Here is a 56955-nt window from a genome sequence, read left to right on the forward strand (position 1 = left end):
CCAAAACAGATGTGCTTGTCGAAGATGGAGGTGAGGTATGAGCTGTATTCGATCAATTGTCGCAGTCAGCTTCCTTGCCTCTATTGGTGTCTCAACGGCGGTGACAGCTCAGGAAATGATCGCCGACACGACCGCTCGAAAACAGCCGCTCACAACCTGGGGTGTTCAATTCGAGGAATTTGAGTACCGCTACAGCGACGATGACGAGGAGCTGGGCGTCTGGAATGCGGATGCCTTCTATGGCACTGACGATTTTAAAGTCCGGTTGCTCACAACCGGCGAATACGAGATAGAGGAGCAGGCCTACGAAACGCTGGAAAACCAGTTGGTCGGCCAGATCCCCATTTCCAAGTTCTTCGACGCCAAAGCGGGCGTGCGTTTCGATACTCCGGAAGGGCCGGACCGCACATACGCCGTTCTCGGTGTCGCCGGCCTGGCGCCCCAATGGTTTGAGATCGATGCAAACCTGTACGTCAGCAACGATGGTGATACGTCAGCCGAACTGGACGCTGAGTACGAATTGCTGTTCACCAACTACTGGATCCTGGCGGCAACTCTGGATGCCTCGGTAGCGTTCAGTGAGGATGAAGAGATTGGTGTCGGCAAGGGATTGGTTTCCACCGAAACCGGCCTCCGGCTCAGCTACGACCTGATAGACCGTGCGTTCTCGCCTTATGTGGGTGTGGTGCACGAGCGTAAGTATGGCGATAGTGCCGACCTGGCCGAGGCGAGCGGCGGCGGCACAGAAGATTGGTTTGCCGTAATCGGCGCTCGAATCGCATTCTGATGCTGAAGGGCCATGGGAAACCCATGGCCGTTTTTCGTCTATGATTTGATGTAACTCAAATCCACCGAAAGCCTGTGTCCATTTTCAGTCGCAGTTCAGGTTGAAGTGTTTTGATACAGGGAGAACTCATCTGAAAGAGAGGTCTCACCCCATGACCAAAGCACACAAAGCAACCAGTCAGGAGTCGTTCCTGTTGCGCCGGAAGTTGGCTGTAGAGGGGATGGGAGAAGATCAGTGGGAGGATCTCGTTCACGACCTTAACCACCATCCTGCGTAGATTTCGCCGAGCGTAAGCCGAATGGCAGATTGCAGGTGGCATATGACGGGACCCACTGGTCTGTCGATGAATTACTGGAACTGGTCAAAGCCTACGGTGGCCGATTGAAAACCGGATGGTGGACCCGGCGTAAACTGGCGTGGTACCGGTTTACCGACGACAACGTCCGGGCAAATGCCAAGCATGAGCCGTTCTGCTGTTCCAAGATTCCACCCATGAAAAAATAAGAGGAGATTGAATGAGCAGTCAGGAAGACCGAACCACTCACTACCAGGAAGGCAGTCTCACTCTGCCGGGGACGGTGATGCTGGGTACCGGCGTCATGATTGGCGCCGGTATTTTTGCACTGACCGGGCAAATGGCGCAGATGACCGGCGTTCTTTTCCCGCTGGCCTTTCTCGCGGCGGCTGTGATTGTGAGCTTCAGTGCGTATTCCTATATCAAGATTTCCAATGCCTACCCGTCGGCCGGGGGCATTGGCATGTACTTGCATAAGGCCTATGGAAACCGACTGCCAACGGCTTTCAACGCCCTGTTGATGTACTTTTCCATGGTGATCGCCCAGAGCTTCCTGGCCCGAACGTTTGGCTCTTACACCATGCAACTTTTCGGCGGGGATGACAGTGGCCGCATGGTGCCCATTCTCGGCGTGGCGCTCATTCTGGCGGCCTTTCTGATCAACCTGCTGGGCAATCGGATGATTCAAGGGGTGGCTTCCTTTATCGGGATCCTGAAAATCGGCGGCATACTGATTTTCGGTCTGGTCGGGGTCTGGATTGCCGACTCAATCTCGGTTGATTTTTCGGAGACTGGTGAAGCTGGAGCGCTGGGCAACTTCCTGGGCGCAACTGCATTAGGCATTCTGGCGTTCAAAGGCTTTACGACCATTACCAACAGTGGTTCGGAAGTCATCGACCCGAAGCGAAATGTCGGCCGTGCCATCGTTATCTCCATTGCCGCCTGTGTGGTGATCTACACGCTGGTGGGATTTGCGGTCGCCAGCAATCTATCTCTGGCTGAAATTATCGAAACGCAGGATTACTCTCTCGCCGCTGCTGCACGCCCCGCTCTCGGCGAATACGGCGTCTGGTTTACTGTTGCGATTGCCATGATGGCCACGGCGGGAGGAATTCTGGCCAGTGTATTTGCTGTGTCCCGTATGTTGGCCATGCTGACGGAGATGAAACTGGTTCCTCATCGGCATTTCGGGATGCCCGGCAGCATTCAGAAACACACACTGGTGTATACCGTTGTCCTGGGTCTGATTCTGACCGCCTTCTTCGACCTGTCGCGGATTGCTGCGTTGGGTATCGTGTTTTATCTGATTATGGACATTGCCATTCACTGGGGTGTGCTCCGTTATCTACGCAAAGACATCAGCGCCAACATATGGGCGCCTGCTACAGCCATTTTGCTGGATCTTTTGGCGCTGGGCGGATTTGTCTGGGTAAAGCTGAATACGGACCCGTTCGTCATTGGCGTGGCAGTCATGACCATGATCGTGATTGCAGTTTCCGAGCAGATTTTCCTGAAAAGATCGCCGGAATCGGCGCAAGGGAAACAGGAAGAGAGTCATGCGCATCATCACCATTAACCGGAATCAGGAAGAGAGGCTATTGCCATGATGGGAGATAACATGTTCGGGAATACCATGTGGGCTGGCCACTGGCTGTGGATGCTGGTGATTGCGATTGTCGTGGTCATCCCTGCCTGGCGTATTTGCCAGCGCACAGGGTATCCGGGCTGGCTGGGTATTTTGATACTGGTACCTGTCGCCAACCTGGTTTTGCTGTACTTCCTTGCATTTGCAGACTGGCCGGCAGATAAAACAGGAGATCGGAATGGCTGACCATCAACACGCCCGTCGCCACGATCATCACAATGATAAAGAACCTGGCGAGCACATCGCCAAGGATCCGGTCTGTGGCATGACAGTGGATCCGCATACTGCGGAACATCGCAGCCAGCACAGTGGCAAAACCTGGTATTTCTGCTCGTCCCGCTGTCAGTCGAAATTCGACGAGGACCCTGAACAGTATCTCGGTCAGAAAGCCAAGCAGCAAGAGCCGGTAGCGCCGGGCGCTATGTATACCTGTCCCATGCACCCCGAGATTCGGCAGCAAGGGCCAGGGGACTGCCCAATCTGCGGCATGGCCCTGGAGCCCGAGCAGGTGAGCCTGGAAGAAGGGCCCTCGGCAGAGCTTACGGACATGACCCGCCGATTCTGGATTGGCCTGGTTTTGACATTGCCGGTCCTTGTCCTGGAAATGGGGGGGCATCTCACGGGTCTTGATCGCATCGTGGCCCCACAAATGTCCAACTGGATTCAGTTGGTGCTGGCAACGCCTGTGGTGCTCTGGTGCGGTTGGCCCTTCTTCGTCCGGGGTTGGAAATCCGTGGTTAGCCGTAACTTGAACATGTTTACGCTCATTGCCATTGGTACCGGCGTCGCGCTGATCTACAGCCTGGTGGCGACCCTGGCGCCGCAGATCTTCCCAGGCGCCTTCCGGCAGGAAGACGGGTCGGTCGCCGTCTACTTCGAAGCAGCTGCGGTCATTGTAGTGCTGGTGCTGCTGGGGCAGGTGCTGGAACTGAGAGCACGAGAGAAAACCTCCGGTGCCATCAAGGCTTTGCTGGATCTGGCACCGGCGACTGCCAGAAAACTGGAGGACGATGGCAGCGAATCCGATGTGTCGCTTGATCAGGTCAAGGTGGGCGACCGCCTGCGGGTGCGCCCCGGTGACAAGGTGCCGCTGGACGGCGAGGTGCTTGAAGGCAGCTCCAACGTGGATGAGTCCATGGTGACCGGCGAGCCCCTGGCGGTCAGCAAGAAATCCGGCGACCAAGTGATCGGCGGCAGCATAAACCAGCAGGGCAGCTTCATCATGCGGGCCGACAAAGTTGGCCGCGATACCATGCTGTCCCAGATTGTCCAGATGGTAGCCAGCGCCCAGCGTAGCCGCGCACCGATCCAGGGGCTGGCTGACAAGGTAGCAGGCTGGTTTGTGCCGGCAGTTATTGTGATTGCTATTGTCGCCTTTATTGCTTGGTCCTTCTTTGGACCCGCACCGCCTATGGCGTTCGGGCTGATTGCAGCGGTCAGTGTTCTGATCATTGCCTGCCCTTGCGCACTTGGCTTGGCGACGCCCATGTCCATCATGGTGGGTGTCGGACGCGGTGCTCAAAGTGGCGTTCTGATTCGCGATGCGGAAGCCTTGGAGCGTATGGAGAAGGTGGACACCGTGGTGGTGGATAAAACCGGCACGCTGACAGAGGGCAAGCCGCAAGTCACCCAGCTTGTCGCGGCCAACGGGTTCGATGACAGTAGTCTCATGCGTTATGCAGGCGGCCTGGAGAAAGGCAGTGAGCACCCACTGGCTCACGCCATACTCGATAAAGCCAAGGGCATGGACCTGAAGCTTCCGGATGCGGAAGACTTTGACTCTCCGAATGGTAAAGGGGTTACCGGTCGAATAGACGGCAAGCGGGTGCTACTTGGTAACCGCCTTCTCATGGAGTCGGAAAATGTCGACACCACGCGATTTGACGGCGACGCCGACCAGCTCCGAAAAGATGGTGCTACCGTGATTTTTGCTGCTGTCGACGGAAACGTCGCAGGGTTGCTGGCGATTGCCGATCCGGTCAAGGAAACCACCGAAGCCGCTATTTCCGCGCTGCAAAAAGACGGCATCCGGGTGGTCATGCTGACCGGCGATAACCGCACTTCAGCTGAAGCAGTTGCCCGAAAACTGCATATCGATGAAGTGGAAGCGGAAGTCCTGCCGGAAGATAAGGGCAAGATCGTCCAGCGCCTGAAAGACGAAGGCCGTGTTGTCGTGATGGCGGGTGACGGCGTAAACGATGCGCCTGCACTGGCAACGGCGGATGTCGGTGTGGCCATGGGCACCGGCACCGATGTGGCCATTGAAAGCGCCGGCATTACCCTGCTGCGCGGCGATTTGATGGGTATTGTGGAAGCGCGCCGTTTGTCTCTGGCGACCATGCGCAATATCCGGCAGAACCTGTTTTTTGCATTTATATACAACTCTGCTGGCGTCCCTATTGCGGCAGGAGTTCTGTATCCGTTTTTCGGCATACTGCTTTCGCCGATTTTTGCAGCGGCCGCCATGTCGCTGTCCTCAGTCAGCGTGATAGTGAATGCGCTGCGTTTGAGGGTGGTGAAGCTCAATCAATAAACAATGAACTTCCGAATCATTGGAGATAGCCATGTCATACACGATCAATCGAATTATAAAAGATGCAGATTTCGAGGGCGTAGATCAAAGAGCGCGCCAAGCCCTTACCGACCACGGTTTCGGGATACTGACGGAAATTGATGTCAAAGCCACCATGAAGAAAAAGCTGGACAAGGACATGTCGGCTTATCGGATTCTCGGGGCCTGCAATCCTGGCATGGCCTTGGAAGCCATCGGTGTGGAGCCTCGCGTGGGTGCAATGCTGCCTTGCAACGTTATTCTTCGTGAGGTTTCGGAGGGCATTGAGGTAAGTGCAGTGGATCCGGTGGCTTCCATGTCCGCCATTGATAATGAAGACCTCAAGCAGGTGGCCGGGAAAGTCAGGGATATGCTTTCTGAAGTCGTTCAGGCGATCTGATTGTCTTAACACGAAGAGGAATCTGTTATCGACCCGAAGCCATAAAAACCTCCCGGCATATTTGAGCCGGGAGTTTCTTTATCTACTAGCCCAGATCCCCCAGAACCGGAAAGGTAGATAGCATCCACGAAGCAAAGCGGGTCATCTGGCCGGTTAACACCATCACGCCCATGATCACCAGCCCCAGCCCCGCCGCTGCCCTCAGTGGTCTGCTCCAACGACTGAACCCTCGCATCCGCTCGCGAAAGTGCTCGATGAACAGTGCGGTTCCAAGGAATGGCAGCGCCAGACCCAGCGAATACACCGCAAGATACAGCATGCCCGTTTCCGCGTTGGCATGGGTTGAGCTGAGTGCCAGTATGGCTCCGAGTATGGGGCCGATACACGGCGTCCAGCCGACGGCGAATGCCACCCCCAGCACGAAAGCGGCGGTCGGTCGCCCGCCCTCCAGCGTATGCCCTAGACGCCAGTCCCGTTGCAGCTGGCATGCTCCACCAGCTCAGCATGAACAGGCCCATGAGAATAATCAGTACGCCGGCCACCAGATTGGCTTCCTGACGGTAGGCCATCAGCCATTGCCCCAGAAGGCTTGCGCTTGCGCCCAGGGCAACAAACACCAGGCTGAAGCCGAGCACAAAACAGACACTCAGCCACAGGGCTTTGAGCCGATTCGAGGCCTCGGTTACGGCACCACCGGTAACCACGGACAAGTAGCCCGGAACCAGTGGCAGGGTGCAGGGTGAGAAGAAGGACACCAGGCCGCCGAGAAAAGCGGCAAGGGTGCCCCAGGTTGCAAGGTCTGGCATTCAGAATCTCCAGAATCCGTGGTATTCCTTGCCGTTGGCAGGGACTGGTCTCAGTAATCGCTGTGTTCGCGGAATACGCTTTGCTGGCCGTTGGCGCGGAAGGCGATAACCTGGTAGTCGTCCTTCCGCCCGGTTTCCATGCCGGGACTGCCCTGGACCATACCCGGAACTGTCAGTCCGACGGTATTGAACTGGGGGTTTTCCAGGTAAGCGAGGATATCGTCCGCCGGCACATGGCCCTCGATTACCAGGTCACCGATCAGCCCGGTGTGACAGGAGGCTAGCTCTCCGGGTACGCCATGGGTCTGCTTGATCGCACTGACGTCGTCGGTATCGATTACCCGGGTCTTGAAGCCGCTGGCCTCAAGGTGCTCAACCCACCCCTCGCAGCAGCCACAGCTTGGGCTTTTATAGATGGTAATGGCAGGCCCGGCTTGGCTGATCGAGGCCGGAGGGGGTGATGTTTCGGCGGATTCGTTGGCCTGGATTGCCAGCGTGGTGGCGCCGGCGGCGAGCGCAATGACAGCTACGCCAGTGTAAAGGGCAAGTTTTCTGGTCTTCATGGTGATCTCCTGACAGGCTTGCCCGCCTATGACTCTGTGAAGCCGGCCTAGCCTGTTAATATGAATGTAAATCCGGTTTTCCGGGCGTTGCGGCCCACGGTGATGAAGCTGTGAGAGGATCAGGAGAGGGTGTCAGGAGGGGGCGTCAGGACATCGGAAATCGGGCTGCGGTAAACCGCCCAGAAAGGTATGGCGCCAACGTGGGCAGCAGTTTGAATGGAAGGCACTGATGTTGCTGTGGCCATGCCATAAACCGAAGCTGAAGCGCAGTGAGAGGCCGCCCGGTGACAATTTTGTTGCTCGGAGGTATCGCAATCCACAGCCATTTTGGAATGATTTATGCCTGAGGTACTGGCCCTGGTCTGGGTCATTCCGTCCCAGTCGGCTGCGCTGATGCTCGTGTTCGCCGCATCGGTATTCGCTACCCCGGCAAGCCTCTGAGTCGGGCCGCCGATTAACAGCAGAATGCTTAACAATGCTGCAAGGAATTGGCGAGAAGGCATGTTGGTTTCCATGAGTTGAACGGCTATAGCGATCCTGATGTCAGTCGTATCCAATGTAAAACCTTTGATCAGGTCATACGTCAAGCTACGACAATGTTATTTTTGTCGGGCGATGAGGCATTTGATTGAGATCAATGTCCGAGCCGGACCGCTCTGGTCATTCAGTTTGAATTCAGGTGAATGTGGTTTGCTGGCAGAACGTCACCGACTCCCTCCTGGGTCCGAACAAGGACGTGTTTTTGCATCCAACATCATTAACCATGTGTAAGAGGTAATCTGGAATGGACATTAGAACATTTCGAGAGCTGATTGAGTGGACACGTGATCTTCATGCGAACCTGGCACGTTGCATGTCCCATTGCGCAACAAAGAATGAAGAGGAACGGGCAAGGGCGCTGTTGGACTACCTGGCAACCCATGAGTCCGAGATGGAGCGCATCGTAAACGAGTTTGAGCGCCAGGGAGATGCGAAGGCTCTGGAGACCCGAGTTATCGACTACCTCTCTCATAACCCGATCAAAACTCACCGAACCTGCGACGAGCCCTACGCAAAGCTGGATTTCGCTGGCATCTCCCGCGAGGTCTTTGACTTCCACGATCAGATTATTGATCTCTACAAGACACTGGTTGGAAAGGCCGAGATTCCAGAAGCAAAGGAACTGCTGGAATCACTGTTGACCATGGAGCAGAACGAATCCATGCGTCTCGCTCGCCAGGTAGGGCGCATGGACGACCTTTAAAGCAACCAAATAGATCGAGAGGCCAGGGTAAGCGGTAGTGATCACACCTGAAAGACGGGTGCGAACCCACCGCCTGGGGTACGAAAGTTAGTGGCCTGGCCTTGGTAAACCCGTGCGGCGGAAAGCAGAAGTTGCCCAGCATAGGTGTACAAACGGATATCGACCTTTCTGGTGGTGACCGTGCCATCCACTCTCAGGGTGCGTTCTCCGGCCGGAACGAAGTTCTGCGCAATGTAATCACCCTTCAGGATCTCTTCGAAAACGCGGCGGGTCAGCTTTTCGCCCCGGTAGACACCCTTGCTGCCATGGCCCGCCACCGGTTTGAAAAACAGTTTACGCCGGTTGCTCCACAACTCCGCCTCATCACTTGCTGAAACCAGCAAGGTCTTCGGTACGGCTCTGTCCAGATATCCTGCCTCGGTTTCACTAAGTCCCCAGTCGCGCAGGGTTTGGGCATCAGATAGCAGGGTCAGGTTCCGTTTGTCGGCCATAAGCGCATGGGCGCGGGGATTGGGCGTGACGACCGCCGCGCCGTCGAGGTAGGCGTGCCTCAGTGCCCCAAGAGCCGGGGCCTCCAAGGCAAAATCCACCAGGCGGTTGTACACCATGTCGATAGGCTTGCCGTGGGCGCTCAGGGCACCATCAACATACTCAAGCTCCGATGGGTCGAGGATCAAGGTCTCTATGCCTCTGGCCTGGAATAACTGCTGGGCCAGTTGGAATTCCGGGAACATAAACTGGGATTCTGGGGTATCGTCACAATGGCCAGGCAACCGGGCGTCGAGTCGCCACCTTGCCGTTGCCATTCCTGCTGGAACATGGCAAACACTGCGTCCTCGAACCCATCCAGTGCACGGTTGGTGCCAGCGGTCTGCTGGGACGGGTCACAGCATCGGTGTTGAGCCCGGGCCAATACCGTGTTCAGAAATGCGCCGCCGGCGTTGGTGTTGATTTCGATCAGCTGAGGCCCGTTCTCGCCCAGGTGAAAGTCGTAGCCCATGAAGGCCCCGATGGGGCCTGGATCAAAACCGGCGATGTCCGGCGCCCAGGACAGAGCTCTTTCCCGGTAGGACGGAAGCTCGGCAGCCGATTCGATCGCCTGAACGATCCGCTCCATCGTCGCGATGTCCGCCTGGGGTACAAAAACCGGTGTGTTTGAAAACAGGTGGTGGAGCTCGGGGACCGACGACGATTCGTTCCCGGCGTCTGAAAACTGCTTCTGGAGGCTGTCAGTGAGCGCTTTTCGGTCAAGAGTGATGCAGTAACACTGCCGGTTGAGCTGGTCGGCGTGGGTTTTGGTTGTTCGCTGGTTTTCCTGGGGCTCGTCTTGCATTGGTCGTCCATGGTCATTGTGAATCGTTCCACCTTGATTCTGGTCAAACGGATGCATGTTTCGCAACTGTTTTCAGGCCTGTTTCAGCTTGGTGTGATGGACTGCCAAGTAATGACCATGCCTGTTCGGGATCTTGCTTACCGGGCGAGGAAATCTTACTGAAACCCTCTGACCAAAAAGGGCACGCTATGAAACATTCGTTTCGCAAGCAGTGGATTGCTGGAATTACGGCCAGTGTCGCTATGAGTTTTTCGCTGATGGTGGCCGCAGACACGAACCGGGCATTTGTTCCCATGGGCACAGCGGATGCCGTCGGCGTTATTGATCTGGAAAACCGCAAGGTGACGTCGTCCATTGGCGGCACACTGAATACCCACGGTTCGGCACTGGCCCCGGATGGCCGGTATCTGGTGGTGGGTAGTTTGTCGGCGCATGATCGTCAGGAGCCGGTTAGTCGCCCCGAAGGCGTTTCAGAAGATGAACACGCCGCTCATCATGGGGGCGGGAAGTCTACTGAATTGGAAGCAGGGAGTACCGGGCTGCTCTATTTGGTGAACACGGCCACAAAGACGATTGACCGCAAACTGGAAGTGCCGGGGCCGGTGCACCATGTGCTGGTGACTTCCGACAGTCGCTATGCCGTTTCCACGCATCCTGCCAGTGGCAGCATCAGCGTTGTGGATCTGGATTCCGGTCAGTTGGTCAAAACTGTGGCGACGGGGCCGGCCCCCAACTATCTGGTGCAAACCGACGACGGCCAATCCCTTCTGGTCAGCAATACCGGTAATGGCACGGTCAGCGAAGTGGATACCGAGCACTGGTTCGTCGAGCGCAACCTGCGGGTTGGCGGCAACCCAGAGCATCTGGTGCTTGCCCCCGGCAACCAGCGGCTCTACGTGAATGATGCTGCATCCGGCCAGGTTCTTGTCATTGAGCTTGCCAAAGGCGCGGTGGCGGACCGGTACGAGGTTGGGGAGGCGCCCCATGGCGTTGGCTTGAGCGCAGATGGCCAGACCCTCTATGCCACCAGCCAGGGCGGCAACCAGGTGGTCCGGATTGAGCTAGCCAGCGGCGCCCGCCACACCAGGCCGCTGGCTCCTGCGCCCTATCATCTTGCGGTCTCTCCCTACGATGGCCAGCTACTGGTGACCAGTCGGGCAGAGAACAAGCTTTGGGTGCTCGACCCGGAATCCCTCGATGTGGTTGATGAGATCGCGCTGAGCGGCATAGGCCATCAGATATCCCTTGAAGCCCATTAGTACTCTGTTCTGACACTGTTTTTTTCGCAAAGGAACCGCTCATGGATCGACGCTTTAAAATTACCTTGCAATATTTGCCGTTATCGCACTGGTTTTACTCTGGGGAGAACACAAGGTTCATCTGCTTGGCGCCTTGCCCTGGCTGATACTGCTTGCTTGTCCGCTGATCCATATTTTTATGCACGGAGGGCACGGAGGGCATGGAGGGCATGGAGGACATAACCACCTGGCAGAGCAACCGGGAAAGAGTGGAGAGCAGCGTGATGACTGATAGTGCATCGGATTATGGCCTTTGGAGCCTAGTGGTGCTGAATTCGGCGATTTTCATATTCTTCGCCTTCAGTTTCTTCAAACCACAGACCCGCCGGGACTGGCGTTCGTTTGGTGCCTTCAGCGCGTTTCTGGTGGCACTGTTCACCGAGATGTACGGGTTCCCGCTGACGCTCTACTTCCTCTCCGGCTGGCTGCAGAGCCAGTATCCCGACGTTAACTGGTTGGCTCACGACAGTGGCCACTTGCTGGAAATGCTGTTTGGTTGGAAGGGGTCCCCACACTTTGGGCCGTTTCATCTCTTGAGCACAGTGTTTATTGGCCTCGGGTTTTATCTGATTGCGGCTGGCTGGCGTACCCTGTATGCCGCGCAAAAGGCAGGGCAGTTGGCCGCAACCGGCCTGTATGCCCACGTTCGCCACCCCCAGTATTCCGGCTTCGTGCTCATCATGTTCGGTTTTCTCCTGCAGTGGCCAACGCTGCTGACGCTGGCCATGTTCCCGGTGCTGGTGTGGATGTACTCGCGCCTGTCTATTCACGAGGAGCGTGAAACAGAAAAAGCGTTCGGCTCCGATTGGCGGGCCTATGCAGCCAGAACTCCCCGTTTTATTCCGCGATTGAGGAATTTGAGGCGCAAGGAAATCGAGGAACAAGAATGATGCATTTGGTAACTATCTCAGTAGGCGTTCTTGCGGTCGCGCTAATCAGCGGCTGCGGTAAACAGACGGTGGATGACCGCTGGTACACACAGGCCCAGGTCGAACGCGGCGCAGTGGTCTTCGACGACAACTGCGCAAGCTGCCATGGCGGCAATGCCCAAGGGGCTTTCAATTGGAAAAAGCCCCTGCGGGATGGCTCCTATCCGCCGCCACCGCTCAACGGAACGGGCCATGCCTGGCACCATTCGTTCGACACGCTGATGGGTACGATCAATCAAGGTGGCGCCCCGATGGGTGGGAAAATGCCGGCCTTCGCAGGCGAGCTCTCCAGGGACGATCAAAAAGCCGCTATCGCCTATTTCCAGAGCAAATGGGAAAAGCGGATCTATGAGGCATGGTCTGAAAGGAGTGGCTCTGATTTCTCTGGGTAATCAGACGATTAACTCAAGGAGGCAGTGTATGAAATGCTTATGGGTGGTGGCTTTTCTAAGTGTTTTTCCGGGCAGTGCACTGGGTGGTGCGCCCTCGGCGGAATCATTGATTGAGGGGATGGAGGCCACCCTGTGGTCGGACAGCAACCACGGCCGGTTCACCATGCGTATAGAAACCGAATACTGGACCCGGGAACTGGACCTGGAAGCCTGGATGGACCGGCCGGACAAAACCCTGATCCGCATCCACGCCCCCAGGAAGGAAGCCGGCATCGGCTCGCTACGGATAGGCGATGCCATGTGGAACTACCTGCCCAAGGTGGACCGCACCCTCAAAATCCCGCCCTCGATGATGCTGCAACCCTGGATGGGCTCGAACTTCAGCAACGACGACCTGGTCAAGGAAAGCTCGTTTGTTGATGACTACACCATGAAGTGACCGGCAGCGAAGAGCAGGGCGGGGCGACGACCTATCGCGTGGTTTCCACCCCCAGGCCCGACGCGCCGGTGGTCTGGAGCCGCCTGGAATTCCAGATCCGTGACGATCACATTCCGGTTGCCCTAACCTATTTCGGCGAACGGGACCGGGCGATCAAGACCATTACCTACAGCGACATAGACAGTCTAGGCGGCCGGCATATCCCGACCGTCTGGACCATGGTGGATGCGGACAACCCCAAGTCCCGCACGGTGATTGAGATTGACGCCATCGAGTTCGATCTTCCGCTTGACGACGACCTGTTCACCCTGCGCCGCTTGCGTAATCCACAGTGAGGCATGCTCATGACGCTTGTGAATGTCGAACACACCTCCCGCATCTACCGTCAGGACAGCGTTGCCGTGAAAGCTCTGGACGATGTGTCGGTGGCCATCGAGGCCGGGGAGTTCACCACGCTGGTGGGGCCGTCCGGTTCCGGCAAGACCACCCTGCTGAACCAGATCGGAGCGCTGGACGAGCCGTCCTCCGGCAAAATCCAGATAGATGGCCAGGAGATCACCGGCCTGAGCCGCAAGAAGCGAACCGTCCTGCGCCTGTGGAAGATCGGCTTTGTATTCCAGGAATACAACTTGATTGGCGTACTTTCGGCCCAGGAAAACGTGGAATACGTGCTGATGCTGCGGGGTGTGCCCTTTGGCGAGCGCCGCCGGCAGGCCCGGGCGATCCTCGCTGACGTGGGGCTGAAGGGCCTGGAAGCCCGCCTGCCCAATGAACTCTCTGGCGGCCAGCAGCAGCGGGTGGCGGTGGCCAGGGCCATTGTCAGCAAACCGGCCATCGTGCTGGCCGACGAGCCCACGGCCAATCTGGATTCCAAGACCGGCGCGGCGCTCTTGGACATGATGCGCCGGCTTAACGACGAGCAGGGCGTCACCTTCGTTTTTTCCACTCACGATCCCATGGTTATGGAGCGTGCCCGGCGGGTGGTCCATCTCAAGGACGGCCAGATCGAACGCGAGGAACGCCGCCCATGATGGCCTGGCCACGACTGGCCCTTGGTAACCTGCGGGCCAACCGGCGGCGCACGGGGATCACCCTGTTATCGCTGACCGTGGGCGTGGCGGGCCTGGTGTTTCTGTGGGCGTTCATCGACGGCATCAACGCCCAGATGATCAACAACATGACCGGCTATGTCACCGGTGATCTCAAGGTTCACAAGCGCGGCTTCCATGACGAACGGGAAATGAACATCGGCCTGCCGCAACAATGGAATCTGCCTCAGGCGGTGGCCGAAACCGAAGGGGTGACGGCCGCAGCGCCGCGCCTGAACGGCCACGCCCTGGCCAGCCTGGCCGACCAATCCCGGGCGATGCAGGTGATCGGCGTTGACCCCGCCCGGGAAAACGCGGTGACGCGGCTCGACCGCTCCCTAGTGGCAGGTCGCTACCTGCAATCTGGAAACGAAATCCTGCTCGGCACTGGCGCGGCCCAGGCTATGGAAGCTGAGGTGGGCGACGAACTGGCGCTGGTGGTGCAGGCCGCCGACGGATCCATCGGCGCAGATCCTTTCACCCTGGTGGGGGTGTTTGAAACCGGCGTCAAACGCATAGACGGCCAGGTTGCCCAGGTTCCCCTGCAAGCGGCTCAGGCCCTTTACGCGCTCTGGGACCGGGTCACTGAAGTGGCCGCCCGGGTGGACGACCCAGACCAGTTGCAAAGTGTGATAGACCGCCTGCAACCGCAATTACAGGCGCGACAGGTGGAGGTGCTGGGCTGGCCCGAGCTGATGCCGTCTTTGGTGCAGATGGTGGACTTTCACAATGCGGTAACCTACATCGTTATCCTGGTGGTGTTTGTGGTGGTGGCTGCCGGTATCGTCAACACGATTCTGATGTCGGTGATGGAGCGCGGGCGGGAGTTCGGCGTCATGATGGCGGTGGGCACCTCGGGTTCGCGCATTGTGCAGTTGGTGTTGTTGGAGACTGCGCTGCTGGCTCTGGTGGGGTATGCTCTCGGACTGGCCCTGGGGCTGGCGGTAACCGCCTACTTTGCCAGCCATGGCCTGGACTTCACCGCGTACATCAAGGCGATGGATACCATGCCCGGCCTGAGCGGCATCGTCTATCCCGCCACCAGCCCGGATCGGTGGGGGATCATCGGCGTGGTGGTCATCGTGGTGGCCCTGCTGGCGGCAATACTGCCGGCCTGGATTGCCAGCCGTCATACGCCCCTGGAGGCTATAAATGCCCACCGCAACGCCACCAACCGGTTGCGCCGCGTCCACAGCGAGGTGACGTCTAACCGGATGGTCGTGATCTTTGCCCAGATGGCCTTGCGCTCGGTCTTCCGCAACCCGCGCCGTTCGCTGATCACCGCCTCGGCCACGGCCTTCGGTCTGGCGGCCTATTTGTTTCTGTACGGTTTTGCCGATGGCTTTTTTGAGCAGATGATCCGCAATTCCACCCAGCAACTGAGTGGCCACGTTCAGGTGATGGCGAAGGGGCATGACGTGGATCTCTCGCCCCAACTGCGCATCGACGATGTAAGCGCACGGCTGACGACGCTGGCCGACCAGCCCGCCGTGCAGGCTGCGGCCCCGCGTATCCTGCTCAAAGGCATGGTGGCCAACCCCAAAACCAGCCAGCCCATGGAAGTGGTGGGCGTGGCACCGGATCAGGAGCAGCAGGTTACCGAACTGGCCCGCTACATGGTGGAAGGCCGGTATGTTCAGGCTGACGATGATGGCATCGTCATCGGCGGCAAGCTGGCGGATGAGCTGGACGCCCGTCTGAACGACAAACTGGTGGTGACCGTGCAACAGGCCGGCGGTGACCTGGCCTCCGGCGCCTACCCCATCCGTGGCATCTACCGCACCGGCAGTGACCTGTTCGACAGCGAGTACGTGTTCGTGAACATCTCCCAGGCCCGCCAACTGGCAGGGTTCGCCCCGGACCAGGCCTCGCGCATCGCCCTGCGGTTGCAGGACCGCACTCAGAGCACGCCGCTGGCCGAACGCCTCAATGGCGAACTGGCCGATACCCAACTGGTGGCCCAGGACTGGGAAACCCTGTTGCCGGTGGTGGTGCAGATGATCGAGATGACCCAGATCGACTTTTACCTGATTCTGTCCGTGGTGTTCGTGGTAGTGGCCATCGGGGTGATGAACACCATGGTGATGTCGGTGATGGAACGCACCCGGGAACTGGGGGTCATGCTTGCCCTGGGCACCCGCGGCAGCCAGTTGGTGCTGACCATCCTGTTCGAGGCGCTGTTCCTGGCGTTGCTGGGCATGGTGGCGGGCACAATGCTGGGCGGGCTGCTCGTCGCCTGGCTGAACCGCAGCGGCATCGACCTGTCTGCCATCGCTGGCTCCTTCGAGACCATTCCCGGCATCACCGACAAGGTGTACCCGGTGCTCATCATCGATCATGTCTGGTTGCCCAGCCTGCTGCTGTTCGCCTGCTCGGTGCTGGTGGCGCTGTACCCGGCGCGACGGGCGGCCCGGCTGGACCCGGTGGAGGCCATTCGCCATGGTTAGGCGGTTTCGCCACATTCTGGGGCTGCTGGCGGCCCTTTCAGCGTCCGGGGTTCAGGCGGATTTCAGTCATTCTGGCTCCCTCAAGAATCAGACAGTGGGTTCACGCTCGCTGGTGGACGGTGACCCTTACCTGTCCAATCTGACCCGGCTGCGCCTGGAGCCACGCTACCGCCAGGGCAATTGGACTCTGGAGGCGGCCTACGATCTGGAGCTGCTCACAGGCAGCTTCCTGGATTCACCGGAATTCGCAATGCTCAAGACTGCGCCGGACCCGCGCTACTGGACGCTGCAAGACGAACTCCACGATTCCGGTGATCTGGTCGCCCGCCACCAACTCTACCGGGGTACCGTGCAATGGCGCTCGCCGATAGGCGACTTCCGGCTGGGGCGTCAACAGGTCAACTGGTCCACAGCCCTGATCTGGAACCCCATGGACATCCTCAATCCTGTCAGCCCTCTTCAGTTGGAGCCCGATGAACGGATTGGCGTAGACGCCCTGTTATGGGACAGATCCTGGGGCGCAACCGGCCGAATCAGTGCCGTTCATGCACCGCAGGATAGTAGCGAGAATGCCAGCACGGCGGCGCGGGCCAAGCGTTTTTTCGCCGGCGTTGATGCAGGAGTGATGGTGGGTGAGTTCGCCGAGGTCACCAAAGCGGGTTTCAGCGGCAGTGGCTCAGTGGCTGGCACCGGTTGGCGTTCTGAACTCGTCTGGAGCGAGCCGGATGCCGGGGATAGCTACTGGCAAGGAGTTGCGGATTTGAATTGGGCATTTCGCAACGGACTCAACCTGGCCGTTGAATATTTCTATAACGGTAAGCCGGTATCGCCGGGAACGACAGGCCTGGCCAATCTTGTGTCCGCACGGCCCCTGTATGCCGGGCGTCATTATGCCGGACTACTGGTATTGCAGGATATCAACCCGTTCTGGCAGTACCGAGTGGTGGCCATCCGCAATGCCGACGACGCCAGTTGGGTACTTTACCCGAGATCCACTTGGATACTGCCGCTGAGCCAGGAGATCTATTTCGCTGCCGGAGCCCAATGGTTCGGAGGTGACCAGGACAGCGAGTACGGGAGGCTGGAGCCGCTTGGCTGATGGAGATTCAATGGTTTTTCTGAAAGTCAGACACCGGCGGCGGGCCGCCATTGCGCTCGCCTTGATGATCTGGGGTGTCAGCTTTTTTCTGCACTTTTTCTGGGAAATGGTGCAGGTTCCCTTCTTTACCGATATGACTGAGGCCCGTCATTGGGATGTGGTGTGGTTGTGTACCCGTGCCACTTTCGGAGATGCCAATATAGCCATAGGCGCATATGCAGTTTCGGCATGGATATCAAGGGACTGGTTTTGGGGCGTGGGCGGCTGGAGACGGACCAGCCTGTCCGTTTACCTTGCTGTCGGTCTGATTGTAACGATCCTTTTTGAGTACTGGGCAACAGGGGACGGAGAAAAATGGAATTATAGCGAGTTAATGCCGGTAGTCACATGGACAGGCACAGGGGTACTTCCTCTTGCACAATGGGTTTTCTTGCCACTGATAACGGTCCTGGTTGTCAAATGGATGTTTCTTGGATGGTTGACTCTGAGAGCCAAATGAAGAAGCGCCGTGGAAGTGAAATAAAGTATCTTCTGGATGTCAAAAATTGAATAAATAGTCGACTGTCGTTCTAAGAGACAGTCGACTACTGATTTTGCACTGACATTCTGGAATTATTTAAGTATGATTGTGATGTTCATTTCTGCCTGATCTTATTTCTTGTTGATTGATATTGGACCCCTTCATATCTTTTTGAGATTGCATGTCTTTCATACAGGTCATCATTCTGGTTTTCGTGTCGACTGTTTTGTTCGGGTAAGTGCGCGCTTCATTAATCCGATCGGCCAATCCTGAATTGGCAGTGGCCATGGTAGAAAATAAAGTGGCAGCTGCGGCAGCAATAATGATTTTTTTCATGATGCTCTCCTTAATAACCTTAAACTGTTCAAGAAATTCAGTTCAGTTTCAGTTTTCTGTGATTTACTTGAGCGTGATCAGGACGTCGACTGCTCGAAGCCCGAGCCAGCCGACGCTTGCGTCTCCACGAGTTGACTTTGCCGCAGGAATTACCCTGCGGTATTTTTTTGCCTTTGTTTCAGAGCGTTGTGATAAGCCCGGCCTTCTTCCGTCATCATTTGCACGCGAGCCTCAAAGCCCCCTTCGGACATCGCATTACGTGTCATGTCTCTGTGCAAGCGCTGCATCTCTTCATTCTTAAGTATTTCTTCAATGGATGATTTGTCCATCATTTGGCTGTGCATGGCCTCATGTCCTTATTGTCTGACATGTTGCCGGCGAGTACGGACGTTGAAACAGTAACTGCTGCTGCAAATATAAGTAAATTTTTCATTTTTACACCTCCTAGTTGGTTGGTGATTTAATTAAAACATCGGTTTCTGAATTGATCCTGAAAGAAACAAAATAATTTAAAATAAAGGAAATTTTTTCAATAATAATAGTATCTTGATATAAATCAAATTGTGCATTTTCGTTCTGCAATTCAGTTTGGTTTCAGATAAGCGCTATAAGATTGCGATTCAGAAACATTTCAATGGAGATATAACGTTGTCCATTCTTCCTCACCTTATAAAGCCGGCCTTTCTCGGTGCTCTGGTTTTGACCAGTTTGCCCGCTTGGACGGCACCCAGACTTGAGTTAACCGGCGCGATTGATGCGGCCATCGAGAACGATCCCTGGCTGCGTCAGAGTGTGCAGATGCAGGATGCGCTGTTGGAAGAAGCTGTTGCCGACGGGGCACTCCCGGACCCCCGGATGACGATTGGTGCCGCGAATTTGCCCACGGATACTTTTGATACCGGACAGGAGCCAATGACTCAGGCCACCATTGGATTTACCCAGCGAATTCCGCGAGGTAATAGCCGTCAGTTGGCCAGCGCAAAAAAACAGGAAATGGCAGGCGTTCAGCCTTTTCGACGCGAGAACCGCCGGGCGCAGGTCATGGAATCGGTAACCCATCTCTGGCTTGAGGTCTGGCGATCCCAGCAAAGCATCGGACTGATTGAAGATAACCGCACTCTGTTTCAACAGTTAGAGGATGTTGCAGAGGCTGGGTATGCCTCAGCAAGCATGGGTTCCAGGCAGCAGGATGTTATCCGTGCCTCGCTAGAATTGACTCGACTTGAGGACCGGCTGACGGTACTGCATTTGCAACAGGCATCGAACCGCGAGGCGCTGGCAGAGTGGATAGGCCCGGACCAAGCCAAGCTGGCTGTCAGTAAAGATGTACCCAACGAGTTGCTGAGAGTGTTTCCTCTGGGCTGGGCTGAAACATCCGCAGAGGCACTGATCCGTCATCCGTCAATCCGCGCGACTGATCAGTTGATTGATGCCCAGAGTGTTGACGTTGACCTGGCTCGCCAGGCCTACAAGCCGGAATGGTCAGTATCTGCACAATATGGATACAGGGAGCGGGCACCAAACGGTCAGGACAGGGCCGACCTGTTTTCTGTAGGCATTGGCTTTGATCTCCCGATCTTTACAGGCAACCGGCAGGATCGAAAACTGAATGCATCAGTGGCGCGACTGGAGGCGGCAAAAACAGAACGTATTTTGCAGATCCGGGGACTTCAGGCCAAAGCCCGTGCGGCCGTGGCCCGGATCGAACGACTGGATGACCGCATAGAGCTCTATGAACAGACCCTGCTGCCGCAAATGGAGGCGCAGGCAAGCGCAGCATTGACTGCTTACAACAACGATGACGGCGACTTCGCCGAAGCGGTACGAGCGCGAATTGCAGAGCTTAATACCCAGGTTGAATTGATACAGATGATGGCCGAGCGGGCCAAGAATCTGGCGAGTTTCCGTTATCTGACGTCCGACACTTCCGACATACCTTCCTTTTCACTGAATCGTTACCAGGACTGACCATCATGGCTAATTTTGCTCGCCCTTTGGGCTTTGTATTGCTCGGCGGCCTCGCCGGTGCAGGGGCCACGTACTGGCTTGACACTGGCGCGACTTCGACGCCTGCAGCTGAAATGACTGCTTCTGGTCTAAAGGAGCCGCTGTATTGGGTAGCCCCGATGGACCCCAATTTCAAAAGTGACAAACCCGGAAAATCCCCGATGGGGATGGATCTAATCCCGGTATTCGAGGAGGGTGGGTCAGCTGAGGATCCAGCCGGCACGGTCCGAATTTCACCAACGGTCGTCAACAACCTTGGGGTTCGAACGGAGCCGGTGATTCAGGGGCGCCTGCCTAACAACATTACTACCGTAGGCTACGTGCAGTACAACGAAGACGAGATGGCCCATGTGCACCCTCGTGTTGAAGGCTGGATCGAAGCGCTTTATGTCAAAGCCGAGGGCGAGCCTGTTGAGCAAGGCAAGCCTTTGTACACGCTTTACTCGCCCACCCTTGTGAATGCGCAGGAAGAACTGCTTCTCGCGATGAACCGTGGCAATCAGAGACTGGTTGATGCTGCTACCGAGCGATTGTTGGCGCTGAACGTACCGGCTGGTCTGATCGGCCAACTGCGCCAAAACCGCGAAGTGCAGAGAACCATGACGGTTTACGCTCCGGGTTCCGGGGTGATCGAGAATCTGAATGTTCGTGAGGGTATGTTCATCAAGCCCGGAAACCGGGTTTTATCGATTGCCGCGCTGGATGAGGTCTGGGTGATCGGCGAAGTGTTTGAAAGCCAGCTTTCCGCCGTAGAGGCTGGTAACCGGGTGCAGATGACACTGGATTACATGCCCGGTCGCGAGTGGCGCGGAAACGTGGATTACGTCTACCCCGAAGTGAACCCGAAAACCCGGACGGCGCAAGTGCGGATGCGCTTTGATAACGATGATGGTGTCCTGATGCCAGGCATGTTCGCTCGCCTGGATGTTCAGGGCGAACGGGGACAGCGGCAGTTTCTGGTGCCACGGGAGTCGGTCATCCGCACCGGACAGAGCGACCGACTGGTTCTGGCGATGGAAGAGGGCGCCTTCAAGTCGGTTAACGTGACCGTTGGGCGCGTCGGCGACAAGTATGCGGAAATACTCAATGGCCTCTCGCCAGGCGACACGGTGGTCACATCCGCCCAGTTCCTGATCGATTCGGAATCCAGCAAAACCTCGGACTTCCAACGGATGTCATCCCCTCAGGATATGGATGAGCAGGGGATGGATCATGAAGGCATGGATCACAGCACCATGAGCCATGGCGGGGGCGAGTCATGATTGCCGCTATTATTCACTGGTCTATTCGTAACCGCTTCCTGGTGTTGCTGGCGACGTTGCTTATCACAGGGCTCGGCCTTTATTCGCTGAAACAAACGCCGGTGGATGCTCTGCCGGATCTGTCCGATGTGCAGGTCATTATCAAAACCAGTTTCCCGGGCCAGGCGCCGCAGGTGGTGGAAGACCAAGTGACCTACCCGATGACGACAGCCATGCTCTCGGTACCGGGCGCGAAAACGGTCAGGGGATACTCGTTCTTCGGTGACTCCTATGTTTACGTGATCTTCGATGAAGACACCGACATGTACTGGGCCCGCTCCCGGGTACTGGAATACCTGTCCCAGGTTGCGCCCAGCCTTCCAGACTCTGCAAGGCCTCAGCTCGGGCCAGACGCTACCGGAGTTGGCTGGGTTTACCTGTATGCGCTGGTAGACCGCACTGGGAACCAGGACCTAAGCCAGTTGCGCAGCCTGCAGGACTGGTTCCTGAAGTACGAACTGCAAACGGTGCCGGGTGTCTCTGAGGTGGCTGCGCTAGGCGGTATGGTGAAGCAGTACCAGGTCAAGGTCAGCCCGGAAAAACTCAGGGCGCTGGGAATTCCTCTGGCTCACATCCAGAACGCCATTAAGAGAGGCAACCAGGAAGTGGGCGCCTCCGTCATCGAGATGGCCGAGGCGGAATACATGGTGCGCACGTCTGGCTATATAAAGTCCCGTGAGGATCTTCTGTCGATTCCATTAGGACTCGATGACAACGGTACCCCCATATTGCTGAAAGATGTGGCCACCGTTGAAGTTGGCCCGCAGATGCGGCGTGGGGTTGCCGAACTGAATGGGGAAGGTGAAACCGTCGGCGGTGTTGTGGTGATGCGCTTTGGTGAGAACGCTCAGGCAACCATTAATGGCGTGAAGGCGAAACTGGAAGACCTGAAATCCAGTTTGCCTGAAGGCGTCGAGGTGGTGACGGTTTACGATCGCTCTGGTCTGATTGAGCGGGCGGTCAATAATCTCGGCTTCAAGCTGCTTGAAGAGTTTCTGGTGGTGGGCCTGGTGTGCATCGTCTTCCTGTTCCACGTGCGCTCGTCGCTGGTGGCGATTCTCAGCCTTCCCGTGGGTATTCTGGCGGCCTTTATCGTCATGCACTGGCAAGGCATCAATGCCAACATCATGTCACTCGGGGGGATTGCCATCGCTATCGGCGCCATGATTGATGGTGCTATTGTAATGATCGAGAACATGCACAAACACATGGAGCGAACCCCGTTAACGTCTGAGAACCGATGGGAAGTCGTTGCACGGTCAGCCTCTGAGGTCGGGCCCGCGCTGTTTTTCTCGCTCCTGATCATTACCGTCAGTTTTGTGCCGGTGTTTGCCCTGGAGGCGCAGGAAGGGCGGATGTTTTCTCCCCTGGCGTTCACCAAAACCTACGCCATGGCGGCGAGTGCGGCCCTGGCGGTGACGCTGGTGCCGGTGCTGATGGGCTATTTCATTCGCGGCAAGGTGCTGCCGGAGCACAAGAACCCCGTGAACCGCCTGCTGGTTGGCGTTTATATGCCGGTTCTGAAGCTGGTGTTACGCTTCCCGAAAACGACGGTTATTGCTGCGTTGCTGGTATTGGCTGTGGGCCTTTGGCCAGCCACCAAAATCGGCAGTGAATTCATCCCGCCACTGGATGAAGGCGACCTGATGTACATGCCCACCACCTACCCGGGCATCTCCATTGGTAAGGCTCGGGAACTGTTGCAGCAAACGGACAAGCTGATTGCCACCGTACCCGAAGTCGAAACCGTGTTCGGCAAAGTGGGGCGGGCGGATACCGCTACCGATCCGGCGCCATTGACGATGATCGAGACCTTCATCCAGCTCAAGCCGAGGGATCAATGGCGGGAAGGCATGACCACCGAAAAGCTGAAGCAGGAGCTCAACACTCTGATTCGGTTCCCGGGGGTAACCAATGCCTGGGTTATGCCGATCATCACGCGCATCGATATGCTGGCAACGGGTATTAAAACGCCGGTGGGCATCAAGATTGCCGGTCCGGACCTTACCGTCATTCAGAACATCGGTAAACGCCTTGAGGAAGTCATGGTCGACATCCCCGGTACAGCCTCCGTTTACTCTGAGCGAGTCGCCGGGGGTCGCTACATCAAGGTGGATATTGATCGTGAGCGTGCCGCTCGTTATGGGCTGAATATCGCAGATGTTCAGCAGGTAGTGGCCTCCGCTATTGGTGGCATCAACGTTTCCAGAACCATCGAGGGGCTTGAGCGCTACCCAATTAATCTGCGCTACCCGGAAGATTACCGGGATTCGCCCGAAAAGCTGGAGCAACTGCCCATCGTGACCGCATCCGGCCAGCGCATTGCCCTGTCAGATGTGGCGGAGATCGGCGTAGAGGATGGCCCTCCAGCCATTAAGAGTGAAAACGCGCGGCTGAATGGCTGGACCTTTGTGGATATTGAGGGTGTCGACGTAGGCACCTATGTTGAACAGGCCATGGTTACCGTGAGTGAAGAGCTGGATCTACCTCCCGGTTATTCAATCAACTGGTCTGGTCAGTATGAGTACATGCTCCGTGCGAAGGAAAAACTGACCTATGTGGTGCCGTTAACGCTGGCCATCATCGTCATCCTGCTGTTTCTTAACTTCCGCCGTTTTGCCGAAGTGGGAATTATTATGGGCACGCTACCGTTTGCGATGATCGGTGCTATCTGGCTGATGTATCTGCTTGGCTATAATTTTTCGGTAGCCGTCGGTGTCGGTTTCATTGCGCTGGCCGGCGTTGCGGTAGAGATTGGGGTGATCATGCTGGTGTATTTGAATCAGGCTTATAACGCAATGCTGGAAACGTGTGATGACAAAGGCTGACGCCAAGGCGAGAAACCCTCCGCCATGCCGTACTACACGGTGCCGGTATGCGGGTTCGGCCAATCATGATGACGGCGGCCGCCATTATCGGGGGGCTTGTGCCCATTATGATTGGCACCGGTACAGGGTCGGAGGTGATGGGCCGGATTGCAGCACCCATGGTGGGCGGTATGATTTCCGCTGTCATTCTGGCGCTGCTGGTGATACCGGTGCTGTTCTATCTCTGGAAACAGCGAACTCTTAGTGATTAAAGCCCATAGCAAGGTGCCAGGATTCGGCCTGGCACCTTGCTATCACGTCTTTACCGGTTATCACGATCATTCGCAGGGTGCCTACCCGTCTACTGCGCATATTCCAAAATCTATTTGCCTGAACGTTCGCTTTGCGACCAAAGCGCTCAATTGATGGCGTCAATCTCCGGCCCTGTGATGGTCCCATTACCATGACGGTAGCGAATCTCTTTACCTTTCTTTCTACTTTTTATCAGGCACAAAAAAGGGAGCCTTGGCTCCCTTAATCACAGCTTGGTATCGACTCAGAAGTCGATGCAAGGTTCCTGATACAGGCGAGGGCAGGCAGCACCATCGGCCCGGAACAGGTGACACTTGTTGCCATTGAGCCCCAGGGTCATGGTGGCGCCTTCCTGAATCGGGTTGCTGCCGTCGGTACGCATGGTCTGCACACCCTCAATGTTGTCCAGTTCCAGGTGCACCAACGTCTGGTAACCCAGGCGCTCGACCACGTGTACTTCGCCTTGGACGTACATGTCGGCTTCCTGATTTTCCTGCAGGTGCTCCGGGCGTATGCCAAGGGTAACCTGCTCGCCAACCGACAGATCGCCGCCGTTTACCGGTAGCTCCAGGCGGTGGTCACCGGCCAGCAGAACGGTCACGCTCTGGCTGCTGGCAGCCTCAACTACACAGTCGATGAAGTTCATCTTCGGTGAGCCGATAAACCCGGCGACAAAGCGGGTGGCAGGGTAGTGGTAGAGCTCCATGGGCTTGCCGACCTGGGCAATGGCGCCGTTGTCCAGCGCAACGATCTTGTCGGCCATGGTCATGGCTTCGACTTGATCGTGGGTCACGTAAACCATGGTGGCGCCCAGGCGCTTGTGCAGTTTGGAGATCTCGATGCGCATCTGGACCCGGAGTGACGCATCCAGGTTCGACAGCGGTTCATCGAACAGGAACACTTCTGGCTCACGGACGATGGTGCGGCCAATGGCCACACGCTGGCGCTGGCCGCCGGACAGGTCTTTGGGCCTGCGTGCCAGCAGCTCATCCAGCTGCAGCAGAGTTGCTGCATCCTGAACGCGGCGCTCGATCTCGGGTTTCTGGGTTTTGGCAAGCTTCAGGCCAAAGGCCATGTTCTCGGCCACGTCCATGTGCGGGTAGAGCGCATAGGACTGAAACACCATGCCCACTTCGCGGGCCTTGGGCGGCAGGTCGTTGACCCGATCGTTGCCGATGTACATGTCGCCGGAGGTGATGTCTTCAAGTCCGGCAATCATGCGCAGCAGCGTGGATTTGCCGCAGCCCGAGGGGCCGACAAATACCACGAATTCACCGTCCTGGATGTCCAGGTTCACGTCTCGGGTGACCTGGGCTTCGTCATAGCTTTTGCAGATATTACGTAAAGTGACGCTGGCCATAACTGGAATCTTCTTGTTTGGTCTTATGTGTCTCAGAGCCTGGCGATTTCAACGCCCCAGGGCTCCAGGTTCAGGTTGGATCCTTGCCACTGACCGCCAACAAAGTCTGGCGTGCCTGACACAGACGTGCCTTCAGTCGGCAGGGCGATGTCGCTGGCGTTGTCGCTCAGGTTCAACGCGATCAGCAGTCGCTCACCGTCCAGGCTGCGAGTGTAGACAAGGGTGTCCTTGGGGCTATCGAGGAATTCAATATCGCCCTTTAGCAACACGTCCTGGTCTTTCCGCCACCCGAGGAATGCCCGGTACGCGGCCAGCATCGAGTTGTCCTGTCCGTCCTGTACATCCACAGCGGCGCTGTAGTGCTCATCATAAACAGGCAGCCACGGCTGTGCATCTGAGAAGCCGCCGTTCGTCTCCTGATGATCCCAGACCATCGGCGTGCGACATCCGTCCCGGCCTTTGTACTCCGGCCAGAAGTTGATGCCGTAAGGATCTACCAGATCCTCATACTGCAGTTCGGCCTCGGTCAGTCCCAATTCCTCGCCCTGGTACAGGCAGACGCTTCCGCGCAGGGTCAGCAGCATGGCCATGTAGGCTTTCAGCTGTTGATCGGATTTCGCCTGCCAGCGGGTGGCTACCCGGGTGACGTCGTGGTTGCCAATAGCCCAGCAGGGCCAGCCATCGGTGAGTTTGTCTTCGATGGTGCTGACGGTTCTGTGGAAGAACTCGGAACCGTGCTCTTCGGTCAGCAGGTCGAATGAGTAGGCCATGTGCAGTTTGTCGCCGTCACGGGTGTAATCGGCCATGGTCTGCAGCGAGTTGTCATCGCCAATCTCACCAACCGTCGTGGTTCCCGGGTATTCATTAAGCAAGGCACGCAGGCGCTGCAGGAAGGCCAGGTTCTCGGGCTGGGTCTTGTCGTACTTGTGGAACTGGTAGGCGTATGGGTTTTCCTTGCGCACACCTATCGAACCTTCAGCGATGGCATTGCTGGCCGGGTTATCCCGAAGCTTGGGATCGTGGAAGCAGAAATTGACTGCGTCCAGACGGAAACCGTCAACGCCCCGGTCGAGCCAGAATTTAACGTCAGACAGCGCCTGGTTCTGGACTTGCTCATTGTGGAAGTTCAGATCCGGCTGGCTGGTGAGGAAGTTGTGCAGGTAGTACTGCTTGCGCCGGCTGTCCCATGCCCACGCCGAGCCACCGAATACCGACAGCCAGTTGTTGGGTGGAGTTCCATCGGGCTTGGGGTCGGCCCACACGTACCAGTCGGCTTTGTCGTTGGTGCGGTCGGCGCGGCTTTCCTTGAACCAGGCGTGCTGGTCGGAGGAGTGGCTGAGCACCTGGTCAATCATGATCTTCAGGCCACGGTCGTGAGCCTTTGATACCAGCTCATCGAAGTCCGCGAGGGTGCCGAAGATAGGGTCAACGTCACGGTAGTCGGCAACGTCGTACCCGAAATCCTTCATGGGCGAGGTAAAAAACGGTGACAGCCAGATCGCATCCACATTCAGGCCGGCAATGTAGTCCAGCTTTGCGGTGATCCCAGGCAGGTCGCCAATTCCGTCGCCGTTGGAATCGAAGAAACTGCGTGGATAAACTTGGTAGATGACGGCGCCACGCCACCAGTCCGGATTCTTGTTCATTGTGCCTCTCTTATACTCCGGTGGTGAAAGGTTGTCAGGGTAGAGCACGGATAAAGGTCTCTAACCCAGTTAGAAGCAAGTCATACTGAGTCGATTGTTAACCCTGTTCATCCTCCTGGCTGACTTTTTGTTGGCGTAGTCCGGGGGAGGAGGGGGGCGTAGGAGGGCGGAGACGCTCTGGCATCGCCCTTTTTTGGTGCGTGCTCTGATTGCCCGATAACCGATGGGCATGAAATCGGTGCGCTTTTTAACGCAAAACCGCACTTTCCTAGGCTTTATTCTAGGCCCGAACCTTGCAAACGACTCCTTCATTCCGGTTTGACTGTGGCCACCAAGGGCCACGCAGTCCTGTTGTACGGTTTGGAGGCCAAGAATATGACCCTGAAGAGTGAATTCATGAAACTGACCAGTGCCGAGCGCAGCTGGTTACCATTTTGGGGAGCGACAGGAAAACTGGCCATGGGCTGGTCCTGTTTTCTCAATCGGGGCCTTTATGGCACCAACGAGCAGATTTTCGAAAGTATTGCCCGAACCCGCCGGGACGCCCTGATTACCTGGGCGGACCACAAATGGACGTTCCTGAATACGCTGGCTGTCCGGCTTGAGGACAGGATGACGAGGGCATGCGGGAACTGGTTGAGACGTCATCTGGCCGGCTTCGGGAAATCTCCGAGCTGTTTGTGGTGAACGAGGAAGGCCTGGTGCTGGCATCGTCGGCATCCGAACGAAAGGGCAGGCGGGACCTGCCCCAGGAGGCGGTTCGGCGCGGCACTCACGAGCGTTTTCTGCACGGGCCTTATCGGGATCCGGTTACGCTGAGCCTGGGCGCCACCACCTCCCGCTTTCATGATGCAGTGACCCTGATGTTCTATCATCCGGTTACTCTCAGGTCCGGCGGTGTGGCAGCGATCTGTGCCCGTATTCCCAACGATGTCATGAGCGACCTGATTCAGCGCGAGGCAGGGCATGTCTTTGAGGAATCGGGTGACAATTATCTGTTCATGATCGACAGCCAGTTCGACCGAACCATCCAGGCCGGTACGGCGCTGTCCCGTTCCCGGTTCGAGGATGCCACCTTCAGTCATGGCGATAATTTGAAGGACGGCATCCGCACGGGATTTGGCACCGTCGGCGTTCGTGAACACACAGAGTTTGAAATCCGCTTTACCGATCCGGCGACAGGCCGCTTACACCCGGGTGTGCGGGAAACCATCGCGAACGGTGAAAACCTGTTTGTCACTTATCCCGGCTATTCGGATTACCGGCATATTCCGGTGATTGGCAAGGGCGTGACCTTCCAGATGCCCGGTTCGCCAGATCGATGGGGCATGATGTGCGAAGGCGACTTGGAGGAAGTATACCGGCGCCGATCGGTATCCTGGCGCCTGACTGCCCGGATGACGGTGCTGATCGGTCTTTTGTGGGCCATTAACCTGGCCATGGCCTGGAGCGGTGTATCGCTGTGGCTGGAAGCTGCGGTGACGGCAGGCTCTGCATTGGCGGGTGTGCTTCTGTTTCGGAGTACTTCGGCAAAACCGTTGTCTGAAAACCTCGGAGCCATGGGGGACATAATCCGAAACATTGCTGAAGGTGGTGGAAATCTTCGCCAGCGCATGGACCCATCGTCCATGCCACGGGATGAGACAGGAGACCTGGCACGCTGGATTAATAGCTTTATCGACAGTCTTGATGGCATGGTCGGGCAGGTCATCTCACTAGCTGCAGATTCGCGCCAGGCCAGCGATCAGTTGATGACCCAGAACCGGCTGGCGGATGAGCGAATTCGTCAGGTGCTCACCCACATCGAAGATATGGTGCAAGGTGCAACCTCTCAGGAGAATGAGATCCGGAATGCGTCGAGTACTGCCCAGGAGATGCGCTCCAGCATGGAGGATGTAGTGGAGCGGGCCAGGGCGCAGTTTGCCAGGGTCAGCCAGGAAACCCAGAGTATTCGCAATGTCATTACCCGGTCGGCGGACGGTATTCGGGCTGCCAATGACCGCACCGAGGAAATTAGCAAAACCGCATTGGTGATCAACGATATCGCCGCCCAGACCAACCTACTGGCACTCAACGCCGCTATTGAAGCGGCACGGGCCGGAGACTCTGGGCGTGGTTTTGCGGTGGTGGCCGACGAGGTCCGTCAGTTAGCGTCTCGCACTACCCAGGCCACCAAGGACATCGGCGAACGGCTTCAGGGGGTTCAGGAGGAAACCCGTCGTGCGGTCATCACCATGGAGGAGGGCATGTCGGAGATGGAGGAGCGCCTGCGCAAGGCCGAGGCTGCCGCCGACGATAACTCGACACTGCATGTGATGGTCGATCAACTGTTCCGGGCGATTGCTGGCATCGAGACCACCAATCACCAGCAAAGTGCCCAGACAGCGGGTGTGTCCGAAAGCGCGTCCGTGATGAACGGGGTGATTGAGCAGCTGACATTGAGTGCCGAACGCACGCAGGCCTCAGCCAGCAAGCTGCAAAGACTGACCGGGCAGTTCCAGGTGTCGGCGGAGGTGGCCTGACCAAGTCGGCGGCATTGGCTTCGGCGTCTGAGCTGGCTAAACTTCCGTGAACTCCGGCGGGCCAGCCCGCCAATCCACCGTTCCGGAGGCTCGTGTGCAGCGTTGTTATTTCAGGCAGGTCAAATCGCTCCTTCTGTGGGCCAGAGCGGTAATCGGGTTGATGATTCTGACGGCCAGCGGCTTCGCTCAAGCCGAGTGGTACCGCTACTCCGACACCGCCATGACCACGCCCATCCACCTGGAGTTCTGGGCGGAAGATCAGCCAAGGCGGACCGTACCGCCGAGGCGGTGTTGGCGGTGTTCCACCACGTTGATCGAACCATGAGTCGTTACCGCGCCGATTCCGAGCTGTCGAAGGTAAATCGGGAAGCGGCGAACGGGCCAGTTCCGGTTTCGTGGGATCTATTTAACGTGCTGCAAAAAGCCAAACAGGTATCAGAACTCAGCGGCGGCGCCTTTGACATCAGTTTCGGGTCGGTGGGATTTCTCTATGATTATCGCGCCCGGCAGCAACCGTCGGCCGACGATATTGCCTCGGAACTGGGGCACATCAACTACCGGGACATCACCCTCGATGAGAAACAGGGCACGGTGCAGTTTCGCCAGAACGGCCTGAAGCTGGATCTGGGCGGTATCGCCAAGGGTTACGCGGTAGACCTTGGGATTGCAGAGTTGAAGCGTGCCGGCGTTCGCCATGCCCAGCTCAGTGCCGGTGGCGATATGCGTCTGCTTGGGGACCGGCGCGGGCGCCCCTGGGTAGTCGGGGTGCGGGACCCGCGCTCGGAGGATCGCAATGCCGTGGTGTTGCCACTAACCGACACGGCCATTTCCACCTCGGGAGATTACGAGCGGTATTTTGTAAACGACGCAGGCGAGAGAGTTCACCACATTCTGATGCCATCCACCGGTAAGCCAGTGCGGGGAGTGCAGAGTGTCACCATTCTCGGCACCGATGCCCTGACAACCGACGGTCTGTCCACCGCGGTGTTTGTGCTGGGGCCCGAGCAGGGGCTGGCCATGGTGAACAGGTTGGCAGGTATCGACGCATCATCATCGATGAACAGCGCCGGATGCATTACTCCGAAGGCTTGCAGGCACCTGAGCCTGATCAGTAACCAGGCCCAGGAATTGCCTTTCACTTGCTTAGAGTCTGACTTGCTAAGAGATAGTGCCGTTCACAATGCCGGGCATGGCGATCAAGCTGTCCTGCATGGTGCTGTTGCCCAGCCCATGGCCGTTGAAGCGGGTGCCAAAATCGGCCTCCTCGCCGTGCAGGGCCATGTAGTTCAGGAGCACGGTCTGAACCAACTGGTTAACGTTATTGGCGGCGGGACTGGAAGCGGTTTCCACCGACGCATCCGAGCGCATGAAACCGATCTGGTTGCGGATGGCCGTTGGCCGGCCATTGGGGTTGTACACCAGGAAGAATGAGGCAGCGGTTTGCTGGTTGTCACCGGTCCATTCACCCTTGCCGCGCCCGTCCATGGAATCATCGATGCGGCCATTGCTTGAGACTGAACCGTCGCTGAATACGTAGAGCATCAGCGGCATGCCAACACGGGCTGCGTATTCCAGGCACGCACCCATGCAGCGCCCGGCCAGCTCATCCCGCGTTCACCTGTTCCACGTTCGCCAGTGTGGTAATCGTAGCCGCCCATGGTAACGGTGCCAGCTCCGGCATAGCCGTTCATTACCAGTTTCATTACCGAGGCGGTTTTGCGGAACTCGCGGTTGTTGTCGAACTCATCGCGGGTAAAGATTCCCGTCGGTCCGACAATCTCCATATCGAGATCAGGATTGAGCGCGCTGGGGTCACCGAAGCGATCGGCCAGATCCGCACTCTTCACATAGCCGCACCGCACCAGATCCTTCACCACTTCCTCGCTGGACACGCCCAGCTTGGTGTCCATCCGGTTCATCTTGGCATCGCTGATTCGCTGAATGGATTCCATAACGGCAACGGCATCGCCCTGATCTAGGATGCCAATCAGATCGCCGACATCCACCAGGCCCGTTACGTCGGAAGGTCGATCAATTTTGGTAGGACGAATCTGTGGATTGATCAGGTTCATGGGTGCCATGGAATTGCCGCCAGACTCTGAACTCTGGGAGCCTACCAGTGACAGTAGCGAACCGTCAGCCCCAGCCTGATGAATGCCGTACATGGGGTTATGCGGATTATTGCCGGTGTCATTCTCGGAACGGGCGGCAATGATGGCGCCGTTGGTGGCGGCCCGGGTTCCAGCGCTGGTGCTTTGTTGAATGCCCCTCAAAAAACCGCTGTCGGTATGAAATGCCAGCCCCATTTCGTTGTTCACGAAGGAGGGGTTGTTGGGCAGCATGTCCCCGGGCAAACCAAGGCGGTTGTAACCAGCGGTGCTGAGAAAATCCATCTGTCCCCCGGATTTGCCCATCAGCACGTTGGAGCCGGCGATGTTGGCGCCACCGGCCAGATCGAAGCAAATGAAGGGGATCTTGCCAGCACCATTGACCGCAATGCCGCAGCTTTGTTTCAGGGTTTCCAGGTCTGACGACAGCGCCGCCGACGCACTACGCGGGTTGCCGAACAGGCTGAAAATGGAAGCGCCGAATACGGTGGCACTGCCGGCCATAAAGCCCTGGGCAATGAATTCCCGGCGAGTGCGTGGCCGGCCGTGGTCGGAGTGGCGCAGCGGTTCACCGTTGGCCAGGGTCTTGTTGCGTGATCTGCGTATAAACATGGTCAACGTCCTTTACTGAACCAGAGTGGTGGCGCTGCCCAGAACGGCGGCGCAGCTGGCTTTGACAATGGTTTCGGTGCGCCCTGTATCGCAGGAGCCGCCACAACTGGTCAGGTTATCAATCAGGCTGTTCAGTTCGGTTTCAATATCGGCATCCGCAGGCTGGGTAGCCAGGTTTTCACCCACGAACCGGTTCAGCAGTGGGTCGATGACCTGGCTGCGGCCGGTGGCGTCGAAGGCGGTGTCCGCCGACTCGCTGAAGTTGAAGCCCGGGAAAAATGTGGTCCGTAGTGCGACGTCGGAGGCCAGCACATCACAGTACTGAATCGCCATCTGAGTGATCGCCATCTGGTGGGACGACAGGAAGCCTTCGATCGTTTCTACCGTCGGTAACTGCTGCTTCACCGTGACGTAGGTGTTGTAGACATCAGTTTGAGTCTTGTCGACGCCGGTCAGGCTGGCCATGGTGTCGTTGATTTCATCAAAGGTTTTCAGGCCGATGTCGGACGACGGTGGCAAATCTGCTGGCGTGGCTGCCGGGGGCAGGGCAGGTTCGGACCGGGCGTAGGTTTCGCTGCCGAGCTGATCGAAGGTCAGGAAGAACTCGTCGGTCTCCGGACCTTCTTCCAGCGCAATGATGGTGCCCAGGGGCGACAATGGCTGGCCGGTGCCCGGCTCGTAATCGTCGGCATTCAGGGTCACATCCAGATTAGCCCAGGCCTGGCCCACGGCTGGTTCCTTGCCATTCACGCCCAGGCGCATACCGGTCAGGCGGATGTTGGAGGGCTCAACGGTGTTGTCCAGGCTGATGAAGAACGGGCTGGTGAAGCGATAGCTGTAGCTGTCGAACTGACTCACTTCGAACACGATGTAGCTCTCGGGCACGTTGATCAGGTGCGACACGCCAAACAGCATGTAGAACTTCTGGCCCACGCCAACCTCGAAGTTGGTCTGGATCTGTTCCGGTGTCAGCGCCCGGTTATGGAACGCCACCATGCGAATGGTGCCTTCCCAGGGGGAGTTGCCATCGGTTTCGTTGCCCAGCACCAGGCAAAGCTGTCGTCCCACTCAGACAGCAGGCCGGCGGAATCCGGATCAACATCGCCGCTTGGCTCGCCATTAATGAAAATCTGGCGACCGGTGCCGGGTGAGTAGTTCACCACCACGTGCTGCAGGGTGGCCTGCAACAGCATGTCGGCGTCCTGGGTACCGAACGGTGTGTTCTCATCGCTTGTGGTACTACGGTGCAGCACTTCGTAGCGCTGCAAGCTCTGGCTCAGGGTCAGGTTCCGGGTCGAAGCCGAGCCCGAGTAGGTGACAATCCGGGCGTCTTCCTGGGTGATATTACCCGGGGCCACCCAGGCCTCAAGGCTGTACTCGCCAGAGGCAGTCAGGAAGGTATGTAGTTTCTGGCTATTTGAAGTGGAGCCTGGGCCTTGCCGGCAGGAACCATGAAGTTCTGTTCGTTCTGGTAGGCGCCGCCCAAAGCAATGCCCCAACCACCGACCCATTCGGTGTTACCACTCAGGGTCAGATCCAGCGCCGGTGACACCCCGCTGGTGTCGAACGCCGTCTGGCCTTCACCGGCCTTGAACTCGTACAGGGCGATGATGTTGTTCTCGTAGCGGCCGCCGGAGTTGGCCAGCAGGCCGTCTTCCGCGAGGTTGAGGGCCTTGCTGACCACAAGATCGGAATCCACCGTCTGGGGGCTTTGAAGCCCGGCAAAATCCTCAATCGCCATTTGCATTGTGTCAGCGGATAAGTCGCAGTCGTCATCCCAGCAGTTGTGGAAGTCGGTTCGCAGGCGCTGGACTAGCCGGGACGCTGATGGAGTCTCCAGGTTGATCCGGCTTTGGGCCTGCTCGTACGCAGTCGCGCCATTTGAGCTGGCAATGTAGGGCGTTTGGCCATTTTCAGTATGGCAATCGCTGCAATAAGTCGTCAGCACCGGATACACGGTGCTTTCGAATTCACCGCTGGAGGCCGGGAAAGTGAGGGTAGCGCCGGGATCTTTCTCTGTCGGCGCCCGTAACTCAACCGTTTTGACCGAACCGGCAGCACCACCGGCCCAGTTAGTAAGGTAGGTGGTCAGGATATCGACGCAGGCCGCCGTGCTTGATGTCCAGCAGTTATGCCCACCGGCAACCTTGGAGACCATTTCGGACTGGGACGGGGCGTCCAGATTCACCACCGTGCGCGCCTGGGCGTAGGCAATGTTGATGTCCTGCTCGTTCACGAAGGTGGGCGATTGGCCACCGGCGTTGTGACAGGCCCCACACTTGTCCTGGGTGGCCAGGTTGTCCCAGACCGCCAGTTTGAAGGCCTGGACATCGTCGTTCTCGGGTGCCGGGCCAGTGTAATTCACGCTGGACGCACTCGCCGATGTATTGGGCAGGGATTCCGTGGATTCGCCCTCGCAGGCGCTGAGCAAAAAGGCCGCGGCGATCAGCGCCAGTAGCGAGCGCAAGGGGATGATTGATGGGCGGTGTGTAGTCATCATGGCGTCCTCAATCTCCCATGCAGTAAACAGCGGATTCGGCAAAGACCTGTTTCAGGTCAAAGCCTGGGCGCGGAAACTGCTAACCATGCTGCTGACCTGAGAACGGTCAGAGGCATTGGAGGGTGGTCGCAGGCACACGTTCTCAAACACCTTCTTCACCTGGCATTCAGCGAAAGCGTCGGATTGGGCGAATTCGCGCCCGAGACTCTTGGCGCCCTGGCCACTGCCGCTCAGGCTGAATCCCAGCCAAGCCGACGGTTGGCACCGGAGCGCCAGTAATTGTCCCAGCTGTCGTCGGGTGTGACGTAGCCCTGTTCAAAGGTGGCGGAATTGATGTGGTATTTCGCTTGCACCCGGGTGCCGGTCACCGGATCGAGATCGTTGGCGGTGTTGTACACCAGCCGGCCCAGCTCACCGTCTGGATCGGCATTGGCGTCATACTCGTAGTCGTAGTAAGCGAAGGCCTGGGCCATCGGGTCCATGCCGCTGTGGCAGCCTACGCAGTTGTTCAGGAACACCCGGCTGTCACCACCTGGGCTGCGTGACACGTCCTGGCGGATTCGATCGGGCGGTCGGGTCACGTCAGCAACCTGCTCAAGATCGTTGCACATGTGATTCATCAGTGTGAAACGGAACATGGCCCGATTGGTTCCGGCACTGAAGAAAGCCCGGGCTGCGGCGCGGGAGGTCATAACACCGGCGGTGGCCGTTGTTGGCAAGCCGGAGTAAGTCGATTGGTTTACCCGGATCAGGTTGTCCTTGAGGCTGAAGCCGCCGTCTTCCAACGCTTCGTAATGGTTGTTGTTGCTCTGGGAGTATCCGGGAAGGCCGAGCGCCGGGTTACCGATGTAGAGGACATCGTCGTAAAGCACGGTGCGAAAATCCGCGTCGTCCCGCACCAGCCCGATCACCGTGGCGATGTAGTCATTCAGCGGCACAAATTTGGACTGGGCTTCATTGGTCCAGGGTGCCGCCAGGTTTTTCAGGGTGACGTCGTAGAAAGCACTGTTTTCCATGGCAATGTCCGCCGCGGCCAGTTCGTTACCACCACTGATTTCTGCTGCCATGCTATTGAGGACAGAAGCTGACGGGGGCACACCCGCAATCCGGTCGTGAATTCGCTTGGCCTGCTCTCTGGGGCCGGCCTGGGCAACGCTGGCCTGAGACAGTGCTATGGTGAGAAGGAGCAATGTACTGCTTGCCTTGCCTACCAGTGATCTGGTCCGGTGTCGGGCTCTCATGTCCTGGTCCTCGGTCGGTTATTCGCTGCGCAAATGTAAACCAGAGTTAACACAGTCAATAGTTTAATCTTGGTAATCTAGGCCAAAATGAGGGTTGGGGCACGAAATTACATTGCGTTACCGAAAAGCCTTGGAGCTGGGGACGGAAACCGACTTAGTTTATGGCGTGAAACGTTGACCAGCACAGGGTTTGTCCATTTTGACTACACAATTCTCATTGCGAGCGATTCTGCCATCACTGATGCCTGCCTTTGGCCTGATCAGTGCAGTGTCGCTATCCGGCTGTCTGTCCAGTAGCGACAGCCAGACCGCAGACCCTGTGGTGGTTGAGAATCCGGTCGCCTATGTCCAGCGCACCCTGCAGATTGAAGAGAATTCGGGGACGCTGGTTGAAGACAATCTGGCGGACCCGGCGGCGTTCAGACCGGGTGCAAGGCTCTATCTGAAGCCCAGCGCAGCTGCTGGCGCCAGCGCTCGGGATATCACCTCAAGGGCTTTCGCCGGTGCCGGTTTCCTGAATGACGACGGCGAATTGCGCTACGACGTCAAGGACCTGCATGTATCTCAGGATGGCACGCGGCTGTTGTTTGCCATGCGCGCCCCGGAAATCGAGGACGCTGACGACGAGGATCAGCCGACCTGGAACATCTGGGAGTACGATTCAGCGTCCGACACACTCAGCCGAATTATTGGTTCTGATGTTACTGCCCGGGCCGGGCAGGACGTAGCCCCAGCCTATCTGCCCGATGGCCGGATTGTGTTTTCATCCACTCGCCAGCGCACCTCCAAGGCCATTCTGCTCGATGAGGGCAAACCCCAGTTCCCGGGCCTGGATGAAGACCGGGACACCCCCGCATTCGTACTGCACGTGATGGACGATGACGGCGAGAACATTGAACAGATCACCTTCAATCAGAGCCACGATCTGGACCCGTTGGTTACCGACAATGGCACCATTGTGTTCAGCCGCTGGGATAACGCCGGGCAAACCCGCGATAATGGCGTCAATCTTTACCAGGTCAATCCGGATGGCACCGGCCTCAGCTACCTGTATGGCCGGCATTCTCACGATTCAGTATCCGACAGCAGCGACGTCCAGTACCTGAAGCCGCAGAAAACCGACTCCGGTGCTGTTCAGGTGCAGTTGCGACCCTTTGAGAGCAGTGATTACGCATCGGTTCCGGCGGAAGTATCGGTGGACGAATACGTCGAGGCCGACTTGCGCCTGGACGGCACTGCCGGCGCCGGTCAGCGCACGTTGGTGGCCGACGTTGGTTTTGACGGTGAGCCGTCGTTGCAGGGCAGTTACGGTTCAGTATCGCCACTGCTGGATGGTACCGGCCGTTACCTGGTGAGCTGGACGCCGTGCCGGCTGCGGGATATTGCGCGCGAACAGATCGTGAATTGCACCCAGGAACGACTGGATTCCGACGCCTACGAACCGGCCGCCCCGGTTTATGGTCTCTGGTTGCTGGATGTTGCCAGTGGCACCCTGCGTCCCGTCGTTCAGCCCATTGAAGGCGAACAGTTTGATGAGGCGGTGTTGCTGAAAGAGCGCACTCTGGAGACCTTCCTGCCCGAGAGCCAGTTTGCCGGAGATCAGGGCGTGCTGGCGGACGATGGCTACGGGGTACTCGATATCCGCAGCGTTTACGATCTGGACGGCGTAGATACTGCTCCGGGTGGCATTTCAACAACGGCCGATCCGGTGCAAACCCCGGCCGATGCTCGCCCCGCACGTTTCCTGCGGTTGGAAAAACCGGTGGCCATGCCCGATGACAACGTGCGCGACTTCGACAACAGCGCGTTTGGCCGCAGTCGCGGTCAGCTGATGCGGGAAATCCTCGGCTACGTGCCGGTGGAACCTGATGGTTCAGTGAGGGTGGCGGTGCCTGCCAACGTTGCCTTTGCGGTCAGTGTCCTGGATGCAGACGGCCAGCGGGTTGGCCCACGCCACCAGAACTGGCTGTCGGTGCGCCCGGGCGAGGTGTTGGCCTGCAAGGGCTGTCACGATCCCAACAGTGATGTTCCTCACGGTCGTCCGGATGCGGCCCGGATTCGGTCTGGGCCGGGGCGCCCACCACCGGCCTGCCGTTTCCAAATACTGAATCCGCGCTGTTCGCTGACATGGGCGAAACCATGGCGCAGACCTATGCCCGGGTGAATGAAACCCGCAAACCAACGGCCGACCTGATTTACGAAGACGAATGGACCGATCCAGGGGCAACGGCCAAAGCCACAAGTTTCACGCTTGCCTACGGCGACCTGGATACCCCACCACCCATTTCCGGAGTCTGTGCCACCGAGTGGGCGCCCAATTGCCGGATTGTGATTAATTACGAGCAGAACGTTCACCCGCTGTGGGATCTGAACCGTGAGGTCCTGGACACTGACGGTGTCACCGTACTGGAGGACAACACCTGTACTAGTTGTCATGCTCCAACCGACGATGGCGGCATGGCCCAGGTGCCGGCCGGCCAGCTCGACCTGACCAACGGAGCTTCGCCGGCTGAGCCGTTGCATTTCAATGCCTACCGGGAGCTACTGTTTCCAGATAATGAGCAGGAGCTGGTCAATGATGCCCTGGTGGATCGTCTGGTCGACACCGGCGAGGTGCTGCGGGACGAGGAGGGCAATCCCATTCTCGACGCCAATGGTATGCAACAGCCCATTTTTGCCACGGTGCCAGTGCAGGCCAGCATGTCGGTCAACGGCGCCCGGGCCAGCCGTTTCATGACCCTGTTCCAGGCCGGTGGTACGCATGAAGGCCGCATGACTGACGCCGAACTGCGCCTGATTGCGGAATGGCTGGATATAGGTGCCCAGTATTACAACAACCCGTTTGATGCCCCTGAAGACTGACATAGGACCGACCCCAGAATCATGCGCCTCGCCTTGCTGCTGCTGAGTTTTGTATTGCCTGTTACCGGCTGGGCCGGCTGGCTGTGGGACTCTGGCGAGCAGGCGTTGCCTCAGGTTCAGGTTAGCGAACCGTTTGTTGAATGGCGCAGTGGCCCGGCGGTGGGCTACCCGGTGTTCCACACCAGTGAGCAAGGGGAATGGTTGCACCTGCTTCAACGTAAGACTGGCTGGATCAAAGTTCGCGATGAACAGGGCAGGGAAGGCTGGATTTCAGTGGCTGCCATTGCCCAGACCCGTGATGCGACGGGCGAGTTGGTTCAGCTGTCGGTGCCTAGCTTTGAGGAATTTCAGGATCGTCGCTGGGAAGCGGGCCTGATGATGGGCGAGTTCGAAGGTGCTGCAGTCACCTCGGCCTACGGCGGTTACGGGATGACCCGGAACCTGTCCGCTGAACTCTGGGCATCGCAGGTGCTGGGTAGCGCCTCGGAACTGCGTCTGGTGAACGCCAATCTGGTGCACCAGCCATTCCCACATTGGCGGGTATCGCCGTTTTTTACCCTTGGCATTGGCCATATCTGTTGATCCGAAGGTGACCCTGGCCGAACCGGAAGAACGGGATAACACGGTTGGCCATGCTGGCCTCGGCGTGCGGGCATACATCACCGATCGATACTTTATTCGGGCTGAAGTGAAGGACTACAAGATCTTCACCACACGCTCGACCAACGAAGAAGCGACAGAATGGAAAATCGGACTAAGCATCTTTTTCTGAACGGACTGTATCTGTCTGCCGCCCTGCTGATGCCGGTAGGCGCGATGGCAGCCGACGACGACCGTCCATTGATTGAACCGGACGTAACACCGGTTCCGGTGGATGAGTCCCTGATCGATACCGAGAATTTCGAGGTGGGTGCCTTCGTGGGTTTCCTCACCATCGAAGATTTCGAAAGCTCGCTGGTGTATGGCGGAAAGCTTACTTATCACCTCAGCGAGTCTTTCTTTTTTGAGGCCGGAGTCGGATTTGCAGAAGCTGGCGAAACCAGTTTCGAAAAGCTGGCCGGCAATGTGGAAGTTCTGACCGAAGACGAGCGGGACTACACCTATTACAACATCAATCTGGGCTACAACGTGCTGCCCGGTGAGGCGTTCCTGACCGAGAACTACGCCTTTAACACCAACTTCTATTTGATTGCCGGGGCTGGCGCGACGGATTTCGCGGGTGACACTCGCTTCACCGTGAATGCCGGTGCGGGCTACCAGGTGCTGCTGACGGACAGCGTTGCCGTGCACCTTGGTGTACGCCAGCACTTTTACCGGATAGATGTCCTGGGTAGCGAGAAAACGTCCATTAACACCGAGGTCAGTTCCGGCCTGTCGGTCTTCTTCTAACAACGGGAGTCTCTTGATATGACCAGATTATTGCCCTTGATGATGGTTGGTATGGCGTTCACCGGGCTGGCGATGATGGCCCAGGCCGAGGCCATCAACGTTCCGGCGCCCGACTTTACCCTGGAGAGCCGGTCCGGTGAGAACCTGCGTCTGGAAGACCACCGCGGCGAAGTAGTGATGCTGAATTTCTGGGCTTCCTGGTGTGGCCCCTGTCGGCAGGAGATGCCGCTGATGGACGACATCTACAGCCAGTACAAGGATCTGGGCTTTACCATCCTGGCGGTCAATGTCGATGAGAACCGGGACGAAGCTCTGCGGTTTCTCGATGCCGTGCCGGTGGACTACCCGATTCTCTATGACCCTGAGAGCCGGGTCAGTGAGCTGTACGAGGTCCAGGCCATGCCTACTACGGTCATGATCGACCGCAATGGCAACGCCCGATACGTGCATTACGGTTACCAGCCGGGCTATGAGGACGACTACGAGCAGCAGATTCGGGAATTGGTACGCGAGTGAGCTGGGGCGGGGTAAAAGAGGACAGGGTGAACGTTATGCGTGGTGTATCTCTGACGATACTCCTGAGTTTGGTACTGGTGCTGATGTCCACCGCGGGCTGCAGCGACATCAAACCCTGGGTGAAACCCTATGAACGGGACAAGCTGGCGGACCCGGTAATGAGTCTGAGCCGGCACGGCAAGGCCGATGTCTACATGCACCACGTCTATCAGGCCCGGGAATCGGCGCGTGGCTCCGAGGGTGGTTCTGGAGGTGGTTGTGGCTGTAACTGAGGCGCGCCGAATTCGCTATGCCTTGGCGCCGCTACTGGCGTTGTTACTGGCCTTGGCTGCGCCGCTGGTCTCGGCCGCGACCCTGCCCGAGGACAACGTCGATATGCTTTACCATCGCTACGACGGTGGTGGCATGGTGATCGACGGGCCTTCGGTGCTGGTGCGGAAAAACGCCGGGCCCCAGGTGTCGTTTACCGGCCAGTACTACGTGGACTCGGTGTCCGCCGCGTCGGTGGATGTGTTGGCCACTGCCAGCCCCTACACCGAAGAGCGGGATGAGTATTCACTGGGCGTGGACTACCTCCATGAAGACGCCATTCTCAGCCTGGGGTATACCAACAGCTCGGAAAACGACTACGAAGCCAACACCGTTTACTTCTCTGTCAGTCAGGAATTCTTCGGTGGCATGTCCACCGTCACTATGGCTACGCCAATGGCTGGGACGACGTGGGCCGGGTTGGCAACGACAACTTCAGTGAAGAAGCCGACCGACGGAATTACCAGCTTGGTCTGAGCCAGGTTCTGACCCGCAATAGCCTGCTGGGAATCGATCTGGAAGTGGTGTCCGATGAGGGTTTTCTTCAGAATCCCTACCGCCAGAACCGGTACCGGGACCCGAATGATTCAACGTCGTTCCTGTATCAGCCGGAGCGCTACCCGGAGACCCGAACCAGTACTTCGGTGGCAACCCGGGCCCTGTACTACCTGCCATATCGGGCTCAATTCGCGGCGAGTACCGCTATTTCACGGACAGCTGGGGTATCGATGCCCATACCGTTGAACTGGCCTATGTGCATGCCCTGAACAATCGCTGGACCCTGGAAGGATCGGTCCGTTATTACACCCAGGAAGCGGCTGACTTCTACAGCGATCTGTACGAATTCGAGAACTCCCAAACCCACCTGGCCCGGGACAAGGAACTGAGTACGTTGTCGGGTACCACCCTGGGTACCGGTGCGGTTTATGAGTGGAAGCAGACCTCGCTGCCCGGCATCAAACGGCTGCAGTTCAGCTTGCTGTTGGATTGGCTGAACTTTGAATACGACGATTTCCGGGACGTGACCGCCAAGGGCGATTTCCTGCCCGGGGAAGAACCGCTTTATTCGTTCGATGCGCTGGTGACGCGCGCGTCCTTGATTCTTGAATACTGAGTTGGCAGGAACACTGATCATGGTGAAACCACTAAAGTCCCTCATTTTTGCTCTGGCAACCGGCTGCGCTGTTCTGATTTCGGGCCCGGCGCTGGCCCAGTCCGGTGACAATGCCGACGACAAGTCCGTTGCTCAGAGTGTCGAATCTTTGAAGAAACAGGTCATTCGCCTGAATCGGGATCTGTTCATCCTGGAAGAGGACCTGTTGTTCCCCGCCAGTACCCAGTTTGCGGTGTTCGTGAGTGTCGACACCGGCCAGTTCCTGAAACTGGACGCGGTCAAGCTCAAGGTTGATGGGGAAGTGGTGGCATCGTACCTCTACACCGAGCGCCAGGTGCAGGCCCTTGAGCGTGGTGGCATGCAGCGTCTGTACGTGGGCAACCTGAAGACCGGAAACCACGAAGTGACGGCGTTTGTTGAAGGCATCGGGCCAGACAATCGCGCCTACAAACAGGCGGCCACCCTCGATTTCGAAAAGGGCACCGGCACGGCGGCACTGGAAATCCGGGTGCAGGACCGCTCCTCCGACTACCAACCCACCGTGTCCATAGTGGCCTGGGATTAGAGGCGTGGGATTGAGCTGGGGAGTGAACTGAACCGTGGCATTGAAAGCGGGCATCTTAGCCAGAAAACGTTCGGCCTGGGTGGCGGTCAGCTGCCTGTGGCTGATGGCGAGCGCGCCGGGGTGGGCGGATGAGCCTGCGCCGGAACGGGTCCAGGATCTTCGTTATGGCTGGGTGCTGTACAACTACCACCAGGGCCAGGCCTTCGACGCGCTGACCCAGCTGTCGGTCGCCAGTGAGCAAGGCGGTATTCAGGGCCATGGCGACCATCCCGCCCTGGTTGAAGGCGGCCTGTTGCTGTCTTATGGCATGACCCGTGAGGCTGGTGAGCTGTTCACCAGGCTGTTGGGTGATGATGGCAAGGGCAGTGCGCTGTCGCCTGAGGTTCGCAACCAAGCCTGGTTCTATCTTGGCAAGGTGCTGTATCTGGAGGCTGATTACCAGCTCGCGGAAGCCAATCTGAACCGGGTCGACGGAGTAACACTGGAAACCAGCGAACCTGGACTCTATCAGGAATGGCTGTATCTGCAGGCCCGCCTGGCAGAGCAACTGGCCAGTCAGCCTGACCCGGACGCCATTGGCCAGTTTCGAGATCAGCTCGATCCCAATGCCATTTGGGCTCATTACCTTACTTACAACACCGCCATGGCGGAGCTTGCCGATGGCAATGGTGAAGCGGCGATCGCCACTCTGGCGGAGCTGATCCGGCAGATGGAAGCCGAAGCCGGCGATAGCCCTGAAGATAACGCCGAAGATAACGCGGAACAGCAGGCGCTGATGGAAAAAAGCCGGCTGTCCCTGGCGCGAATCTACCTGGCGAACGGTCGCTTTGATGAGGCTTTCAGAGCGCTGGAATTGCTCTCTGCGGAGGGGCCATTTTCCGATCGGGCGCTGTTCGAGTATGCCGTTGCGGCAGCCGGGCAGGGTGAAATGGCTCGGGCGTTGAACGCGATAAACGTGTTGTCCTCGCGACAATTGTTCAGCCCCTGGTTGCAACAGGTGCCCTACGCCCGCGGCTATCTGCTGGAGCAGATGGAGCGGCCGGCAGAGGCGCTGGCAGCCTTCCGCGAAGCCGCCGACCGATATGAACGATTGGAGGCGGAGCTGGTTGCGGCCCGGACCGCGCTTACCGAAGACTCGCTGATGGCCCGGTTGGAGTTCCAGCAGGACGGCGACGGCAAGATGACCGATGCCTACGGGCGGTTGAAGGTCATGCCCAGTGATTTTGGTTTATCTGAAATCCTGGCAACGGAGTCGTTTCAGCAAGCTCTCAGCGAGTTGCACGACCTTTACAGCATGCAAGCTTTCCTGGCTGACTGGCAGCAGCAACTGGCGTCCTTTGAACTGATGCTGGAGACCCGCCAGTTGCAACGCACGGCCCGGATCAAAGCCACCCGGCAGGCACTTGCCGAGCAACAAGCCGATCAGTGGGCGGCGGCACATCAGCAGTACCAGCAGCAGATTACCGAGGCATTGGCGCGGGAAAGCTACGAGTTCTTCATGACCGCCGAACAGAAAGAACTGAAAACCAGGCTTGAGCGCGTTGCCGAGTCCCTGGCTGCCTTGCCCAACGACGAGCGTACCCAGCGTCAGCGTGCCCAGTATCGGCGGATGCAGGCTTATTTCGACTGGATGATCGTGGATGACTACGGCGTGAATCGCTGGGCTGCGCAAAGACAGCTTCGGGAGCTGGACACGGCGATGGCGGAATTCAGGTCGCAACGTCAGACCATCGAGACTTTGATGGCCGACGATAAACAGCATCAGCGGTTGAGCGATCGCTTGGCAGCGAGAGAGACGGAGCTGACAAGCCTGCGCCGGGAGTTGGAGCTCGCCTTGTCAGCGGCCAGGGGCCGGTTGATGGCCAGGGTGGATCAGGCCTTGCTGGAGCAGCGTAAACAGCTGCGTGGCTATCGGGTGGCGTCTCGTCATGCCCAGGCCCGCCTGGCCGACCGCCTGTATCAGCTCCAAAGCAGACAGGGGGCCGGGGATGAATAAAGTCTCCAGGCTTGTGCCCCTGCGCGGATTGGCCGTCTTGCCACTGGCGGTAGCGCTGGCCGGCTGTCAAAGCCTGTCGTGGCCCATGGGCGGCGGCGATGGAACAAAGCCGGAAATGCGAGCGGGGACCATTGGCGCCGTCGCTGCTGCGTCGGACCTGCAAGCCGGGCAACCTACTGCAGCCGTTGGCCTGGAGTCCGCGCCGGCAGGTGCTGAGCCGGTGTCTCTGGAGACCGTGATGGCCAGTTATCGATCGCTATTGCCGTTGGTGGAGGACCCACGAAAGCAGGTGACCATTCGCCATCGGTTGGCCGATCTTGAGTTCACCCGTGCCGAGCGGAAAATGGCGGACACGGCGCAAGACGAGCTGGATGATTCCATTGAGGCGTATCGGGCCCTGCTCCGTGAATACCCGGATCGGGCTGGCAACGATCAGATCTACTATCAGCTATCCCGCGCCTGGGAGCTGCGGGGCATGACATCTCAGCAGTTGTCTGCGCTTAATACCCTAGTTGAACGCTACCCGGACTCCTCCTACTGGACCGAAGCCCAGTTCCGGCGGGCCGACTTGCTGTTCATCAACGGCCGCTACGACGAGGCCGAGCAGGCGTTTGATCAGGTGGCCCAAACCAGCCAGCAACAGCAGACCGATCCTTCGTTCCTGGTTAACGCCTACTACATGCGCGGCTGGAGCCAGTTCAAGCAGGGCCAGTACCGGCTCGCTCTGACCAGCTACATCGAGGTACTGGACCGGGTCCTGCCGGAAGGTCAGCCGGTACAGGACATTGATCAACGCAACAAAACCCTGATTGAGGACCTGTTCCGGGTGTTTGGGTTGTCCCTGTCTTATCTCGAGGGCGCTGACACCCTGCAGGCGCTGTTCCGGCAGACCGGCAGTCGGCCCTACGAAATCCTCATTTACGACCGCTACAGCAACTTGCTACTGGAGCGGGAGCAGTACTCGGACGCCATCGACGTTTACGAGGCCTTCATTGAAGACCATCCCGGTAGTCGCTGGGCGCCTCGCTACCACATGAACATCATTGCCACGCTCGAACTCGCCGGTTTCGAACGCACACTGCCCGAGCGCAAGGCCGAATTCGTCGCCAACTACGGCCTGTACAGCAGCTACTGGCGCAATGCTGAGCCGGACACGCTGGCCTACATCCGGGAACAGCTGGAGCAATTGTTGCCCGAGCTGGCGGATCGCCACTATCTGCTCGCGGGTGAGGCGGAAACCGAAACCGGCGCACGCGACAATTACTACCTGGCGGCCGCTTATTACTCAGAATTTGCTGCAACTTTCCCGAGCCATCCGAGAACGCCCGAACGTCTGTTCCTGCTCGGTGAAACCTACCTGGAACTGGAAGACTGGGCCTCGGCCATCGAGGCGTTCGAGCGCGTGGCGTACGATTTCCCCTACGAGGGACAGCCGCCGGCACGGGCCGCCGAAGCGGGTTACGCCTCGGTTCTGGCTTACCGCGAATATGCCCGGACCTGGCAGGCCGAGTTGACAACGGAGCAGCAAAACGTAGAGGACAGCTACGAGGATATGCAACAGCTGAATCGCTTGCGGTTTGCCAATGCTTTTCCAGCCGATTCGCGGGCTCCGGACGTGTTCTACATCGCGTTGCAACGGGAGTTTGCTCAGCAAAACTGGGAAGACGCGGTGGCTATGTCCAGTCGTCTGGCGGCCTGGCAACCGGCACCCAGACAAGAGCTGATCACCGAGGCGCTGTTGTTGTCCGGACACAGTCTGTTTGAGCTTGAGCGTTATGCCGAAGCGGAGCAGGCCTATCGGGATGCGCTCGTGGCCATGGCCGACACCGACGAGCGCCGCGCTAGCGTACGCGAAAATCTTGCGGCAGCTGTGTTCCGGCAGGCCGAGCAACTGGCGGCAGCCGGTAATGTGGACGCAGCGGTGAGCGAGTACCTCCGGGTCGGTGCAGCCGTGCCGGAATCCGCGTTGCGGGCCAATGCTGAATACGACGCCGCGTCCCTGCTGGTTACCGCTGAACGCTGGGATGAAGCGATCTCGGTATTGACGGCTTTCCGGGCCGGATTCCCCGAGCATGAGCTGATCGACACGGTACCCCCGAAACTGGCATTGGCTTACAGGGAAACCGGACAGTGGGAACAGGCTGGTGATGAGCTCAAACGCATGGTTGCGCTGGCATCGACACCGGAAGAGCAGCGGCAGAACCTGCAGATCGCTGCTGAGCTTTACGACCAGGCGGGAAACACCGGGAAGGCCATCGATACCTGGCGACAGTATGCCAACGCCTACCCGGAACCGGCAGATGCTACATGGAGGCTGCCAACCGCCTGGCCGAGCTTTACCAGGCCGAGGGGGACATAACTCGTCGGGACTTCTGGCTTCGTCAGCAGATGGCTGTTGTGGATGATAATCCGGAATCCAGCGACGATCGCATGCGTTGGCTGGCGGCATCGGCGTCGGCCACGCTGGCGCGGGAAGCCCTGGAGCGCTACGACGCCATCAGCCTGACCCTGCCGCTGAATGAAAGCATGGTGGCCAAAACCAATGCGCTGGAGGAAGCGGTCAACGCTTACCAGAAAACTGCCAGTTACGGATTGTCCTCGTTTTCAACCGAGGCGGGCTATCAGATCGCCCACATCTACGGACGCCTGGGGGCTGATCTGATGGCATCGGAGCGGCCGCCCGGCTTGAGTGAGTTGGAGCTGGCCCAGTACGAGTTGCTGCTGGAAGAGCAGGCGTATCCGTTTGAGGATAACGCCATCGATATTCACGAGCAGAACATCCGGCGCGCCCGCGAGGGCATTTACGACGAATGGGTGCAGCGTAGCTATGACGCGCTGAAGCGCCTGCTTCCGGGCCGTTACAACAAGCAGGAAATCACTGCCGGGGTGGTCAATGAACTGGGGTAAACCAATCACCGTGGCATTGTTGCTGGTGCTCCTGTCTGGCTGCGCCCTGAGCCCGGGCCAGGAGGACGCCTCGGCATCAACGGAGGCGGAGGGCCAGCAGGTGCAGTTGGCTGAAGATTTCCAGGCCGCGGTCGCCCTGAAACAGGCGGGTGACCTGGAGGCCGCCAGGGACCGGTTCGGGCAACTGGCCGAGCAGTACCCAGCCCGCACCGGCCCGCACGCGAACCTGGGTATCCTTGCTTTTGAGGCTGGCGACACCGAACAGGCCAGCGCCCATTTCGACGCCGTGCTCACTCTGGATGACAGCCATCCGGTGGCGCTCAACCACCTGGGGGTGATTGCCCGTGAGGCTGGTGAATTCGAGGCCGCAGAAGACTATTACCGTCGAGCGCTGGACGCCGATCCGAACCATCTGCCGGCCATGCTCAACCTGGCTTTCCTGCTGGATATCTATCTGGCCGTCCGGGGGATGCGTTGCCGCTGTATGAGCAATACCAAAGCCAGGCCGCGGATCCGAATCCGAGGCTGGAGGACTGGATTTTCGATGCTAGAAACCGACTCTAATTTCGTTCTTGAATCTGACGCCACGACCAGAGTGAGTGACCTATGCAACTGCCCATTCGCCTGATTGCCACCGTTGCAGCGGTGCTGCTCCCGGCCTCGGCCCTGGCCCAGGAGTCCGGCATTGTGACCATTGAGGGAACGCGAATCCGGGGTGATCAGGAGGTGCCCACCGTGATGTACCTGGTGCCCTGGCAACCACCGGAGGTGGAAGAGCTGCGCGCGCCCGATGAACGTTTGATGGTGGACCAGGCATTTGCGCCGATTGAGCGCTACGAGTTTCAACGCCTCGTTCGGTATCACCAGGCGTTCAGCGACCAGCAGGGCAATGAGCGGAGCAACGACATTGAGCCCTGAGTCCAGAATTTATGTGATACACGTCACAGATTTTCTGTGGCTGAGCGCAAGCAAACACAAACCGCAACAAAGTCTTTCGCGAACTTACGGCTTCTGCAGAAGCCACCCATTACACTGATCCAAAACCCGTACCATGGAGCGCCCAGATAATGATTGATACCGCCGTTCGCTTTTTCCAGGAAGGTGGCTTTTTTATGTATCCGATAGCCGTAGTGCTGATCGTCGGACTCATTGTAGCCATCGAGCGATACGTATACCTGTCAGCCCAAAAGCTGACCAACCGACGCGACTTCAATCGCCTGCACCAGATGATTGCCAAGCGTGATCTGAAAGGAGCGCTCAATTTTTCCCAGGAATCCGGCAGCGCCATGTCGACCATGATTGGTTTTGGCCTGCAGCGTCTGGCACGTCGCCAGGGTCGGGAAGAGATCGAGTACGCGATGGAAGAGGGTTTGCTGGACGTAATGCCGCGTCTGGAGAAGCGCACCCAATATCTGGCGACTCTTGCCAACATTGCCACGCTGCTGGGCCTGCTGGGCACCATCATCGGTCTGATTTCCGCGTTCACCGCGGTGGCAGCGGCCGATCCGGCGCAAAAGGCCAGTCTGCTGTCCCAGAGTATCTCTGTGGCCATGAACACCACGGCCTTCGGCCTGATGTCGGCCATTCCCATGCTGCTGATTCACTCGCTGCTTCAGACCAAGACCAACGAAATCGTCGACAGCTTCGAGATGGCGGGCATCAAGGTGCTTAACCTCCTGAGCGACGGGTCAGGACAGCGTGCTCCGGCGCAGCCGCAGGGTGGGCCCGCAGCAGCACACAATCCCGCACCGGCAGGATCGGTGGCCTGATAACCAGTAAAAAGGACATCAGGCCATGAGACGCAAGCATCGCAGGCTACAGAGTGAGGCGGATCTCGACATCACCCCGTTCATGAATCTCATGATTGTGCTGGTGCCGGTTCTGCTGCTGAATATGGTGTTCGCCCATACCAGCGTGCTCGAGCTGAATTTTCCGACCGGAGACAGTGTCTCGTCGGAACAGAAGGAAAACCTACAGATTCAGGTGGTGATCTACGATGACCGCCTGGTGGTTGCCGATAACCAGGGCGGGGTAATCAAGAACATCCCGGAGCAAGAGGGCGACTACGATTTCGTGTTGCTGAAAGACGTTATGAAAGAACTGAAGAGCCGGGTCCCGGACAAGAAAGACGTCATCATCATGCCCTCCCGGAAAACCTCTTATCAGACCCTGGTGTCGGTAATGGACACGGTCAGGTCGTACGAAGCAGTGGTGGCCGGAAGTGTGGTCGAAGCCGAACTGTTCCCGGATATCTCTCTGGGTGACGCGCCAGTGCAGGCCGAGCAGGCTGGCACGGCCAAGGGTGGCGAGGTGAGCTCATGAAAGAATCCGCAAAAGCGAGAAGGCTCAAACGTCATTACCGGCGCAACAAGAATCAGGGCAAGATGAACCTGGTGTCGCTGATGGACATTTTTACCATCCTGGTGTTCTTCCTGATGGTGAATTCGTCCTCCGACGTGCAGGTCCTGAACCAGGACAGCACCATCAAACTGCCGGATTCCACCGCGGAACAGCGCCCGGACGATGTGTTGGCGCTCACCGTGACCGACAGCGATATCCTGGTGAACGGTCGGGTAGTGCTCGATCGTGCCCGTTTCCAGGCCTTTGACGGCCGAGTGGAGCCGGCGTTGAAGGAAGAGCTCAGCTACCAGGCCGGGCGTTCCAGAACACCGGCGCCCGAGGCAGGCCGCCCGATAACCATCCTGCGGATCGGGAACTGCCTTATGAGTTGCTGAAGAAGATCATGTCCACTTGTGTGGACGCCGGTTACGCGGCCATTTCCCTGGCGGTGAACCAGCGCACAGAGCAGGGGGCCTGATCATGATGGATTATCGGCACGGACTCCCCTGGAATCGCGAGCGTGGCGAGCGGAAACGCCTGCTGACGGTAGCGTCGGTGGTACTGCCGCTGTTTCTCGTCTTTGGCGGTTACGTCACCTGGATCGAGTTGCCGGAGCAGGATCGCAAGGAAAAAGAGGCGCTGCCGCCGCAACTGGCGAAGCTCATCATTGAGAAAAAAGAACCGCCGAAACCGGCAGTGCCTGAACCGGAGCCGGAGCCCGAACCCGAGCCGGAAAAACCAGAGCCGGAGGAAAAGCCGGTGGAGGTGGCAGAGCCTGAACCGGTCCCCGAACCGCCGGTAGCGGTTCCGGAACCCGAGCCAGAACCTGAAGTGGTGGAAGCGCCCGAACCTGAGCCCAAGCCTCAGGAGGTTGAGAAGGCTCGTGAGAAAGCACGGAATACCGGCATCCTGGCCATGGGCAATGAACTCTCCAAACTGAGTTCGCTGGCGAAGTCCGTGAAACTGGACGCGCCGGTGACCAAAACGGCTGAGCCGATCGCCCGCAAGACCACAGACGCGCTGGCCGCGCGAGCCACTGAGACCAGCAAAAGTGCCGGGGTGGACGAAGCGGCACTGCAGCGGGAAACCCGTCAGGTGGCGCTGGCCGAGCGGCAGCGGGCGGAAGTCAAAGAGGCTGAGCGGGTAGCTGCGGCGAAAGAGGCGGCGCGGCGTGAGCAGCAACAGGTGGCCTCGAAGACTCGCAGCAAGGAAGAATTGCGGCGCACCATGGATGCCAATAAGTCGGCGATTTACAGCATTTACAACCGGGAACTCCGGCGAAAACCCTCGTTGCAGGGCAGTATCACGCCGGAACTGGTGATCGAGGAGAGTGGCCGGGTTTCCAGCTGCTCGGTAGTGGAGTCGACACTCAATGCGCCGGCGCTCGAGAACAAAATCTGTAACCGCCTGCGGTTGGTGGATTTCGGGGCTCGTCCGGGCGTCGATACCACCAAGATCCGCTATCCGATTGAACTGTTGTCCAGCTAAGACTTAGCCGGACAACCGTTGTTCCCAGCTCAGGCCCGGTCGTTTTTCGGCTGGGTCAGAGCAAACGCCACACTGACCAGACCGGATCCGACCAGGGCGCCTACAAATGGCATCAGGGTTGGGATACTGCCGGGGAAACTGGCCGCTTCCAGACCCGCCATCACCGATTCGCCGGCAATCCAGCCCGGCAGGATTGCTCCCAGAAGACCGGCCAGGCCACCGAGAATGGCGGCTGTCGTCGTCATCCGTGACCACAAGCCCATCAACACCGGCAGAACGGCGGTGGCACACAGCAAGTCCGCGATCAGGAAAAGTCTCAGAACCGAAATGCCCTGCAGTGCCACCAGCACCACCGGTACCATGAGAGCTACGGTGATCCAGCGCGCGGCGTTCAACGACAGCCCCTGTTTTTCGGTAACCGCGAGTGAGGCCAGGGCGTTCTGCAAGGTATCAACCGACGAGGCAACCAAGGTAATGGCCAGGATGAGTGCCGGAAGCGTAAGCCACACCGGTGCCTCGGACAGCAAGGCAAAGAACGGGATTGGTGGGTTGCCTATATCGGTACCGCTGAGCGCGGCCATGATGCCGAGACCGCCGACAAGCGCGACGACGATAACGGTAATGATGCCACCCAGGGCAGCGCCACGGCTCAGGCTGTCGGTATCCCGGGCTGACCAGAGACGTTGCCAATAACCCTGGTGAAACAGGTTGGCCGCAGTAACGGCAATCACCAGAGTGAGCGCCACGCTGAGGGCGCTGGCAGTCGGTACATCGGGCAGGCGCGCGGTGGAAAGTTCTGGCAGTTGCCCAAGCCCAACAAAGCCGACGATGGCAAGCAGGCCAATCAGCAGGAACGCCTGCCACTGATCGGTAACGATGCTGGCGCGCAGGCCGCCCCAGGCGGTGTAGATCAGGGTGGTGATGGCAACGCCCAGTACCACCAGGTTGCCATTGACCCCGGACAGCATAGAAGTAATCGCGCCAATAGCGGTCAATTCGGCAGTCAGAAAACACAGCATGTAGAGTACGGAAATCAGCGAGACGTAGTGCCTCACGCCACGGCCGTAACAGGCCTGTGCGAACTCCCCAATGCTGCGGCCTTCAGGAAGAAAACGCCGGATTGCCGGCCCACAGAAGGCGAACACGATGAACGGCAGTGCGGCACCGATGGCGTAACCAGCCAGTGCCACCGGGCCAACAAGTGCCCCCACTTCAGGCGGCGCAAACAGAATCCAGCCACCCATACCCGAAGCCAGGAATGAAAGCCCCAGTGCCCGTGCGCCCTGGCTATTACGGGCGGTGACGTAATCGTCCAGGCCGCCATCGGCCAGACGGGCGCGCAGCCCCAACCAGGTGAACACGAGTAGGGCGGCAGTCAGTGCTGCCACGGTGGTGTAGAACATTTGGGGGCTCCGCCAGTCAAAGGGAAGGCAATAGTGCCATAACCGCGTTTGAGCGGCGAGTCAGAACCGCGCCACGGCGGGCTTTGGCGTGCTCCTCCTTGCCGCGTTTGGAATTTTGACAAGCATCAAGCAGAGGACGGGCTTATCCTTTAAGGTGAGGAATAGCCAATGTATGACCGGTCTACGGACTGACAGGAGTCGCTGATGACGAATCGAAAGGCAGAACTTGAGACCCTGAGAGCCGACCTGAAAGCCAGGTTGTCCCGCTTTGAAGCCCACCAGCATCGGGAAGATGGGGCCCTGGACAAGGATTTCGAGGAGCAGGCCACCCAAACCCAGAATGACGAAGTGGTGGATTCTCTTGAGACCGAAACCCGCGAGGAGCTGGTGCAAATTGAGCGCGCCCTGGAGCGAATCGACCACGGCCTGGGCGACGAGTGCGAGTCCTGTGGCGAGCCTATCGATCCCCGACGCTTGCAGGTGCTGCCATACACCACCGTTTGTGTGGATTGCGCCGGTGAGTGATGGCTAACGGTGAGTTTGGACGACGATGGAGTCTCAGCCAGTCTTCCGAACCCGGGGCCTAACCAAATCCTATGATCAGGGAGAGGTTACCGTTCGCGCCCTGCGCGGTGTGGATCTGGAACTGTACACCGGTGAACTGGTGGTCTTGCTGGGGGCGTCCGGTTCCGGCAAGTCGACTTTGCTCAATATCCTTGGTGGCCTGGATTTGCCCACCTCCGGCGAAGTTAGCTATGGCGATCTCGATTTGAGCGTCGCGAATGATCGACTGCTTACCCGATACCGCCGCGAGCATGTTGGTTTTGTTTTTCAGTTCTACAACCTGATCCCAAGCCTGACTGCTATTGAAAATGTTGCCGTAGTCACTGAAATCGCGGCCAACCCCATGACCCCGGAAGAGGCACTGAGCCTGGTCGGGCTGCAGGATCGAGGGCTCCATTTTCCGGCCCAACTGTCCGGCGGTGAACAGCAACGGGTCGCCATTGCCAGGGCAATAGCCAAGCGTCCGGCGGTGTTGCTGTGCGACGAACCGACCGGAGCACTGGATTCCACCACCGGCATACTGGTACTTGAGGCGCTCGAAAGTGCCAACCGTGAAACCGGAACCACAACCGTGATCATCACTCACAACGCGGCTATTGCCGGCATGGCAGACCGGGTGATCACGATGTCCGATGGCAGCATCAGTGGTGAGCGACGCAACAGCGAACGCCAGCCACCGAAAGAGCTGAGCTGGTAGCCTGATGTTTCTCGCCCGGAGTGTGCTTGGCACCAAGTTGCGGCGGGAACTCTGGCGGATGAGGGGGCAGGTACTGGCCATTGCCCTGGTGATTGCAGGCGGTGTTGCGGTCTGTGTCATGTCACTGGTGGCGTATTCCTCCCTGAATGCGACCCGCGAACTGTATTACCAGCAGAATCAGTTTGCCGAGGTCTTCGCGCCGCTCAAACGCGCTCCAAGACAGGTATTGCATCGGGTGTCGGAAATCCCCGGAGTGGTTCGCCTGAGCGCACGAGTGGAGGCGGCGGCAAAACTGGAACTGCCTGGCTTCACCGAACCTGTGTCGGCCAGGGTGCTGTCGGTGCCACAGAGCGGTCAACCTGATGTCAACAGGCTGTTTGTCAGGCAGGGACGATTACCCGCGCCTGGACGCAATGCCGAGGCCGCGATCGTCGGTGCATTTGCCGAATCCCATGGATTGCTACCCGGTAATCAGTTTTCGGTAATCATCAACGGCCGCAAGCAGACTCTGGTGGTTACCGGCATTGTGGAGTCCCCGGAATTTATCTATGTGCTTCCGCCCGGTGGCATGCTGCCGGATTTCAAGCGCTTCGGCGTACTCTGGCTCAGCCAGGAATCGCTATCGGCGGCCATGGATATGCGAGGCGCGTTCAACAGTGTAGTTGTCCGAGTGCAGCCGGGTTACCCACTGGCCTCGGTAATTCATGATCTGGACCGGGTGCTGGATCGATACGGTGCCACCGGCGCTTTTTCCCGCAGGGATCAGTTTTCCCACCGTTTCCTCAGCGATGATCTGGATCAGCTCAAGATCATGGCGACGGTTTTCCCCCTGATTTTCATGAGCGTTGCCATGTTCCTGCTGCACGTGGTGATCAGCCGGTTGGTGAATACCCAGCGCGACATCATTGCGGTGCTGAAGGCCTTTGGCTACAGCAACCGGCAGATTGCCTGGCACTACAGTCAGTTGGTGCTGGCCATCGCCGCCATTGGACTAGTTCTGGGGCTGCTCGCCGGTGTCTGGTTGGGGCGCGGGCTGGGTGAGCTGTATATGGAGTTCTATCGTCTGCCGGGCTTGCTCTTCCGCCTGAACCCGGCCTGGCTTGCACTGCTGATCCTGATCACCGGCTTTGTGGCCTGGCTCGGTGGTTGGCGGGCCATACGCCAGGCGGCGGCCTTGCCCCCTGCTGAAGCCATGCGCCCGGAGGGCCCAGCGCGGTTTCGAATGGCGGGTGCTGAACGGTGGTTCTCGGGGATCCGCCTGAGCCAGCCCTCGCGCATGATTATCCGGCAAATGGCCCGCCGGCCCTTGCGTGCATTGCTGTCGATGGTTGGCATAGCCATGGCGACGGCGATCGTCATGGTTGGTAATTTCCAGTTCGATTCCGTTTCGCTCATGGTCCAGACCGAATTTGCCCGGGTTCAGCAGCAGGATCTGACCGCGACCCTGGTTGAGCCGGTGAACGCCGCGGCGCTGTTCGGCCTGCAGCGCCAGCCGGGCATACGCTATGCCGAAGGCCGGCGATCGGTGGCGGTAAGGTTGGTGAATGGGCACCGCGACCGAAGAAGTGCTCTGCATGGTATGCCGGCCGGAGCCCGTCTGCAGTTCGTGGTGGACAAGGACCTGCAACCCGTAGACCTACCGGCGGAGGGGCTTTTGCTGACCGATTTTCTGGCAACGGAACTCGGCGTCGGCCCCGGAGAAGACCTGAATGTTGAGCTGTTGGAAGGGGATCGGCGAACCCTCTCTGTGCCGGTGGCCGGTGTGACCAGTGAGTTTCTTGGCGTCGGTGCGTACATGCGCCTGCCGGCCTGAATCGGGCTCTGGGGGAAGGACCTGTCATCAACCAGATCCTGTTGTCGGTAGATCCAGCCAGAAACGACGAAATTTATCAAAGCCTGCGGGAGGCGCCGGGGGTGCTTGGTATCGGCATCCGGCAGGCGATGCTGGACAGTTTTTACGACACCCTGGCACGCACCTTTTTGACGTTCACCTTTTTCAACAGTCTGCTCGGGGCAATCATTGCCTTCGGCGTGATCTATAACACCATTCGCATCGCACTCGCCGAAAAAGGCCGCGAACTGGCCAGTCTGCGGGTAATGGGTTACACCCAGAACGAGATCGCCCACATTTTGTTCGGGGATATGGCTGTGCTGCTGGTGTTTGGCGTTTTTAGCGGCTGGCTGTTTGGCCAGGGCCTGGCCTGGATGATTGTCACCG

General features: G+C 58.2%; 56 protein-coding genes and 4 pseudogenes (1 of these 60 only partly in view). 46 read left to right on the forward strand and 14 right to left on the reverse strand.

The features are described 5' to 3' along the window. Positions 1 to 37: 37 nt before the first annotated feature. The 6 genes and pseudogenes from AU14_RS00005 to AU14_RS00030 all read left to right on the forward strand — a co-directional run bounded on the left by AU14_RS00005 (position 38) and on the right by AU14_RS00030 (position 5678). Positions 38 to 787: a copper resistance protein B gene (locus AU14_RS00005; protein ID WP_041338066.1), complete on the forward strand. Its 750-nt coding sequence runs from the start codon at positions 38 to 40 to the stop codon at positions 785 to 787. 151 nt (positions 788 to 938) lie between these two features. After that, positions 939 to 1291 (forward strand): annotated as a pseudogene (locus AU14_RS23055) (hypothetical protein). An 11-nt stretch (positions 1292 to 1302) separates the two neighbouring features. Beyond that, positions 1303 to 2658, forward strand: a complete 1356-nt coding sequence (locus tag AU14_RS00015) for an APC family permease (protein ID WP_094191105.1) — start codon at positions 1303 to 1305, stop codon at positions 2656 to 2658. A gap of 27 nt (positions 2659 to 2685) precedes the next feature. Beyond that, on the forward strand, positions 2686 to 2913 hold the full coding sequence (locus AU14_RS00020) for a DUF805 domain-containing protein (protein WP_041338068.1): 228 nt from the start codon (positions 2686 to 2688) through the stop codon (positions 2911 to 2913). Beyond that, a complete protein-coding gene (locus AU14_RS00025; protein WP_041338070.1) occupies positions 2906 to 5260 on the forward strand; it encodes a heavy metal translocating P-type ATPase in 2355 nt (784 codons plus the stop codon). Before AU14_RS00020 ends, AU14_RS00025 begins: the two co-directional genes overlap by 8 nt. Positions 5261 to 5291: 31 nt before the next feature. Continuing rightward, positions 5292 to 5678: a DUF302 domain-containing protein gene (locus tag AU14_RS00030; protein WP_041338072.1), complete on the forward strand. Its 387-nt coding sequence runs from the start codon at positions 5292 to 5294 to the stop codon at positions 5676 to 5678. An 85-nt stretch (positions 5679 to 5763) separates the two neighbouring features. Here the strand turns inward: AU14_RS00030 and AU14_RS00035 are convergent. After that, a pseudogene (locus AU14_RS00035) lies at positions 5764 to 6484 on the reverse strand (cytochrome c biogenesis CcdA family protein). 50 nt (positions 6485 to 6534) lie between these two features. Next, a complete protein-coding gene (locus AU14_RS00040) occupies positions 6535 to 7047 on the reverse strand; it encodes a DUF411 domain-containing protein (RefSeq protein WP_041338074.1) in 513 nt (170 codons plus the stop codon). Between the two features lie 784 nt (positions 7048 to 7831). Between AU14_RS00040 and AU14_RS00045 the strand changes: the two genes are divergently transcribed. After that, positions 7832 to 8290 (forward strand): hypothetical protein, encoded by a 459-nt coding sequence (locus AU14_RS00045; RefSeq protein WP_041338076.1) that lies wholly within the window; start codon positions 7832 to 7834, stop codon positions 8288 to 8290. A 41-nt stretch (positions 8291 to 8331) separates the two neighbouring features. Here the strand turns inward: AU14_RS00045 and AU14_RS19970 are convergent, their stop codons facing one another. Further along, complete coding sequence (locus AU14_RS19970) at positions 8332 to 9024, reverse strand: ATP-grasp domain-containing protein (protein ID WP_236744218.1); 693 nt, start codon at positions 9022 to 9024, stop codon at positions 8332 to 8334. Continuing rightward, positions 8973 to 9623 (reverse strand): hypothetical protein, encoded by a 651-nt coding sequence (locus AU14_RS19975; protein ID WP_236744219.1) that lies wholly within the window; start codon positions 9621 to 9623, stop codon positions 8973 to 8975. The genes AU14_RS19970 and AU14_RS19975 overlap by 52 nt, the downstream gene beginning before the upstream one ends. A gap of 188 nt (positions 9624 to 9811) precedes the next feature. On the opposite strand from AU14_RS19975, the gene AU14_RS00055 reads away from it, so the two are divergent. The 9 genes and pseudogenes from AU14_RS00055 to AU14_RS00090 all read left to right on the forward strand — a co-directional run bounded on the left by AU14_RS00055 (position 9812) and on the right by AU14_RS00090 (position 17814). After that, the gene (locus AU14_RS00055) at positions 9812 to 10882 is read left to right on the forward strand and encodes a YncE family protein (RefSeq protein WP_041338078.1); all 1071 of its coding nucleotides are present in this window, start codon (positions 9812 to 9814) and stop codon (positions 10880 to 10882) included. Positions 10883 to 11003: 121 nt separating this feature from the next. Then, positions 11004 to 11153, forward strand: coding sequence for a DUF2933 domain-containing protein (locus AU14_RS18835; protein WP_407942865.1), 150 nt, complete (start codon positions 11004 to 11006; stop codon positions 11151 to 11153). Further along, positions 11146 to 11811: an isoprenylcysteine carboxylmethyltransferase family protein gene (locus AU14_RS00060; protein ID WP_041343375.1), complete on the forward strand. Its 666-nt coding sequence runs from the start codon at positions 11146 to 11148 to the stop codon at positions 11809 to 11811. Before AU14_RS18835 ends, AU14_RS00060 begins: the two co-directional genes overlap by 8 nt. Continuing rightward, positions 11808 to 12242, forward strand: coding sequence for a c-type cytochrome (locus AU14_RS00065; RefSeq protein WP_236744220.1), 435 nt, complete (start codon positions 11808 to 11810; stop codon positions 12240 to 12242). Before AU14_RS00060 ends, AU14_RS00065 begins: the two co-directional genes overlap by 4 nt. 214 nt (positions 12243 to 12456) lie before the next feature. Continuing rightward, positions 12457 to 13016: pseudogene (locus AU14_RS19980) on the forward strand (outer membrane lipoprotein-sorting protein). A gap of 9 nt (positions 13017 to 13025) precedes the next feature. After that, a complete protein-coding gene (locus AU14_RS00075) occupies positions 13026 to 13712 on the forward strand; it encodes an ABC transporter ATP-binding protein (RefSeq protein ID WP_041338080.1) in 687 nt (228 codons plus the stop codon). Then, entirely contained in the window at positions 13709 to 16216 is a 2508-nt protein-coding gene (locus AU14_RS00080) for an FtsX-like permease family protein (RefSeq protein WP_041338082.1), read from the forward strand. The genes AU14_RS00075 and AU14_RS00080 overlap by 4 nt, the downstream gene beginning before the upstream one ends. Beyond that, a complete protein-coding gene (locus AU14_RS18460; RefSeq protein WP_052471894.1) occupies positions 16209 to 17315 on the forward strand; it encodes a hypothetical protein in 1107 nt (368 codons plus the stop codon). The genes AU14_RS00080 and AU14_RS18460 overlap by 8 nt, the downstream gene beginning before the upstream one ends. A 10-nt stretch (positions 17316 to 17325) precedes the next feature. After that, on the forward strand, positions 17326 to 17814 hold the full coding sequence (locus AU14_RS00090) for a hypothetical protein (RefSeq protein WP_052471895.1): 489 nt from the start codon (positions 17326 to 17328) through the stop codon (positions 17812 to 17814). Between the two features lie 117 nt (positions 17815 to 17931). On the opposite strand, the gene AU14_RS19465 is transcribed toward AU14_RS00090, so the two are convergent. Next, the gene (locus AU14_RS19465) at positions 17932 to 18171 is read right to left on the reverse strand and encodes a hypothetical protein (RefSeq protein ID WP_041338084.1); all 240 of its coding nucleotides are present in this window, start codon (positions 18169 to 18171) and stop codon (positions 17932 to 17934) included. A 149-nt stretch (positions 18172 to 18320) separates the two neighbouring features. Next, positions 18321 to 18515: a hypothetical protein gene (locus AU14_RS00100; RefSeq protein WP_236744221.1), complete on the reverse strand. Its 195-nt coding sequence runs from the start codon at positions 18513 to 18515 to the stop codon at positions 18321 to 18323. Positions 18516 to 18870: 355 nt separating this feature from the next. Here AU14_RS00100 and AU14_RS00105 point away from each other — a divergent pair, with 355 nt between their 5' ends. From AU14_RS00105 to AU14_RS00115, 3 genes and pseudogenes are all read left to right on the forward strand, one after another. Then, entirely contained in the window at positions 18871 to 20139 is a 1269-nt protein-coding gene (locus AU14_RS00105) for a TolC family protein (protein ID WP_236744222.1), read from the forward strand. A gap of 5 nt (positions 20140 to 20144) precedes the next feature. Continuing rightward, positions 20145 to 21440 (forward strand): efflux RND transporter periplasmic adaptor subunit, encoded by a 1296-nt coding sequence (locus tag AU14_RS00110; protein WP_041338086.1) that lies wholly within the window; start codon positions 20145 to 20147, stop codon positions 21438 to 21440. Continuing rightward, positions 21437 to 24558 (forward strand): annotated as a pseudogene (locus AU14_RS00115) (efflux RND transporter permease subunit). Before AU14_RS00110 ends, AU14_RS00115 begins: the two are co-directional and overlap by 4 nt. 284 nt (positions 24559 to 24842) lie before the next feature. On the opposite strand, the gene malK reads toward AU14_RS00115, so the two are convergent. Continuing rightward, entirely contained in the window at positions 24843 to 25958 is a 1116-nt protein-coding gene (gene malK, locus AU14_RS00120; RefSeq protein ID WP_041338087.1) for a maltose/maltodextrin ABC transporter ATP-binding protein MalK, read from the reverse strand. A gap of 32 nt (positions 25959 to 25990) precedes the next feature. Continuing rightward, positions 25991 to 27604 carry an alpha-glucosidase family protein gene (locus AU14_RS00125; RefSeq protein WP_041338089.1) on the reverse strand — a complete coding sequence of 538 codons (1614 nt, stop codon included), beginning with the start codon at positions 27602 to 27604 and terminating at the stop codon, positions 25991 to 25993. Positions 27605 to 27979: 375 nt separating this feature from the next. On the opposite strand from AU14_RS00125, the gene AU14_RS19985 reads away from it, so the two are divergent. The 3 genes from AU14_RS19985 to AU14_RS00135 all read left to right on the forward strand — a co-directional run bounded on the left by AU14_RS19985 (position 27980) and on the right by AU14_RS00135 (position 31557). Further along, positions 27980 to 28291, forward strand: coding sequence for a hypothetical protein (locus tag AU14_RS19985; protein WP_236744223.1), 312 nt, complete (start codon positions 27980 to 27982; stop codon positions 28289 to 28291). Continuing rightward, positions 28228 to 30126 carry a methyl-accepting chemotaxis protein gene (locus tag AU14_RS00130; RefSeq protein WP_236744224.1) on the forward strand — a complete coding sequence of 633 codons (1899 nt, stop codon included), beginning with the start codon at positions 28228 to 28230 and terminating at the stop codon, positions 30124 to 30126. Before AU14_RS19985 ends, AU14_RS00130 begins: the two co-directional genes overlap by 64 nt. 135 nt (positions 30127 to 30261) lie before the next feature. Beyond that, positions 30262 to 31557, forward strand: a complete 1296-nt coding sequence (locus tag AU14_RS00135) for an FAD:protein FMN transferase (protein ID WP_236744225.1) — start codon at positions 30262 to 30264, stop codon at positions 31555 to 31557. Between the two features lie 110 nt (positions 31558 to 31667). On the opposite strand, the gene AU14_RS00140 is transcribed toward AU14_RS00135, so the two are convergent. From AU14_RS00140 to AU14_RS00150, 5 genes are all read right to left on the reverse strand, one after another. Continuing rightward, on the reverse strand, positions 31668 to 32846 hold the full coding sequence (locus tag AU14_RS00140; protein ID WP_236744226.1) for a general secretion pathway protein GspF: 1179 nt from the start codon (positions 32844 to 32846) through the stop codon (positions 31668 to 31670). Between the two features lie 12 nt (positions 32847 to 32858). Beyond that, a complete protein-coding gene (locus AU14_RS19990; protein WP_236744227.1) occupies positions 32859 to 33893 on the reverse strand; it encodes a LamG domain-containing protein in 1035 nt (344 codons plus the stop codon). After that, entirely contained in the window at positions 33815 to 34345 is a 531-nt protein-coding gene (locus AU14_RS19995; RefSeq protein WP_236744660.1) for a LamG-like jellyroll fold domain-containing protein, read from the reverse strand. The genes AU14_RS19990 and AU14_RS19995 overlap by 79 nt, the downstream gene beginning before the upstream one ends. Then, positions 34237 to 35346 (reverse strand): hypothetical protein, encoded by a 1110-nt coding sequence (locus AU14_RS20000; RefSeq protein ID WP_236744228.1) that lies wholly within the window; start codon positions 35344 to 35346, stop codon positions 34237 to 34239. The genes AU14_RS19995 and AU14_RS20000 overlap by 109 nt, the downstream gene beginning before the upstream one ends. A 230-nt stretch (positions 35347 to 35576) precedes the next feature. Further along, complete coding sequence (locus AU14_RS00150) at positions 35577 to 36587, reverse strand: hypothetical protein (RefSeq protein ID WP_236744229.1); 1011 nt, start codon at positions 36585 to 36587, stop codon at positions 35577 to 35579. Between the two features lie 199 nt (positions 36588 to 36786). Here AU14_RS00150 and AU14_RS00155 point away from each other — a divergent pair, with 199 nt between their 5' ends. The 20 genes from AU14_RS00155 (at position 36787) to AU14_RS00225 (ending at position 52073) form a co-directional block, all read left to right on the forward strand. Beyond that, entirely contained in the window at positions 36787 to 38751 is a 1965-nt protein-coding gene (locus AU14_RS00155; protein WP_236744230.1) for an HzsA-related protein, read from the forward strand. Further along, positions 38727 to 39449, forward strand: coding sequence for a hypothetical protein (locus AU14_RS20005; RefSeq protein ID WP_236744231.1), 723 nt, complete (start codon positions 38727 to 38729; stop codon positions 39447 to 39449). The genes AU14_RS00155 and AU14_RS20005 overlap by 25 nt, the downstream gene beginning before the upstream one ends. Positions 39450 to 39470: 21 nt before the next feature. Then, positions 39471 to 40031 carry an SH3 domain-containing protein gene (locus tag AU14_RS00160; protein WP_236744232.1) on the forward strand — a complete coding sequence of 187 codons (561 nt, stop codon included), beginning with the start codon at positions 39471 to 39473 and terminating at the stop codon, positions 40029 to 40031. Positions 40032 to 40038: 7 nt separating this feature from the next. Continuing rightward, the gene (locus AU14_RS20010; protein ID WP_236744233.1) at positions 40039 to 40221 is read left to right on the forward strand and encodes a hypothetical protein; all 183 of its coding nucleotides are present in this window, start codon (positions 40039 to 40041) and stop codon (positions 40219 to 40221) included. Continuing rightward, positions 40191 to 40838 carry an outer membrane beta-barrel domain-containing protein gene (locus tag AU14_RS00165; RefSeq protein ID WP_041338091.1) on the forward strand — a complete coding sequence of 216 codons (648 nt, stop codon included), beginning with the start codon at positions 40191 to 40193 and terminating at the stop codon, positions 40836 to 40838. Before AU14_RS20010 ends, AU14_RS00165 begins: the two co-directional genes overlap by 31 nt. 18 nt (positions 40839 to 40856) lie before the next feature. Further along, on the forward strand, positions 40857 to 41354 hold the full coding sequence (locus tag AU14_RS00170; RefSeq protein WP_052471896.1) for a TlpA family protein disulfide reductase: 498 nt from the start codon (positions 40857 to 40859) through the stop codon (positions 41352 to 41354). A gap of 35 nt (positions 41355 to 41389) precedes the next feature. After that, entirely contained in the window at positions 41390 to 41626 is a 237-nt protein-coding gene (locus tag AU14_RS00175; RefSeq protein WP_041343393.1) for a DUF4266 domain-containing protein, read from the forward strand. Further along, positions 41613 to 42140, forward strand: a complete 528-nt coding sequence (locus AU14_RS23060; RefSeq protein ID WP_330217929.1) for a DUF3570 domain-containing protein — start codon at positions 41613 to 41615, stop codon at positions 42138 to 42140. The genes AU14_RS00175 and AU14_RS23060 overlap by 14 nt, the downstream gene beginning before the upstream one ends. Next, positions 42074 to 42430 (forward strand): DUF3570 domain-containing protein, encoded by a 357-nt coding sequence (locus tag AU14_RS23065; RefSeq protein ID WP_330217930.1) that lies wholly within the window; start codon positions 42074 to 42076, stop codon positions 42428 to 42430. The genes AU14_RS23060 and AU14_RS23065 overlap by 67 nt, the downstream gene beginning before the upstream one ends. Further along, positions 42388 to 42777, forward strand: a complete 390-nt coding sequence (locus AU14_RS23070; RefSeq protein WP_330218001.1) for a DUF3570 domain-containing protein — start codon at positions 42388 to 42390, stop codon at positions 42775 to 42777. The genes AU14_RS23065 and AU14_RS23070 overlap by 43 nt, the downstream gene beginning before the upstream one ends. A gap of 19 nt (positions 42778 to 42796) precedes the next feature. After that, positions 42797 to 43342 carry a hypothetical protein gene (locus AU14_RS00185; RefSeq protein WP_052471897.1) on the forward strand — a complete coding sequence of 182 codons (546 nt, stop codon included), beginning with the start codon at positions 42797 to 42799 and terminating at the stop codon, positions 43340 to 43342. Positions 43343 to 43376: 34 nt separating this feature from the next. Next, complete coding sequence (locus tag AU14_RS00190) at positions 43377 to 45338, forward strand: tetratricopeptide repeat protein (RefSeq protein WP_041338093.1); 1962 nt, start codon at positions 43377 to 43379, stop codon at positions 45336 to 45338. After that, the gene (locus tag AU14_RS00195; RefSeq protein ID WP_236744234.1) at positions 45331 to 47697 is read left to right on the forward strand and encodes a tetratricopeptide repeat protein; all 2367 of its coding nucleotides are present in this window, start codon (positions 45331 to 45333) and stop codon (positions 47695 to 47697) included. The genes AU14_RS00190 and AU14_RS00195 overlap by 8 nt, the downstream gene beginning before the upstream one ends. After that, positions 47646 to 48245: a hypothetical protein gene (locus tag AU14_RS20015; protein ID WP_236744235.1), complete on the forward strand. Its 600-nt coding sequence runs from the start codon at positions 47646 to 47648 to the stop codon at positions 48243 to 48245. The genes AU14_RS00195 and AU14_RS20015 overlap by 52 nt, the downstream gene beginning before the upstream one ends. Next, positions 48232 to 48873: a tetratricopeptide repeat protein gene (locus AU14_RS00200; RefSeq protein WP_236744236.1), complete on the forward strand. Its 642-nt coding sequence runs from the start codon at positions 48232 to 48234 to the stop codon at positions 48871 to 48873. Before AU14_RS20015 ends, AU14_RS00200 begins: the two co-directional genes overlap by 14 nt. Further along, entirely contained in the window at positions 48852 to 49163 is a 312-nt protein-coding gene (locus AU14_RS00205; RefSeq protein ID WP_041338095.1) for a hypothetical protein, read from the forward strand. The genes AU14_RS00200 and AU14_RS00205 overlap by 22 nt, the downstream gene beginning before the upstream one ends. A gap of 149 nt (positions 49164 to 49312) precedes the next feature. Beyond that, positions 49313 to 50014, forward strand: a complete 702-nt coding sequence (locus AU14_RS00210; protein WP_041338097.1) for a MotA/TolQ/ExbB proton channel family protein — start codon at positions 49313 to 49315, stop codon at positions 50012 to 50014. A gap of 25 nt (positions 50015 to 50039) precedes the next feature. Further along, positions 50040 to 50567, forward strand: coding sequence for an ExbD/TolR family protein (locus AU14_RS00215; RefSeq protein WP_041338099.1), 528 nt, complete (start codon positions 50040 to 50042; stop codon positions 50565 to 50567). Beyond that, complete coding sequence (locus AU14_RS00220; RefSeq protein ID WP_236744237.1) at positions 50564 to 50980, forward strand: ExbD/TolR family protein; 417 nt, start codon at positions 50564 to 50566, stop codon at positions 50978 to 50980. The genes AU14_RS00215 and AU14_RS00220 overlap by 4 nt, the downstream gene beginning before the upstream one ends. 85 nt (positions 50981 to 51065) lie before the next feature. After that, positions 51066 to 52073: an AgmX/PglI C-terminal domain-containing protein gene (locus AU14_RS00225; protein WP_041338100.1), complete on the forward strand. Its 1008-nt coding sequence runs from the start codon at positions 51066 to 51068 to the stop codon at positions 52071 to 52073. A 29-nt stretch (positions 52074 to 52102) separates the two neighbouring features. On the opposite strand, the gene AU14_RS00230 is transcribed toward AU14_RS00225, so the two are convergent. Continuing rightward, a complete protein-coding gene (locus AU14_RS00230) occupies positions 52103 to 53476 on the reverse strand; it encodes an SLC5/6 family protein (RefSeq protein WP_041338101.1) in 1374 nt (457 codons plus the stop codon). Positions 53477 to 53680: 204 nt separating this feature from the next. Between AU14_RS00230 and AU14_RS00235 the strand changes: the two genes are divergently transcribed. The 4 genes in view from AU14_RS00235 to AU14_RS20020 are tightly spaced (at most 41 nt apart) and all read left to right on the forward strand, a layout consistent with a single transcriptional unit that may run on beyond the window. After that, positions 53681 to 54001 carry a TraR/DksA family transcriptional regulator gene (locus tag AU14_RS00235; RefSeq protein ID WP_041338102.1) on the forward strand — a complete coding sequence of 107 codons (321 nt, stop codon included), beginning with the start codon at positions 53681 to 53683 and terminating at the stop codon, positions 53999 to 54001. 25 nt (positions 54002 to 54026) lie between these two features. Beyond that, positions 54027 to 54737, forward strand: a complete 711-nt coding sequence (locus AU14_RS00240) for an ABC transporter ATP-binding protein (RefSeq protein WP_041338104.1) — start codon at positions 54027 to 54029, stop codon at positions 54735 to 54737. A gap of 4 nt (positions 54738 to 54741) precedes the next feature. Further along, the gene (locus AU14_RS00245) at positions 54742 to 56550 is read left to right on the forward strand and encodes an ABC transporter permease (protein ID WP_236744238.1); all 1809 of its coding nucleotides are present in this window, start codon (positions 54742 to 54744) and stop codon (positions 56548 to 56550) included. A gap of 41 nt (positions 56551 to 56591) precedes the next feature. Next, positions 56592 to 56955: the 5' portion of an ABC transporter permease gene (locus tag AU14_RS20020; RefSeq protein ID WP_236744239.1), read on the forward strand. 161 nt of this gene lie beyond the right edge of the window; 364 of the gene's 525 nt are visible here — the first part of the coding sequence; the start codon lies at positions 56592 to 56594; the stop codon falls past the right edge of the window.

The organism is Marinobacter similis (genome assembly GCF_000830985.1).
In the GTDB taxonomy this organism is placed as follows: domain Bacteria; phylum Pseudomonadota; class Gammaproteobacteria; order Pseudomonadales; family Oleiphilaceae; genus Marinobacter; species Marinobacter similis.

Bases quoted from the DNA above. Each gene is read 5' to 3' on its own strand.
- AU14_RS00005 (WP_041338066.1), top strand. From the start codon at position 38: ATGAGCTGTATTCGATCAATTGTCGCAGTCAGCTTCCTTGCCTCTATT.
- AU14_RS00015 (WP_094191105.1), top strand. From the start codon at position 1,303: ATGAGCAGTCAGGAAGACCGAACCACTCACTACCAGGAAGGCAGTCTC.
- AU14_RS00020 (WP_041338068.1), top strand. From the start codon at position 2,686: ATGATGGGAGATAACATGTTCGGGAATACCATGTGGGCTGGCCACTGG.
- AU14_RS00025 (WP_041338070.1), top strand. From the start codon at position 2,906: ATGGCTGACCATCAACACGCCCGTCGCCACGATCATCACAATGATAAA.
- AU14_RS00030 (WP_041338072.1), top strand. From the start codon at position 5,292: ATGTCATACACGATCAATCGAATTATAAAAGATGCAGATTTCGAGGGC.
- AU14_RS00040 (WP_041338074.1), bottom strand. From the start codon at position 7,047: ATGAAGACCAGAAAACTTGCCCTTTACACTGGCGTAGCTGTCATTGCG.
- AU14_RS00045 (WP_041338076.1), top strand. From the start codon at position 7,832: ATGGACATTAGAACATTTCGAGAGCTGATTGAGTGGACACGTGATCTT.
- AU14_RS19970 (WP_236744218.1), bottom strand. From the start codon at position 9,024: ATGTTCCCGGAATTCCAACTGGCCCAGCAGTTATTCCAGGCCAGAGGC.
- AU14_RS19975 (WP_236744219.1), bottom strand. From the start codon at position 9,623: ATGCAAGACGAGCCCCAGGAAAACCAGCGAACAACCAAAACCCACGCC.
- AU14_RS00055 (WP_041338078.1), top strand. From the start codon at position 9,812: ATGAAACATTCGTTTCGCAAGCAGTGGATTGCTGGAATTACGGCCAGT.
- AU14_RS00060 (WP_041343375.1), top strand. From the start codon at position 11,146: ATGACTGATAGTGCATCGGATTATGGCCTTTGGAGCCTAGTGGTGCTG.
- AU14_RS00065 (WP_236744220.1), top strand. From the start codon at position 11,808: ATGATGCATTTGGTAACTATCTCAGTAGGCGTTCTTGCGGTCGCGCTA.
- AU14_RS00075 (WP_041338080.1), top strand. From the start codon at position 13,026: ATGACGCTTGTGAATGTCGAACACACCTCCCGCATCTACCGTCAGGAC.
- AU14_RS00080 (WP_041338082.1), top strand. From the start codon at position 13,709: ATGATGGCCTGGCCACGACTGGCCCTTGGTAACCTGCGGGCCAACCGG.
- AU14_RS18460 (WP_052471894.1), top strand. From the start codon at position 16,209: ATGGTTAGGCGGTTTCGCCACATTCTGGGGCTGCTGGCGGCCCTTTCA.
- AU14_RS00090 (WP_052471895.1), top strand. From the start codon at position 17,326: ATGGTTTTTCTGAAAGTCAGACACCGGCGGCGGGCCGCCATTGCGCTC.
- AU14_RS19465 (WP_041338084.1), bottom strand. From the start codon at position 18,171: ATGAAAAAAATCATTATTGCTGCCGCAGCTGCCACTTTATTTTCTACC.
- AU14_RS00100 (WP_236744221.1), bottom strand. From the start codon at position 18,515: ATGCACAGCCAAATGATGGACAAATCATCCATTGAAGAAATACTTAAG.
- AU14_RS00110 (WP_041338086.1), top strand. From the start codon at position 20,145: ATGGCTAATTTTGCTCGCCCTTTGGGCTTTGTATTGCTCGGCGGCCTC.
- malK (WP_041338087.1), bottom strand. From the start codon at position 25,958: ATGGCCAGCGTCACTTTACGTAATATCTGCAAAAGCTATGACGAAGCC.
- AU14_RS00125 (WP_041338089.1), bottom strand. From the start codon at position 27,604: ATGAACAAGAATCCGGACTGGTGGCGTGGCGCCGTCATCTACCAAGTT.
- AU14_RS19985 (WP_236744223.1), top strand. From the start codon at position 27,980: ATGACCCTGAAGAGTGAATTCATGAAACTGACCAGTGCCGAGCGCAGC.
- AU14_RS00130 (WP_236744224.1), top strand. From the start codon at position 28,228: ATGCGGGAACTGGTTGAGACGTCATCTGGCCGGCTTCGGGAAATCTCC.
- AU14_RS00140 (WP_236744226.1), bottom strand. From the start codon at position 32,846: ATGTTTATACGCAGATCACGCAACAAGACCCTGGCCAACGGTGAACCG.
- AU14_RS20000 (WP_236744228.1), bottom strand. From the start codon at position 35,346: ATGATGACTACACACCGCCCATCAATCATCCCCTTGCGCTCGCTACTG.
- AU14_RS00150 (WP_236744229.1), bottom strand. From the start codon at position 36,587: ATGAGAGCCCGACACCGGACCAGATCACTGGTAGGCAAGGCAAGCAGT.
- AU14_RS20005 (WP_236744231.1), top strand. From the start codon at position 38,727: ATGGCGCAGACCTATGCCCGGGTGAATGAAACCCGCAAACCAACGGCC.
- AU14_RS00160 (WP_236744232.1), top strand. From the start codon at position 39,471: ATGCGCCTCGCCTTGCTGCTGCTGAGTTTTGTATTGCCTGTTACCGGC.
- AU14_RS00165 (WP_041338091.1), top strand. From the start codon at position 40,191: ATGGAAAATCGGACTAAGCATCTTTTTCTGAACGGACTGTATCTGTCT.
- AU14_RS00170 (WP_052471896.1), top strand. From the start codon at position 40,857: ATGACCAGATTATTGCCCTTGATGATGGTTGGTATGGCGTTCACCGGG.
- AU14_RS00175 (WP_041343393.1), top strand. From the start codon at position 41,390: ATGCGTGGTGTATCTCTGACGATACTCCTGAGTTTGGTACTGGTGCTG.
- AU14_RS00185 (WP_052471897.1), top strand. From the start codon at position 42,797: ATGGTGAAACCACTAAAGTCCCTCATTTTTGCTCTGGCAACCGGCTGC.
- AU14_RS00195 (WP_236744234.1), top strand. From the start codon at position 45,331: ATGAATAAAGTCTCCAGGCTTGTGCCCCTGCGCGGATTGGCCGTCTTG.
- AU14_RS20015 (WP_236744235.1), top strand. From the start codon at position 47,646: ATGGAGGCTGCCAACCGCCTGGCCGAGCTTTACCAGGCCGAGGGGGAC.
- AU14_RS00200 (WP_236744236.1), top strand. From the start codon at position 48,232: ATGAACTGGGGTAAACCAATCACCGTGGCATTGTTGCTGGTGCTCCTG.
- AU14_RS00205 (WP_041338095.1), top strand. From the start codon at position 48,852: ATGCAACTGCCCATTCGCCTGATTGCCACCGTTGCAGCGGTGCTGCTC.
- AU14_RS00210 (WP_041338097.1), top strand. From the start codon at position 49,313: ATGATTGATACCGCCGTTCGCTTTTTCCAGGAAGGTGGCTTTTTTATG.
- AU14_RS00215 (WP_041338099.1), top strand. From the start codon at position 50,040: ATGAGACGCAAGCATCGCAGGCTACAGAGTGAGGCGGATCTCGACATC.
- AU14_RS00220 (WP_236744237.1), top strand. From the start codon at position 50,564: ATGAAAGAATCCGCAAAAGCGAGAAGGCTCAAACGTCATTACCGGCGC.
- AU14_RS00225 (WP_041338100.1), top strand. From the start codon at position 51,066: ATGATGGATTATCGGCACGGACTCCCCTGGAATCGCGAGCGTGGCGAG.
- AU14_RS00230 (WP_041338101.1), bottom strand. From the start codon at position 53,476: ATGTTCTACACCACCGTGGCAGCACTGACTGCCGCCCTACTCGTGTTC.
- AU14_RS00235 (WP_041338102.1), top strand. From the start codon at position 53,681: ATGACGAATCGAAAGGCAGAACTTGAGACCCTGAGAGCCGACCTGAAA.
- AU14_RS00240 (WP_041338104.1), top strand. From the start codon at position 54,027: ATGGAGTCTCAGCCAGTCTTCCGAACCCGGGGCCTAACCAAATCCTAT.
- AU14_RS00245 (WP_236744238.1), top strand. From the start codon at position 54,742: ATGTTTCTCGCCCGGAGTGTGCTTGGCACCAAGTTGCGGCGGGAACTC.